The following is a 47695-nucleotide window of genomic DNA, read 5'->3' on the forward strand; positions in this document are numbered from 1 at the left end:
TGGAACTCAGGAGGGGCCTGGGGGTCCAGTAAGAGGGCCCTGCTGGGGTTTGTGAATGCGGCCAGCTCCACCAGTGCAGCGCGTACCGCGTCACTATCCCTTCCTGCCTCATCCTGCGCAAGGTCTGCGGCATAGACCCCCTGGGCGATTGCCTGGGCCAGTTCGGGAGTGACTGCGGATATGGGGGCTGCTGCTGCCTTGAGGTCCAGGCGCTTGGCCTCGAACTCCGCTTCTTTGTCAGCCCGCACGCGGTGCGCTGCACTCTTGGCCTGGGCGTAGCTCACGCGGCCTAGGCTGATACGGAAGTCAACCCGGCCACCGTAGGCGGCTAGGAGGTCATGGGGAACGTAGACGCGAAGCTGATAAACGCCGTTGCGCTCAGTCAGTCCAAGGAGCTTGGCCATCGGTGGTACAGGGTTAGGATTTAACACCATGCCACGCTTGCCAGTCACAGTTACAAGTCACAGAAACCGCTGTAAGCCCTTGATTTTGCTGATTATCTTTATAAATCAACAACTTAAATGGAGGAAGAGGTGGGATTCGAACCCACGGTACCTTACGGTACGCCTGATTTCGAGTCAGGTACATTCGGCCACTCTGCCACTCTTCCAATTGCTGGTTAGCAATGCCCCCTATTCTAACCCAGCTTCTCTAAGCCCTTCAAATAGGGGTGCAACACTTTCGGCACGGTGACCGAGCCGTCGGCGTTCTGGTAGTTCTCCAGCACCGCCACCAGCGCGCGGCCCACGGCTAGGCCGGAGCCGTTCAGGGTGTGCAGCCATTCGTTCTTGCCCTGGGCGTTCTTGAACCGGGCTTGCAGTCGGCGCGCCTGGAAGGCTTCGCAATTGGAGATGGAGCTGATTTCGCGGTAGGTGTTTTGACCGGGCAACCAAACCTCCAGGTCGTAGGTCTTGGCCGCGCCAAAGCCCATGTCGCCAGTGCACAGCGACACCACACGGTACGGCAGGCCCAGCTTTTGCAGCACGGCTTCGGCGTGGCCGGTCATTTGCTCCAGCGTGTCGTAGCTCTGGTCGGGATGGACGATTTGCACCATTTCGACCTTGTCAAACTGGTGCTGGCGGATCAGGCCTCGGGTGTCGCGCCCGGCGCTGCCCGCTTCGGAGCGGAAGCACGGGGTGTGGGCGGTGAGCTTGATGGGCAGGTCCGCCTCGGCCACGATGGTGTCGCGCACGAAGTTGGTCAGCGGCACTTCGCTGGTGGGAATGAGGTAGAGCGCGCTGTGGTCGGGTACGGCTTCGCCATCTTGTCCGCCCTTTTTGGCGGCGAACAGGTCGCCTTCAAACTTGGGCAGTTGGCCGGTGCCACGCATGGAGTCGGCGTTGACGATGTAGGGTACGTAGCATTCGGTGTAGCCGTGCTCTTCGGTTTGCACGTCCAGCATGAACTGGGCGAGCGCGCGGTGCAGCTTGGCGATGGGGCCTTGCATCACGGTGAAGCGCGAGCCGGTGAGCTTGACGCCCATTTCAAAGTCCAAACCGAGCGGAGCGCCCAGATCCACATGGTCTTTAGCTGCGAATTCCATAGTGCCCGGCGCACGCTCGCTGGGGTTCCAGGTGCGCACTACCACGTTGCCGGCCTCGTCTTCGCCCACGGGCACGCTGGCGTGCGGCAGGTTGGGCACGGCCAGCAACAGGGTTTGCAGCTCGGACTGGATCTGCTCCAGGCGCACGGCGGAGGCCTCCAGCACGTCTTTGATGGAGGCCACCTGGGCCATCAGGTCGTCTACGCCTTCGCCTTTAGATTTACGCTGGCCGATCTGCTTGCTGGCACTGTTGCGCTGGGCTTGCAGGTCTTCGGTACGGGTCTGGATGGTTTTGCGCTCAGCCTCCAGGGCTTTGAACGCGTCCACGTTCAGAAACAGCTGGGGGTTTTTGCGCGTTTGCAGGCGGGCGACCACGGCATCGGGGTCTTTGCGGAGGGTAAGGATGTCAAGCATGCGGGTATTTTAATTTCACGCCAAAGTGGCCGGATCGACGTTGCCGCCGCACACAATCAACGCGACTTTCTCGTCGGCACGGGGTCGATAAATGCCGGTTTGCAGGGCCGCCAGCCCCAGGGCCGCGCCGGGTTCTACCGCCAGCCGCAGTTCTTTCCACAGCCAGCGCTGGGCCGCCACGATGGCTTCGTCGCTGAGCAGCAGGGCATCTTGCACGTGGCGCTGGGTGACTTCCCAGCCGAGCTGGCCGATGCGTTTGGCTCCCAGTGAGTCAGCGGCGATACCGCCCACGGCCACATCGACCGGCTCCCCGGCCTGGCGGGCGCTGTGCAGGGTGGGCGCACGTTCGGGCTCCAGGGCGACCACGCGGCTGCGCTGCTCGAACCAAGCGGCGATGCCACCGATCAAACCACCACCGCCCACGCTGACCAGCACGCTATCGGGCATTCCGCCCTGGGCTTCGATCTCGGCGGCCAAAGTGCCCGCGCCGGCCAGCACTTCGGGCTGGTCGTAGGCGTGGGTCAGCAACGCACCGGTGGCCTGCTGGCGGGCCATACAGGCTTCAAAAGCTTGCGCGTAGGCCGCGCCGGTGACGATCACCTCGGCCCCCAGGTCGCGCAGGCGGGCGCGTTTGGCCTCCGTAGACACGGTGGGCACAAACACCTCGCAACGCACGCCCAGAGCCTGGGCCGCCGCAGCGGTGGCGATGCCCGCGTTGCCGCCCGAGGCGATCACCACGCCCGATGCGGGGATGGTGTTGGCAAGCAGCCGGTTCAGCATGCCGCGCGCCTTGAAGCTGCCACCAATCTGTAGATGCTCCAGCTTGAGCCAAACTTCAGCGCAGTCCACGCCTAGTGCAGTGCCGGGTAACTTCCACAGCGGCGTTTTACGTAAAAAGTGCTCCTGGCGCATATCCAACCTGCGCAAGGCGCTATCAATATCAGAGCGATCCATTTTCAATAATCCCCACCGCCGCCGTAGTTACTGGCCAGGCTTTCAAATTTGGTGATGTTGCGCAGGAAGGCCAGCTTGACCGTGCCGGTCGGGCCGTTTCGCTGCTTGGCAATGATGATCTCGGCCACGCCGGGTTCTTTGCACGCTTCCTTGGTGTAGTACTCGTCGCGGTAGATGAACATGATGATGTCGGCATCCTGCTCGATAGCGCCGGACTCGCGCAGATCGCTCATCATGGGGCGCTTGTCGGGGCGCTGCTCGACGCTGCGGTTGAGCTGCGACAAGGCAATCACCGGGCATTGCAGCTCACGAGCCAACATCTTTAAGCCCCGCGAGATTTCGCCCAGCTCGGTGGCGCGGTTGTCACCATTGCCGCCGCTGCCCGAGCCGCTCATCAGTTGCAGGTAATCGACCACGATCAGGCCCAGCTTGCCGCACTGGCGCGCCAGACGGCGGGCGTTGGCGCGCAGCTCGCTAGGGGTCAGGCCGGGGCTTTCGTCGATGTGCAGCGACACGGTGCGCAGCTTTTCCACCGCCTCGGCCAGGCGCGGCCATTCGTCATCGGTAAGGTTGCCGGTGCGCAGATGGCCCTGGTCGATACGGCCGATGGAGCCGACGATACGGATGGCCAACTGGGATGCACCCATTTCCATGGAGAACACGGCCACCGGCAGGCCTTCCTTCAACGCTACGTGCTCGGCAATGTTGATAGCGAAGGCGGTTTTGCCCATCGACGGGCGGGCTGCCAGCACGATCATGTCGCCCGCTTGCAAGCCGGAGGTCATGCGGTCCAGGTCGTAAAAGCCGGTGGGCACGCCGGTCACGTCGTTCTGGTTGTCGGCCATCTCCTGGACCCGGTCCAGCAGGTCCACCACCAGGGTTTCCATCGCCTGGAAGCCCTGCTTGTTGCGCGCACCCTCCTCGCCGATGTTGAAGATTTTTTGCTCGGCCTCGTCGAGGATCTTGTCTACCGGGCGGCCTTGGGTGTTGAAGGCGTTGGTGGCAATCTCATCGCTGGCGGTAACCAGTTTGCGCAGAATGCCGCGCTCGCGCACGATTTCGGCGTAGCGGCGGATGTTGCTGGCGCTGGGCACGTACTGCGCCAGCGAGTTCAGGTAGGCCAGGCCGCCGACTTCTTCGGACTTGCCAATGCTTTGCAGCCGCTCGAAGACGGTGATCACGTCGGCCGGTTTGCTGGCGTTGACCAACTCGCGCACGGCGGCAAAGATCAGCCGGTGCTCGTAACGGTAGAAATCATCGTCCTTGAGCAGGTCGCCGACGCGGTCCCAGGCGTTGTTGTCGAGCAGCAGGCCGCCCAGCACGCTGGATTCGGCCTCGATGGAGTGCGGCGGGATGCGCAGTTGCGCAATTTGGCGGTCCTGGCCATAGGAATCGTCCAGAGCGGGGAAAACGGCAGACATGGGGTGGGAGTTCCTAGGTAATACCGGATGCTAAGCGATGGCTCCAGCCGAGACATGGGGCGGGTTTTTAAAAAGCCGGCCCCGCAATGGAAAAAGGCCGCCAAGGTTTGCACCCTGGCGGCCCCTTACGTGAAAGCGCTAATTAAGCGGTTTCGCCGTAGACAGCAACGGTGATCTCAACAACCACGTCGGTGTGCAAAGCCACGGACACAGTGTTGTCGCCGGTGGTCTTGATCATGCCGTTAGGCAGACGGATCTGGGCTTTGGTGACTTTGTAGCCCAGCTTGCTCAGTTCTTCTGCGATGTCGGAGTTGGTCACGGAGCCAAACAGGCGACCGTCCACACCGGCTTTTTGCGTCAGCTTGACGGTCGAGCCAGCGAGCTTTTCGCCCATGACTTGCGACGCGCCCAGCTTGGCAGCAGCGGCTTTTTCGAGTTCTACGCGCTTGGCTTCGAATTCTTGCTTGGCCTTTTCAGTGGCGCGACGTGCACGACCAGTGGGGATCAAGAAGTTACGGGCATAGCCGTCTTTGACTTTGACGATGTCGCCGAGGTTGCCAAGGTTCAAAACCTTATCGAGCAGGATGATTTGCATGTTCGTACTTCCTTAGATGCGGTGCTGGTCGCTGTACGGCAGCATGGCGAGGAAACGCGCACGCTTGATAGCGGTGTTGAGCTGGCGCTGGAAAATCGCGCGCGTGCCGGTCAGGCGTGCGGGGATGATCTTGCCGTTTTCAGCGATGAAATCGCGCAGCGTGTCGATGTCTTTGTAGTCAATCTGTTCCACACCGGTCACGGTGAAGCGGCAAAAGCGCTTGCGCTTGAACAGCAGGGACTGGGTGTTGCGCTTGGGGCGCTTGTCTTTGTTATTGAAACGTTTTGGTCCGGCCATGATGGACTCCTGAAATAGTTTTGATCAACTTTGAGGGCTTGCCGTGCTGTGCACGCCAAAACTGCAAAAAGTCAGTCTGGTTGAAACTCTTGAATATGAAGCACGGGGTTCTTGCCCAGTCGGGGGGAGGCTAAAAAACCGGTGAATTGCCAGATGCTGCCCAAGGGCTGCTGCTGGATTCGCTCGGCGATTGCGCCAAAGGCTATTGCCTTTACGGCTGCTTTGATTTGCCGGGTTACACCTGCTTGTTCCAGACTGGACTCGTGTTCGAGCACCATATCCAGGGCGGGTAGTCCAGCGGGCGTGTAGCGCAGATTTTTAACTTCTGCAAGACAGGCCGTCAAAACAACGTGGTTCACTCCTTGTGGGAACTCCGTTCAGCAAGCCACCTTAGTGGGCTGCGTACTCAGCTTGCTGGGTCTTGCGCGCTTCTTCGCGTTCGACGGTCTTCATCATCGACGAAGGGCCGGTTTCAGCCTTCTTCATCACCACGGTCAGGTGGCGCAGCACGGCATCGTTGAACTTGAACGCGTGTTCCAGTTCAGCCATGATGGCTTGGTCGGCTTCGATGTTGACGCACAGGTAGTGGGCCTTGGCCAGCTTGTTGATCAGGTACACCAGTTGACGGCGGCCCCAGTCTTCCACGCGGTGGATCTTGCCGCCACCGGCGACGATCATGCCCTTGTAGCGCTCCAGCATGGCTGGAACCTGTTCGCTCTGATCCGGGTGGATCATCAAAATGATTTCGTAATGACGCATATTTCTCCTTAAGGATGTTAAGCCACCCACTGCGTCTGTAGTGGTGCGGCAAGGGCAAAGCCTGCGATTATAGCCCGGGTTTTGACTCTGATTCCAAGCAACTCACCAGCCAGACCACCAACGCCCCCGCTGGCAGGCCAAATACCCCCGCTGAAATCGGCTGGATACCCCACCACAGGCCCGAGCCGCCCCAGCCCAGCAGCCCGCGCACCATCGGCGCATTGGCAAGCATGTACCACAGCGTCACGCCGAGCCCGGTCAGCATGCCTGCCACGGCGGCCCGGCGGGTAGTGCGCTGCCAGAACAGGCCCGCCACCATCGCCGGAAAGAAAGCGGCGGCCGCCAACGAGAACGAGGCCGACACCAGCGCCAGAATGTCGGCCGGCTTTTGCGCCGCCACATAGGCCGCCGCCAAGGCCAGCAGTAGCAAAGCGAATTTGGACAGCAGCACCCGCACCATCGGATCGGATTTGTCTCGTACGCCGCGAAAATACAGGTCGTGCGCCAGCGCATTGCCCATAGTCAACAGCAATCCATCCGCCGTGGACAAGGCCGCCGCCAGCCCACCCGCCGCCACCAGCCCCGACACCACGTACGGCAAGCCCCCCAGCTCAGGCGTGGCCAGCATCACCAGATCAGCCCCCAGCCGCAGCTCGGCAAACTGCAAGATATGGTCGCCGTTCACATCGGTAACTTGCAGCAAAGACGGATCGACCTGCGCCCACTGCGCCATCCAGGTGGGCAAATTGTCAAAACTTTGACCCACCAACTGGCGCATCACTTCAAACTTGACCAGCACCGCCAGCGCGGGCGCAGCCAGATACAGCAGCGCGATAAAAAACAGCGACCAGGCCACTGAACTACGGGCCTCGGCCACCGAGGGCGTGGTGTAGTAGCGCGTCAGCAGGTGTGGCAGCGCGGCCGTGCCGGTCATCAGGCAAAAAATCAGGGCCAAAAAATTCAACCGCGACGTATCAAAACTCGCGCGCTCGGCGGGCGTGCCGTCTGGGTTGCCACTGAACACCTGGGCGTGCGGAGACATGCCCGCCAGCGGCTGGGCGCGCTCCAGGTTATCTTGCCGGGCGTGGCGCCAGAGTTCGCGTGCACTGTCCTCGTCTTTGGGCAAGGCGGCCAGATCGCGCCCGGCCTTGCGCACCAAGGACGGGTCGGCCCGCTCCGCTTTGAGCTGGCGCAGCCGGGACTGGGCGGCAGCGCGCTCCAGCACCAGGGTGGCGGGCACGTCTTTCAGCATCTCGCCGTAATGGGCGGCGCGCTGGGCGTAGATGGCCTGCACCTCGCGCTCGGTAGGCGATTCGCTGAGTTGCTTTTCCAGCGCGGCAATCTTGGGCAACTGCTGACCGTACACCAACGGGGCCAGCGGATTGCCCAACTGCTTGTACGCCAGCCACGACACCGGGATCAAAAACGCCAAAATCAAAATCACGTACTGCGCCACCTGGGTCCAGGTCACCGCGCGCATGCCACCCAGAAACGAGCACACCAGCACGCCGCCCAGCCCCAGCAGGATGCCGATTTCAAACTGCACCCCGGTCAGGCGCGAGGTAATCAGCCCCACCGCGTAAATCTGCGCCACCACATAGGTGAACGAGCACAGCACGGCCGCCCCGGCGGCAATCCAGCGCGGCCAGCGCCCGCCATAGCGCACGCCAAAAAAGTCCGGCACGGTATAGAGCTGCATGCGGCGCAGGCGCGGCGCAATCAGCAGCCCCACCAAACAAAAGCCACCGGTCCAACCCAGGATGTAAGCCAGCCCGCCCGGCTGGCCGTTGGAGCCGGAAAACCCGTTCAGGTACAAGCCCCCGGCCAGACTGACGAAAGAAGCAGCGCTCATCCAGTCGGCCGCTGTGGCCATACCGTTATAGATAGGCGGGATGCGCCGCCCGGCCACGTAGTATTCAGCGGGGTCGGAGGTTCGGCAGTAAATGCCGATGCTGGCATACAAGGCAAAAGTGGCAAACAAAAAGATGCCACCAATCCAATAGCGCGACAGCCCCCGGCTTTCGGCCCAGGCCATCAACCCCAAAAATGCCAGCAGGCAGGCCACGTACAGCCCGAAATTACGGTGCAGGCGACGGCGCGACGGCAGCACCTGGCCGGACTCGGCATCCGCACCATCATGGCGGCGCCGCCAGGCGTAGACCACCACAATCAGCAGGTAGCACAGCACCGCACCCTGGGCGCAAAACCAGTAATTCAACGGCCAGCCCGCCACCACCCAAGTCAGATCCCGCGCGAAAAACACCACCCCAAACGACAGCACTGCCCACAGCAGCAGCAACGTCATACGCAAGCGGGTAAAGGTGGGGGTGGTAACGGAGGGAGGGGCAAACACAGTCGGTCAGTCGTAAAGCAGAAAACCCCGGGGGCCGAAGCCCCCAGGGTTTTCTATCCTAGCCCAGTTGGGCCGAGGGGCGTATCCGCAACAGCCCTAGCCTGCCAGCTGCTTCCAGGTGGCCACCACGCTGTCGGGGTTCAGCGAAATCGACTCGATACCCTGGTCGGCCAGCCACTGGGCGAAGTCCGGGTGGTCGCTAGGACCTTGGCCGCAGATGCCTACGTACTTGCCTTGGGTTTTGCAGGCAGTAATGGCGCGGCTCAACAGGGCCTTGACGGCAGGGTCGCGCTCGTCGAAGTCGGCGGCCAGCAATTCCAGGCCGGAATCGCGGTCCAGGCCCAGGGTGAGCTGGGTCAGGTCGTTCGAGCCGATGGAGAAACCGTCGAAGTACTGCAAGAACTCGTCGGCCAGGATGGCGTTGCTCGGCACTTCGCACATCATGATGATCTTCAAGCCGTCCTGGCCGCGCTGTAGGCCGTGCTGGGCCAGCAACTGGGTGACCTTTTCGGCCTGGCCCAGGGTGCGCACAAACGGCACCATCACCTGCACATTGGTCAAGCCCATGTCCAGACGCACGCGGCGCAGGGCCGCGCATTCCATAGCAAAGGCTTCGCCAAAGTCGGCGCTGATGTAGCGCGCCGCACCCCGAAAACCCAGCATGGGGTTTTCTTCTTCGGGCTCGTAACGGCTGCCGCCGATCAGCTTGCGGTATTCGTTGGACTTGAAGTCCGACAGGCGCACGATGACCGGCTTGGGCCAGAACGCGGCGGCAATGGTGGCCACGCCTTCGGTGACCTTGTCCACGTAGAAAGCCCGTGGCGACGCATGGCCCCGCGCCACCGATTCAACGGCCTTTTTCAGGTCGCTGTCGATGTTCGGGTAGTCCAGGATGGCCTTGGGGTGCACGCCGATGTTGTTGTTGATGATGAACTCCAGACGGGCCAGGCCCACGCCCTGGTTGGGCAACTGGCAGAAGTCGAACGCCAGCTGGGGGTTGCCCACGTTCATCATGATTTTTGTCTTGATCTCGGGCATGGTGCCGCGCTCGACCTCGGTGACCTCGGTTTCCAGCAGGCCGTCGTAGATGAAGCCGGTGTCGCCCTCAGAGCAGCTTACGGTCACCAGGGTGCCGGTTTTCAAGACTTCGGTTGCGTTACCGCAGCCCACCACGGCGGGAATGCCGAGTTCGCGGGCAATGATGGCGGCATGGCAGGTGCGGCCACCACGGTTCGTCACGATGGCGCTGGCGCGCTTCATCACCGGCTCCCAGTTGGGGTCGGTCATGTCGGTAACCAGCACGTCGCCGGGCTGCACTTCGTCCATCTGGCTGATGTTGTGCACAAAGCGCACCGGGCCGGTGCCGATCTTCTGGCCAATCGCGCGGCCTTCGGCCAGCACATTGCTTTTGCCCTTGAGCTTGTAGCGCAGCTCGGCTTTGCCCTGCTGCTGGCTTTTCACCGTCTCGGGGCGGGCTTGCAGGATGTAGAGCAGGCCGTCGGTGCCGTCCTTGCCCCATTCGATATCCATCGGACGGCCGTAGTGGTCCTCGATCACCAGCGCGTAATGGGCCAGTAGCTCCACGTCGGCATCGGTCAGCGAATAGCGGTTGCGCTGCTCGGTGGGCACGTCAGTGGTTTTGACGAGTTGGCCGGTGGCGGCTTTCTCAGCCGGGGTGGTGAACTCCATCTGCACCATCTTGCTGCCGAGGTTGCGGCGGATGACGGCTTTTTTACCGGCTTTCAGCATCGGCTTGTGCACATAGAACTCGTCGGGGTTCACTGCGCCCTGCACCACGGTTTCGCCCAGGCCGTAGCTGGAGGTAATAAACACCACCTGGTCAAAGCCGGACTCGGTGTCGATGGTGAACATCACGCCCGCCGCGCCCAGGTCGGAGCGCACCATGCGCTGCACGCCCGCGCTCAGGGCGACGATGTCGTGGGCAAAGCCCTTGTGCACGCGGTAGCTGATGGCGCGGTCGTTGTACAGGCTGGCAAACACCTCTTTCATCTTGTGCAGCACGGCCTCGATGCCGACCACGTTCAAAAAGGTTTCTTGCTGGCCCGCGAAGGATGCGTCGGGCAAATCTTCGGCGGTGGCCGACGAGCGCACGGCAAAGGATGCCTCGGGGTTGCCTGCGCTCAACGCGGCGAAGGACTCGGTGATGGCGGCTTGCAGGTCGGCCGGGAAAGGCTGGGCTTCGACCATGCCGCGAATTTCGGCCCCGGCCACGGCCAGGGCGCGCACGTCTTCGGTGTCCAGCCGGGCTAGCCGGGCGCTGATCTTTTCGGCCAGGCCGTCGTGGGCCAGAAACTGGCGGAATGCGTGGGCCGTGGTGGCAAAGCCGGTGGGCACCCGCACCCCATTTGGTCCTTGGGTGGGCAGTTGCGAAATCATCTCGCCGAGGCTGGCGTTTTTGCCACCCACCGACTCGACGTCGTCCATTCTCAAGAGTTCAAAGGGTACGACCAGGGCGGTCGGACTGAAAAGTGCAGACATAGTAAAGCTCCGAAGGTTAAAACCGGGTCTGCGCGCCGTGGCCCTGGGCCGGGGGCGACGCTAAACATGCCTGCCGTGCGACGGTGTATTTGTTGTTGTGGGACGCAACGGGGCATGGTTTGAAAACGTAATGGGGGTCGAATGGTGATCCGAATGGCGCGATTGTAGAGAACTCAGCGTGCCAGCCACTGCGAGTTACCACCGCGTTACGGAAATGCAACGGGCCGGTTGCCAACAGCTCTGTCGGCACCGTAGAAAGAAAGACGTGGCATCGGCATGGATAGTACTTTTTTGATAGCACCTAGTGCACATAGAATAAGCGCCAACGGCCTATTTCTCGTATAAAAATATCCCGGCGTTTCCATGAAAATCACGTGCTACGATCCGCGCCTCGGGGACACAGCCACCCCATCCTGCTGAATAAACGGCACCCCTTCCAAGCGCAGGCCACCACTGGAAACCATGAACACTCCCGCCCCCGTCAGCTTCACCGAAGCCCTGAAATTCTGGTTCAAGCTGGGTTGCATCAGCTTTGGCGGCCCGGCCGGGCAGATTGCCATCATGCACCGCGAGCTGGTGGAGCAAAAGCGCTGGATCAGCGAGAAGCGCTTTCTGCACGCCCTGAACTTCTGCATGCTGCTGCCCGGCCCGGAAGCCCAGCAGCTGGCCACCTATATAGGCTGGCTGCTGCACCGCACCTGGGGTGGCATTGCGGCGGGGGCGCTGTTTGTGCTGCCTTCCCTGTTCATCTTGATTGGCCTGAGCTGGGTGTACGTGGCTTTTGGGGCCGTGCCGTGGGTGGCCGGGCTGCTGTATGGCATCAAGCCGGCCGTGGCGGCGCTGGTGGTGCAGGCGGTACACCGCATTGGCAGTAAAACATTGAAGAAACCGGCCACAGCGCCCGTTCTATGGGCGATAGCAGCTACTAGTTTTGTAGCAATTTATCTTTTCTCTGTGCCCTTTCCGGCTATTGTGTTGGGCGCGGCCCTGGTCGGCTGGCTGGGGGCGAAGTTCGCACCCGGGCAATTTACCGGTGGCGGCGGGCATGGTGCGGCCAAGGCCGACTACGGCCCGGCGTTGATCGACGACGACACGCCCACCCCGCCCCACGCACGCTTTCGCAAAACCCGCTTGTTCAAAGTGCTGGCTGTAGGCGCGGCGCTGTGGCTGCTGCCGATGTTCGCCTTGGTGGCCTGGAGCGGATGGGACTCGGCCTTGACGCAGATGGGCTGGTTCTTCACCAAGGCCGCGCTGCTGACCTTTGGCGGGGCCTACGCCGTGCTGCCCTATGTGTACCAGGGCGCCGTGGAGCAATTTGGCTGGCTGACAGGAACGCAGATGATCGACGGCTTGGCGCTGGGTGAAACCACGCCCGGCCCGCTGATCATGGTGGTGGCATTTGTGGGTTTTGTGGGCGGCTGGGGCCAGGCCGTGCTGGGGCCGGACGCACTGTTTCTGGGCGCAGCGCTGGCCGCCACAGTGGTGACATGGTTCACCTTTTTGCCGTCGTTCATCTTCATTTTGGCCGGTGGCCCGCTGGTGGAGAGCACCCACGGCAAGCTGCAATTCACCGCCCCGCTGACCGCCATCACCGCCGCTGTGGTGGGGGTAATTGCCAGTCTTGCTCTGTTTTTTATAGCTCATATTGCTTTTCCGACGGGCGCTAGCGGCACATTTCCCTCGAATATCGACTGGGCGGCGCTGTTGCTGGCGCTGGCGGCGGGCGTGGCCTTGATGCGCTTCAAGGTGGGTGTGATCCGGGTGATCGTGCTGTGCGCACTGGCCGGGTGGGCGCTGCGTAGCTTGGCCTGAAGCGGGCAAAAAAAATCCTTCTTGTCGGTGACAAGAAGGATTTTTTAGTTTGGTTGCGCGAGTAGGATTTGAACCTACGACCTTTGGGTTATGAGCCCAACGAGCTACCAGGCTGCTCCATCGCGCGGTATCTGGAGGGCTGACTATAGCACCCAAAGCGTGCATTTTTTGCAGTGCAGCAAAATTCAGCCCAACCACCGCCCCGACTCTGGGCACACACGGGCCGGTGCGCCGTTCACCCAGACCTGCTCGGTGTCTAGTTGCGACGCGCACGCGGGGTCGGTGTCGAAGGTAATCCCCAGTGCGCGCACCACACCCGCGTGCGCAATGGGCAACTCCCAGGTCAGAAACAGCTGGGTGCGGTCCCGCTCGGGCGGGAAGTCGGTTCCGTCGAATCCGGCGCGGCGGCGGTCGATCACGGCGTGGGGCTGCGCCGTATCGAAGACCAGCACCGTCCCCGGGGTCAGGGGAATGCGCTGGCCGGTGCCGGGGAAATGCACGTCCAGCCCCCGGTCTGGGCTCAGAAACAAATTGCAAAAAGCCGCCCCGCCATACTGCGCGCCGTCATGGTGGTAGTGCGCGCCCCGGCAGGCCATCAGGGCCACGTCGCTGGTCGCCAGCACATCCGGCAGACCGCACGCGCCCAGCCAATCGGCCACCGCCTGCACGCAGTGTTTGTAGTCTGGCCAACGCATTCGGGCCCGGGGCAAAGACAAAGCCTCGACATCGCCGGGCTCCAGGGCCATCTCCCGGGCGCAATCGGCCACCAGCCGGGCGGGCAGCGCGGGCACATCAACCCGGCCAGACAGCACCACGCCACCCACGCTGCGGCTGCGCAAATCGCCACCACACCAAAAATAGGATGTCAGGCGGTCTGGCGCAGGGGGCAGTGGCAGGAGGGGCATGGGCCGCAGTGTAGCCAGACGGGTGTGCACAAATATGATTTTGATAGCTACCAGTGCATATAGCACCTGCGCTACAAGCCTATTTGGCACCAAATTTCATGCACCGAAACAACCGCCAGTGTGGGCTGGCGCACAGACCTAGAACCTGGCATCTCTTAATATGGCTAGGGCAAAAACGCATTCCCTCCACAGGAGCCTTTGATGAAAACCACCGGTGGTCTGACGCCAGCCGAAGCCCGGCAGCGCCTGGCGCAAGACGGCCCCAACGCCCTCCCCGTGTCCCAGCCGCGCAGCGTGCTGCGGCTGGTGGGCGACGTGGTGGCCGAGCCCATGTTTTTGCTGCTGGTGGCCTGCGGCGCGCTGTACATGGTGCTGGGCAACCGGCAAGAGGCGCTGATGCTGCTGGGCTTTGTGTTTGTGGTGATGGGCATCACCTTTGTGCAGCAGCGCCGCACCGAGCGCTCGCTGGAGGCGCTGCGCGACCTGTCCAGCCCGCTGGCCCTGGTGCTGCGCGGCGGGCAGACCCAGAAAATCCCCGCCCGCGAACTGGTGTGTGGCGACACCGTGTTGCTGGCCGAGGGCGACCGCGTGCCCGCCGACCTGGAGCTCACCCACACCGCCAACCTGGCACTGGACGAATCCCTGCTCACCGGCGAATCCGTGCCGGTGCAAAAACAGGCCGGTGGTGCGGTGGCGGCGCTTGCCTTCTCCGGCACGCTGGTCACCCAGGGCAGCGGGCAGGGCCGCGTGGTGGCCACGGGCGAGCGCAGCGCGCTGGGCCGCATCGGCCAGTCGCTGCAAGGCATCGCCCTGGAGGCCACGCCGATCCAGCGCGAAACGAAACGGGTCGTCAAAACCGTTGCGCTGGTGGGGCTGGTGCTGGCCGCCGCGCTGACTGTGGCCTACGGGCTGCTGCGCGGTGACTGGCTGGCCGGGTTGCTGGCCGGGTTGACGCTGGCGATGGCCATCCTGCCGGAAGAGTTGCCCGTCATCCTGACGCTGTTTCTGGGCCTGGGGGCCTGGCGTTTGTCGCGCCAAAAGGTGCTGGCCCGCAGCATCCCCGCCGTGGAGTTGCTGGGGGCCACCACCGTGCTGTGCGTTGACAAAACCGGCACCTTGACGGCCAACCGCATGGCGGTGCGGCGGCTGTGGTCGGGCACGGCGACGTATGACAGCCTGCAAGCGGGCGCTGCCCCGCTGGCCGAGGCGCTGCACGGCGTGCTGGAATACGCCGTGCTGGCCAGCCACCGCCGCACCTTCGACCCGATGGAGACCGCCATCGTCGCGGCGGGCGCGCAACTGCTGGCCAATACCGAGCATCTGCACACCAACTGGGCGCTGATCGAAGACTACCCCCTGTCGCCCGCCATGCTGGCCATGTCGCGCGTCTGGCAGTCGCCCGACCAGCAGGCCTACCTGATTGCGGCCAAGGGCGCGCCCGAAGCCATCGTTGACCTGTGCCACCTGCCCAGCGACCAGCGCGAACACATCGCCAGCCAGGTGGCGGCTATGGCGGCCGACGGCCTGCGCGTGCTGGGCGTGGCCAGTGCCCGGTTTGCCGCCCCGCCGCTGCCGGGCAACCAGCACGATTTCGACTTCGTCTTTCTCGGTCTGGTGGGGCTGGAAGACCCGCTGCGCCCCGACGTGCCCGCCGCCATTGCCGCCTGCCAGGCCGCAGGCATCCGCGTGGTGATGATGACTGGCGACCACCCCGCCACCGCCCTGGCCATCGCCCGCCAGGCCGGGCTGGCCACCGATGCCCCGCCCATGCCCGGGCTGGAGCTGGCCGAACTCAGCGACACCGCTCTGCAAGAACGCCTGGCCACCACCCAGGTGTTTTGCCGCGTGCAGCCCGAGCACAAACTGCGCCTGGTGCAGGCCTTTCGCGCACGCGGCGACGTGGTGGCCATGACCGGCGACGGCGTGAACGACGCGCCCGCCCTCAAGGCCGCCCATATCGGCGTGGCGATGGGTGCGCACGGCACCGAAGTGGCCCGCCAGGCAGCCGACCTGGTGCTGCTGAACGACGACTTCGCCTCCATCGTCACCGCAGTGCGCTATGGCCGCCGCGTGTTTGCCAACCTGCGCAAGGCCATCGTATTTGTGGTGGGCGTACACGTGCCCATCGTCGGCCTGTCGCTGGTGCCGGTGCTGCTGGGCTGGCCACCGCTGCTGATGCCGGTGCACATCTTGTTTTTGCAGCTCATCATCGACCCGGCCTGCTCGGTGGTTTTCGAGGCCGAGCCGCTGGAGGCCGATGCCATGACCGTGCCGCCCCGCCCCGCCGATGCCCACCTGTTCGACCACAGCGTGCTGACGCGGGGACTATGGCAAGGCTGCGGCCTGCTGGCGCTGCTGCTGGGCGTATACGCCGGGGCGCGGGCCATCGCGAAATCTGACGACATGGCCCGCGCGATGGTGTTCACCGTGCTGGTGCTGGCCAACCTGGGCCTGATCTACGCCAACCGCAGCTGGACCCGCCCGTCCTGGCGCAAGGGTGCTGCCCGCAACCGCTACTTCGGCTGGATCACCGCCGCCACCGTGCTGCTGCTGGGGTGCGTGCTGGGCTTTGCGCCGGTGAGCCGCCTGTTTGCGTTTGAATTGCCTACGCCGGGGATGCTGCTGGCGGCGGTCGGGCTGGCCTTGGTGGGGCTGCTGTGGTTTGAGGGGGTGAAGTGGGCGCTGAGGTGCAAGGGGGAGTGAGTCTGCCTAAGGCAAAATTCTGCCCAAAAGGAATGGCACATGGACATCTGGCTCATCCACTGCGACGGCAGCGCCATTCCCAACCCGGGCCGCATGGGCCTGGGTGCCGTGTGGACCGCGCCCGACGGCAGGCACCACACGCTGTCGCAGGCAGCGCCAGGCACCGGCTGCAACAACGAGGCAGAAGTGCGGGCGCTGATTGCGGCTTTGCAGGCACTGCAAATGCAGGGGGCGGATGGTTTGCGGGTGCACTGCGACAACAGCGTGGTGGTGGAGCAAGTCAGCAGCAGTACCGCCAAACCCATTGCCCGATTAGCAGACTTGTTCGACGAGGCGCGGGCCTTGCTGGCATCGTTTGCCGATGCGCGACTGGTGTGGATACCGGGGCACCGTAACGGGGAGGCGGATGCGCTGGCGCGGGCGGCTTTGGGCGTTTTGGCGCCGCGCGTGGTCAAAGTCCACAAAAAACGGCGCTAAGGCTCAATGCCCCGCTGTTTTGGAGAACACGTTGACCACCACTACCCCGGCGATGATCAGCCCCATGCCGGCGATGGCGGGCAGGTCTAGGCTTTGGCCGAACCACCACCAGCCCACCAGAGAGATCAGCACCACGCCGGTACCCGCCCAGATGGCGTAGGCCACGCCGGTGGGGATGGTGCGCAGGGTCAGCGACAGGAAAAAAAACGCGGTGGCGTAGCCCAACACCGTCACCACACTGGGCCACAGGCGGGTGAAGCTGTCGGAGCTTTTGAGGAAGCTGGTGGCCACCACTTCGGCGACGATGGCAATGAAGAGGTAGAAGTAGGCGGTGGACATGGTGGGTGGTGTGCTTAATGCACCAGTCTGGCCCAGGTCAGCCGGGAGCACGCCCACAGGTGCGACGGCTTATGGCTGTGGCGCGACATGGGCCCAAGTGTTTACTATGCTTTTTATAGCTGCTTGCGCATATGGAATATGCGCTGATGGCTGTTTTTATATAAATCGAGGTTCGACCCCCACCCCAACCCTCCCCCGGGAGGGGAGGGAGTCAGTCAGTAGATGCGTGCGCCGGTCTTGCGGTCAAACAGCAGCGCCAGCCGGGTCTGGAACCGGGCATCGAAGGCCTGGCCCATGCGCAGGCCCCGGCCGTGCTCGGTTTTGATGACCAGCAGGCTGCCGGATGCCGCGCGGGCGTAGGCAAAGGTTTCGCCGCCCAGGTGCTCCAGCATGTCGATAGTGAGCTGTAGGTGGCCATCGCCGTCCTCGCGGAAATGCTCGGGGCGTACGCCTACCGTGACCTCGGCACCAGTGGCGGGCACCGCACCGGTGAACGGGATGGACACCACCATGCCACCGAAGCCTGGCAACTCAATGTGGCAGAGCGCGCCATCGGCACCGCGCACCACACCGTCCAGAAAGTTCATCTTCGGCGAGCCGATAAAGCCCGCCACGAAGGTGTTGGCCGGGTTGTCGTACACCTCTAGCGGCGCGCCCACCTGCTCGACCTGGCCTGCGCGCAGCACCACGATTTTGTCGGCCAGGGTCATGGCTTCGACCTGGTCGTGGGTGACGTAGATGATGGTGGAGCCCAGTTCGCGGTGCAGCCGGGCGATTTCGATGCGCATGTGCACGCGCAGCTCGGCATCCAGGTTGGACAGGGGCTCGTCGAACAAAAACACCTGGGGGTCGCGCACGATGGCGCGGCCAATCGCCACCCGCTGGCGCTGGCCGCCGGACAAGGCTTTGGGCTTGCGGTCCATCAACGGCTCCAGGCCCAGAATCTTGGCGGCCGCATCCACCTTGGCGGCAACCTCGTTTTTAGAGGCTCCGGCAAAGCGCAGGGCAAAGCCCATGTTGTCGCGCACCGTCATGTGCGGGTACAGCGCATACGACTGGAACACCATGGCGATGCCGCGCTTGGACGGGTCTACGTCGTTGACGCGCAGGCCGCCAATCTCCAGGTCGCCACTGGTGATGTCTTCCAGGCCCGCCACCATGCGCAGCAGGGTGGATTTGCCGCAGCCGGACGGGCCGACGAAGACGACGAATTCGCCCTTGTTGATCTCCAGGTCCACGCCCCGGATCACGTCGGTGTTGCCGAAGGATTTGGTGATTTGGGTGAGTTTGACGTCGGCCATTTCTCGCTCCTTACGCCGCTGTGAGCATCAAAACCTGGCGGCCCAACCGCCGGGTGGACACCACCACCTGGGTATCGGCGTGCGCCCCGGTGCTCTCCACCCAGAAGCCCGCCACACCGCCTTTGAACAGGATGAGTTCCGGCCCTAGCAGCTTGGCACCACCGGTCACTTCCACCGCCACCACGTCGTCTAAAAAGGGCAGCACGCGGCCACACTGGTCGAGGGCGCGCACGATAAAGCGCACCGCATCTTTTTCGCCCGCCAGCAACGTGGTGCTGTCGGCCACCACTTCCAGCGTGGTGGGCAAGGGGTTGCCACTGAGCGTGACACTGGCCACGGCCTGGCCATCCACAAAGCCGGTGAGGGTGCAGTCCAGCCACTGCATGCCCCAGGCCCCCACCTCGGCCATGTCCACCTGGCGGCTGTCGATGGTGACGGGGGCATACGGCAGGTGCGGGTACTTGGCGCGGTCGGGCTCGGCGCGCTTCACGGGGAAGTTGCCGAATTGAAATTCGAGGTAGTCGCAGTTGGTCAGCACCAGCAGGGGCAGCACCTCGCAGCGGTCTTTTTCGCCACGCGCCCAGTAGGTTACGGGCTCCAGCACCACCTGCTGTTGCGGCGGGCACTGGCTGGCGTAGACGGCGGCGGCAAACTTGGGCGCACGAAAGATGTCCATCACGCCGTGGTGGCAGATGCGGTCGCCCGCGCCGAAGTCTTTGTGGGTGTTGTAGTCGAACATGCACCAGCCGATGGCCCCGGCAATCTGCGGGTTGGCGTAGGCGGCGTTTAGCACCTCCAGGTGGCGGGTGGCGTGCTCGGCCTGGCGGTCTTCGGGGTCGATGCGCTTGGTGGGGTACATGTGGCCGTTGAACTCGGTCACCAGATACGGCACGTCATGGGCCAGGCCGGTCACGTCGCGGGTCTGGCGCAGCGGCGCGGGCGTGCGGCCGGGCAGCCAGTCGTCTGGGGCAATGTGGAAGAAGTCGTTCATGGTGTACACGTCTTCCAGCAGCTCGCTGTCTTCAATACAGCGCACGCCGCCGGTTTGGCGGGTGGTGTCCAGGGCGCGGGCCATGGCGTTGGTGCGGGCAAAAAAGTCGTGGTCGTCGCGGGATTCGTTGATGCGCACGCCCCACAGGATGATGCTGGGGTGGTTCCAGTCGCGCTGCACCATGCGGCGCACGTTCTCGACCGACTCGTCTTGCCAGACCGCACCGCCAATGTGCTGCCAGCCGGGAATCTCTTCAAACACCAGCAGTCCGATTTCGTCGCAGCGGTCCAGAAAATACGGCGACTGCGGGTAGTGCGAGGTGCGCGCCAAGTTGCAGTGCAGCTCGTTTTTGAGGATGTCGGCATCCAGCGCTTGCGCCCGGCGGCCCATCGCGTAGCCCACGTAAGGGTAGGACTGGTGGCGGTTCAGGCCGCAAATTTTCAGCAGCTGGCCGTTCAGGCGGAAACCGTCTGTCGCAAAACGCGCGGTACGAAAGCCGAAGCGGGCCTCCAGCGTGTCTTGGCCGTCTTGGGTGTCAATGTGCAGGGCCACGCGGTAGAGCTGGGGCGAGTCGAGTTCCCACAGCGCCAGACCGGCCAGACCACTGAACGCCACGCGCAGCGTGTCGCCCGCAAAGTCCACCGTCTGCTGGTGCAGAACCGTGCCGTCCAGCGCGCACAGTTCGGCCCGCGCCGTGCCGACCAGCGCCACGCCGCGTGGGTTGGCCAGGGTGGCTATTACCGTGACCGATTTGGCATCACTGAGCTCCAAGGCGGTCTCAATCTTGATGCGGGCAATCGACACCGCGTCGGTCACCTTGAGCCACACGTCGCGGTAGATGCCGGCGTAGGTCAGGTAGTCGATCTGGCCGCCGAAGGGCGGGATGTCGGGGTTTTCGCTGCCGTCGATCTTGACGGTGACGAGGTTCTCGCCCTCTTGCAGCAGCCCGGTCAGCCGCGCCTCAAAAGGCGTGTAGCCGTCGGCATGCTGCGCGACCTGCTGGCCGTTGACCCAGACCACCGTGTTGGCCATAGCGCCGTCGAACACCAAGGCCACTTCCTGGCCCTGGAAGGCGGGCTGCCAAGGCAGATTGAGCTGGTAGGCAAACTCTTTCTGAAAGCTTTTTTCGTCAAAATAATTCATCTCCAGATCGACCGCGTTGTGCGGCAGGCGCACGGTTTCGCCGGCCGTGGCATTCGCGATCAAATCCTGCGAAAAATCTACATGGAAAATCCAACCGTCATTTATTTTTTGAACCGAACGCATTTTTAAACCTTATTTAACTGAACCCAGCATGCCTTCAACAAACTGGCGTTGCATGGCAAAGAAAACCGCCAGTGTGGGCAAGGTCGCCATAATCGTGGCAACCATGATCACACCAAAATCGGGCGTATACGAAGAACCTAATGAAGACAAAACCAGGGTAATAGTTTTCAGCTCGCTCGACTGCAACACAATCAGCGGCCACAAGAAACTATTCCAGGTGGCCATAAACACAATAATAAAAGCGGCGGCATAGGTGGAGCGCATCACTGGTACATACACAAACAAGAATATCTGCCACTCCTTCAGGCCATCGACCCGCGCCGCATCGCGCAGCTCTGGGGGAAACGCCTTGGTGTTTTGCCGAAAGTAAAACACCATGTAGGCCGAGGCGATGGTGGGCAGAATCACCGCCATGTGGGTGTCCAGCAGGTCGAACGAGGCCAGCAAAATGAACAGCGGAATCATCAGCGTGGCAAAGGGCACCATCATCGACACCAAAATGCCCTGGTAAAACCGCTCGCGGGTGGGTGATTTAAAAACCTCGAACCCATAACCGGCCAGGGACGATACCAATAACGTCAACACCGAACCCAGCACGGCGATTTTGGCGGAATTCCAGAATATCTGCCCTACATCGAACAGCGCGGCGAATTTTTGGTAATTTTCAAATATAGCTGTACCAAAAGTTAATTTACCCTTGGTAATGTCATTACTCTCGTTGGTGGCGCTAATCAGCATCCACACAAATGGAAATATCGACAAAAATGCCATCGACCATAAAAACAGGTAAATGCAGGCCATGCGGATTTTTTCAAAGGACATATGCATGACTCCTGTTACTCTTTTTCCCGCGCCACATAAAACTGGAAGAACGCCAATATCGCCACCAGCACCACAATCACATACGACACCGTGGCCGCGTAGCCAAAGTTGGGAACAAATTTGAACGACAGGTTGTAGATGTAGAGCGACAGGGTGAGCGTGCTGTCGGCCGGGCCGCCGTTGGTGATGTTCATGGCCTCGTCAAACATTTGCAGCGTGCCAATGGTGGAGGTGACGGTGGTGAACAAGATCACCGGTTTCAGCACCGGAATGGTGATGGACAAAAACCGCCGCGTGGCCGATATGCCGTCGATGCGGGCGGCCTCGTAGATGGACTTGTCTACGTTTTGCATGGCCGCTAGGTAGAAGATCATGTTGTAGCCGGTCCAGCGCCAGGTGATGGCGGCAATCACCACCACCCGGGCCCAGAACGGGTCGGTCAACCAGGGCACGGGCTGGTCGATGATGCCCACCTGCAACAGCGTGGCGTTGACCAGACCGTCGTAAGAAAACATGCTCTTGAACAGCACCGAGTACGCCACCAGCGAGGTCACGCAGGGCAAGAACACAGCGGTGCGCAGCAGCCCCCGAAAGCGCAGATTCGGCATGTTCAGGCATGAGGCCATCACCAGCGCCAGCACGATCATGATGGGCACCTGCACGATGAGAAAAATGAAGGTATTGGTCAGCGCCCGCAGAAACATCGGGTCGCCCAGCAGCCGCTCCACATTGCCCAGCCCGATAAACCGCACCATGCTGCCCTGCCCCGCGTGCAGCGACATCCACAGCGATTTGCCAATCGGGTAGACCATGAAGGTGGCGATCAGCAGCAGCGCCGCCGACACAAACGCCCACCCATTGATATCAAAGAAGCGGTGCCTGTTTGCTTGCCGCATAAAAACTCCTGTAGACAAAAGCGACGAGGGCGACCCGATGGCCGCCCCCTATGCACCTCGCCGGGTTACTTCACTTGCGCGGCGAGTTGCTGCTGGATCTTGTCCAAGAGCTGGTCTACCGGCACGCCATTGGCCAGGGCGGGCAGTTGGGCCGACACAGCGGCATCGCCTTCGTAGGTGAACATGCCGTAGTTAACGCTGGGCACTTTTTCCAGCCAGTCGCTAAAGCGCAGCCACACCTGGGCACCGCCGAAGAACGGGTCGGCCTCGCTATAGGCCTTGCCCGCGCGGGAGGCCATCAGCGTGCCCACCGCGCCGCGCGAGGTCAGGATGCTTTGGTAGAAGTCCACGTCTTTGGCAAACACTTCATTCAAGAATTCGGCCGCCATGGCCTTTTCTTTGCCGCCCGCCAACACGTACCAGCTGGAGCCGCCCAGATTGGACGCATGGGTGGCACCCGCCACGTTCAGCTTGGGCGTGGGGGCCACGGCCCACAGGCCGGACTGGCTCTTTTCGGACTTGACCGCGCCGGTGATCCACACGCCGGTGGTGATGCTGGCCACGTCGCCCTTGTTCACCGCACCCACGTACTCGGCCCAGTTGGATACCGGCTTGACGATGCCGGACTTGAACAGCTTGGCCTGCACTTCCATAGCGGCCTTGAGGGCGGGGTTGCCCTTGATGTCAAGCTTGCCGTCTTTGTCGAAGTACCAGCGCCCGGCGGACTGCATCATTACGCGGATCAGGCCGTTGTCATTGGGGTCGATGCCCAGCATCTTTTTGCCGGTAACGGCCATCACCTTGCTACCGATCTCGATGTAGCGGTCCCAGGTGATGTTCTCCATGTCTTTCTCGGTAAAGCCAGCCTTGGCCAGCAAGTCCTTGCGGTAGTACATGCCGGTGACGCCCGAGTCAAAGGGCAGGCCGTAGGTTTTGCCGTCCACCGTCATCAGGTCCACCTTGTACTTGGCAAACCCGGCGTAGTTGACCTTGCCCGACAGGGGCTCGAACGAGCCGGGGAACGAGCGCAGGTATTTTTGTGCGTTGTAGTCTTCTACCAGCACGATGTCGGGCAGCGACTTGGTGACCCCCGAGGCCAGCGTGGTTTGCAGCTTTTGCTCCAGGTCGGCCTTGCTCATATCGACGATTTTGAAGGTGGCGTCGGGGTGCTTGGCGGTGTAGCGGGCGGCGGCATCTTTCATGATGGCGATGTTGAAGTTGGGGTCCCAGGCCCAGATGGTCACTTCCTTGGCCGATACCGTGGCGGCGGTCATCAGACCCATTGAGGCCAAAGCCAAAGCGGCCGCAGCCGAGGTGGTTTTACGTTGCGCAAAATGCATGGTGTTCTTTCGTCTCTTTGGAATAGTGCCTATGCCGCCACACCCCTTGGAGGGGGTTGTGGGTGGATGGCAAGGTGCAGATCACCGGGTCTAAGCCGCTGACCTTCATTAATATTACAAATAAACGCAGAGAAGTAGACCGGGGAATACCCTGTACCGCGAATTCTTCTCCTAAAGAAGGATGAAGCGCGCGCCCTTCATGCGCATTAGCCCCGCTACCGCCGCCCCAATCATCGTATTTTTTAAACAGTCGACGAAAAAATGCACGCCCAAACGAACCAGTCTGGGCGTGCATTAGGCGCACTAACGCAGCGAAGCTATCGTCTAAGCGAAGTCACCAGCCTCTTCAGGACCGGTCCACTCGATAGGGTTTTGCGTGCACAGACGCTCTGCGCCCTCGCTGCAGCCAATCGCATCGGCCACCCGGTGCGGGTATTCCGCCACCATGCTGGGGACATCCAGGTCCAGCTCGTGCGCGCGCCCGCCCCAGGATGCCAGGTACAAAATACCGGCGAGGGTATCGGCCTCGACATCCTCCTCCGGGTTTGAATGGTGCTGTATGGCATCCACAATTTCCTGTGGAAAGCGCCATTTAGCAGCAAACGCAGCCCCCACATCGGCATACGAATAACCCAAGTCCGCCACCTGGTTGGCATGGCGATTGCTGTCCGATGAGAAGTTAGCCTGCATGCAGGGCTGGTCGGGCATGGCCATCTTCATCACCAAATCGCCCACTCCGTGCAGCAACCCGGCAGTAAACGCCAGGCCTTTGTCTTGCCGCATCGAATCCGCCAGCGACTGGGCAATTTTGGCCACGTCCAGGCTGTGTCGCCAAAACTCGGGCATATCGACACCGGGCACCACCCGAAACGCCCCGCCCACCGCCGCCGCGCTGACCAACTGCTTGGTGGCCTTCAGGCCCAGCAGCGGAATGGCCGCCTCCATCGTGCCGATGCGGCCACCACTGCCGAAGCGGGCCGAGTTGAGCAGCCGCAGCACGCGCACCGTGAGCCCCATTTCGCCCGACACCAGCGCGGTGATCTCGCGGATATTTGGTTCGGGCTTTTGGAACTCGCCAAAGATGAGCGCCACCGTCACCGGCAGGGACGGAATCAAGGTATCGGATGCAACCAGTTGTTCAAATTTCATGGGAGTCTTCTCGGTTAATTCTTCGTTAATGGCCTGCTGGCGGGGCTTGCGATTCAGCGTACTAAAGGTATCTCAATATAGTCTCTTTCGCGTTCCGCGAACGCCCCTGCAAGCCCCAAGTACGCCACTGGGCGATACCGGGGGAATGCCGCAAACTGAAACTTATTTGATAGCAGCCACCGCAGGTAGACCCTGCACTAAAGGCCGATTTAACCCCAAGCATTGGCGGATTGTGGACACGTGCAGTACATTGGCAACCATGCCCACCTTCCCGCCCTCGCCCCTCACCCTGCCGCTCGCCGACCTGCCCGCCTGGACGCGTTACTGCGTGGCGACTGAGATTCCCGTGCTGGCACAAACCGCCCGGGCCCTGGAAACCTTGCGCGGCATCGAAGACGACGTGGATGCCGCCATGCTGGCCAAAATTATCCAAAACGACCCCCTGATGTCCATCAAGGTCATGGCCCTGGTGGCCAGCAAACGCCGCCCCACCGACTCCAGCAAAACCGAAACCATCACCGGTGCACTGGTGATGCTGGGGATTGCCCCGTTCTTTCGCCACTTTGGCCCGCAGCCCACGCTGGAGGACCACCTGGCCAGCCAACCACTGGCCTTGGAAGCTCTGCGCGAACTGTTCCTGCGGGCCGAACGCGCCCGGCTGTTTGCGCTGGGCTTTGCCGTACACCGCGCCGATATGGATGTAGACGTGATCCTGCACGCCGCTTTTCTGCATGATTTTGCCGAGATGCTGCTGTGGTGCCATGCCCCGGAGCTGGCACTGTCGATCCAGGCGGCACAGCGCGCCGACCCCACGCTGCGCAGCGCAGCGGTCCAGCAAACAGTGCTGAACATCGAGCTGGACGACCTGGCCCAAGAGCTCATGCGGCACTGGCACCTGCCCGCCTTGCTGGTCCGCATCAGCGATACCCGCAATGCCGACCAGGCCAATGTGCTCAATGTGGTGCTGGCCGTGCGCGTGGCCCGCCACACCATGCACGGCTGGGACAACCCCGCGCTGCCCGACGATGTAGACGCCATCGCCGAATTACTGAACGCCACACCCCGGATTGCGCTGGCCTATCTGCACAAGATCGTTGCCGATTTGTAATTGACGGCAGGATTTAAAGCTATTAAATTAATAGCTACTAGCGCATATGCAATATGCGCCAGAGCCCTTTTTTTTATAAATACCAGCTACGCCACCGTGCTGTTTGGCGTGGTCGTCTGGTACGGCAGCTCCAGCATGTAGGCCAGCGCAATGAACAAACTTTGCGCCAGCCCCATCGTGCTGTTCAGCGATCTAAAGCCGAAGGTCGAGTTGTCTTGCACCACCAGCGCCACCTGGGCCAGCTTGGCCAGCGGACTCATGCGACTGTCGGTAATGGCGATCAGGCGGGCACCGCGCTCTACCGCCATTTTGGCCACGGCAATCGTCTCGTCGGCGTAGGGGGCGAACGAGATCACCAGCATCACGTCGTCTTTGCGCACCGAGCGCATTTGGCCCAGGTGCATGCTGCCCAGCGCCGACACCAGGCCGATGCGTTTGTCGGTGTGCTGCAAGGCGTAATCCAGGTACACCGCTACCGGAAACGAGCGGCGGGACGCGGCAATCCAGATGCTGTCGGCAGCGGCCAGAAGGTCTACGGCTTTCTTGAAGGTGGGGCCGTGCAGGCTGCTTTGCAGCTCTTGCATACCGGCAATGCTGCCGGCCATAAATTCGTGGGCGATCTCCACACTAGACAGGCTGCCCGCGCCGGACTCGATCACATCGCGGATGCGGGTTTTGTAGTTGCGTGCCGGGGCCAGCTGGCGCGACAGGCCCTCGCGGAAGATGGCCTGCATTTCCGAAAAACCCGTAAACCCGAAGTGCTTGGCAAACCGCACCACCGCCGAGGGCTGCACCCCGCACTGCGAGGCCACCTGCTGGATGCCGTCCAGCCCGATGTGGTGACGGTTGAGCTCCACGTGGCGGGCGATTACCTTGAGCTGCTTGCTCAGGGCCTCGTATTCGCCGGTGATGCGCTTGATCAGCTGGTCAACGCTGAGCTGCTGGACCTTGTCAACGGCCATAAACGCCTTCGTGTAAAAATATTTTCATTATTAATTTTAAATAGAAATTTTCTGTTATTTTTGGGCGTGCGTTCGTATAATTATTTTCTATTTTCACGCGGTAACCCCCCATGCAAACCCCCGATAGTACGTCCCACGCCCCTATGGTTATCGTCGGCGCAGGCCATTGCGGTGGCCGTGCTGCCATGGCGCTGCGCAGCGCGGGCTGGCAAGGCGGCATCCACCTGGTGGGCGACGAGCCGCACCCCCCGTACGAGCGCCCGCCCCTGTCCAAAGGCCTGCTCACCGGCGACACCAGCGCCGCCGCCTGCACCCTGCTCGCCGATGCCGACCTGCTGAATGCACGCATTACCCGCCATGTCACGCGGGTGACAGCCATCGACGCAACGGCCCGCCGCATCACCCTGTCCAACGGCCAGACCCTGGCCTACCAGTCGCTGCTGCTGGCCACCGGCGGCCAGGTGCGCACGCTGACCATACCCGGCGGTGACCTGCCCGAAGTGTTTACCCTGCGCAACCTGGGCGATGCAGCCGCGCTGGCCCCGCGCCTGACCCCGGGCCAACGCCTGCTGGTGGTGGGCGGCGGCTTCATCGGGCTGGAGGTGGCCGCGTCCGCCCGCACGCTGGGCTGCGAGGTCACGGTGGTCGAGGGCGCACCGCGCCTGATGGGCCGCGCCGTGCCCGAGCCAGTGGCCGAGCGCGCGCTGGCCCTGCACCGCGCCCAAGGCGTGCGCGTGCTGCTGGGGGCCAGCCCGCAGAGCATTAACCGCACCGCCACCGGGCTGCGCATGGACCTGGCCGACGGCAGCAGTGTGGAGGCCGACACCGTGCTGGCCGGTATTGGCATCGTGCCCGACCTGGCCCTGCCCCAGGCCGCCGGGCTGGCCGTGGGGCGCGGCGTGCAGGTCAACGCGCAACTGCAAACCAGCGCAGCGGGCATTTTTTCGGCGGGAGATGTGGCCGAATTTCCCAGCGTGCTGTCGGGCCAGCTGGTGCGGCAAGAAACCTGGCACAACGCCGAAACCCAGGCCGCCATTGCCGCGCAGAACATGCTGGGCGGCATTAACGGTGCGTTGGCCGCGTACACCACCCTGCCCTGGTTCTGGTCCGACCAGTACGACCACCAGTTGCAGGTGATGGGCGAGCCCGCCCTGGCCGCCAGCTGCGCCACCCGCACGCTAGACGAGGATGGTGGCATGGTCATCTTCTACCTGGACGCAGCCAACCGCCTGGTCGGCGCCTGTGGCTGGGGCCAAACCAGCCGCGTCGCCAAAGAACTGAAACTGGCCCGCACCCTGGTGGAAAGACGCACCACCGCCAGCGCCGACGTTCTCAGCGATCCCGCCACCAAACTCAAGAGCCTGCTCAAGCCATGACCGCTAATTTGCCCATCGGCATCAACATGGACGGTGTGCTGCACCACGACGGCCTGCCCACACCCGATGCTGCAACCCGCTTTGCCTGGATACGTGACAGCGGTGCGTTTGACTACATCGAAAAAAACCACAACCCCGCCGAAGACTTTGCGCCCTACTTCGATCTGGTGCAGGAATACGGCGTGCCGATTGGCGTGTTCGGCGGCATCTTCTGCGCCGGGCGGGATGAGGCACGCATGCGCTGGTGCGTGGCCACAGGCGGCCAACTGGGGGCCAAGGTATTCAACATGCAACTGTTCGCCCGGCGGGCCAATGGCGCGGCCATCACCGACCAGCAGGTGGCCGACTTCTTTCTGGATGCCATGGACCACGGCGCACCGGTCGGCTGCCTGCCCAGCCTGGAAGTGCACGTGGACATGTGGAGCGAAGAGTTTGCCCGTGTGGAGCGCGTGGCCGAGCTGCTGGCGCGCCGCCACGCCCCGCTGCGCATCACGCTGGACCATTCGCACCTGGTCTTCAAGATGGACCACCCTCACGAGCTGGCTCTGAGCGGCCTGACCGATGCGGACAGCCGGAACATCCTGCCCGCCTTCTACCGCCAATGGCTGGCCGAGGGCTGGGTGGCCCACGCCCACACCCGCAGCGTGGCGCCCGGCGTGCCGCACAACAAAGCCATGGAGCGCCAACCCGGCCAGCCCGGCCGCGCCATCCAGTACCCGTTCATCCAGCCCCCGGCGGGCACGTTCCACAGCGACTGGGATGCGCACAAGCTGGAGCCCTGGAAGCAGGCCGTGCGCGAGCTGCTGGCGGCCATGCACGCCCAACCGGCCAGCACGCCGCAGCGCATCAGCTGCGAATTCATCCCGTTTGCAGACTATGGCGGCGGCGGGCGCTATTCGATCTGGGACAACAACATCGCCTGCGCCCACTGGCTGCGGGAAGAGTGGCAAAAAATTTAAATCTGCGAATAAAAAGAGCTGCTAGTGCAGGTACCACCTGCGCTAGCAGCTCTTTATTTAATAGCACTTAGCCTAGCTGCACCAGTACCTGCCCGCATTCGATCTTGGCCGGATACGTCTTCAAATTCACGCACACCGGGGCCCCCAGCGCCCGCCCGTCGCGGATGTCGAAGCGGCCGTTGTGCTTGGGGCACTCCACCACGTGCTCCATCACCAGGCCGTCGGCCAAGTGCACTTTTTCGTGGGTGCACAGGCCGTCGGTGGCGTAGACCTTGTCGTTGTAGCGGTACACGGCGTAGGTGTGGTGGTTGTGGTCAAAACGCATCACGTCTTCGTCGTCGATGTCGTCCAAAGCGCAAACGGTGGTCCAGTGGGTCATGGGTGTTTCCTGGGGTGATCAAGCAGATGCCACGGCCACAGCAGCCCGGCGCTGGCGCAGCAGGGCGGGCAGGATCTCGCGCCAGGCCGACCACAGGCTGGTGTGGGGTGCGGGGCATTGGCTGCGGATGGCGGCGTGCAACTGGGGCAGTGCGTGGTAGGGCACCATGGGGAAGGTGTGGTGCTCCAGGTGGTAGTTCATGTTGGCGTACAGAAAGCGAAACACCGGGTTGGTGTGGAAGCTGCGGGTGCTTTCGCGGTGGTCGTGCACGTTCTCCTCCAGCCCGGTGTGCTGGGTCAGGTTGAATATCTGCGCCAGCGCGCCGCCATAAAAGCGCGGGGCCACCACCAGTACCAGGGGCAACACGCTATGCATCAGCACGCAGGCGGCCAGCAGCGCCAGGAAGATGGCGACATACACGCGGGATGCACGGATCACCTTGGGCCGCTCGGCCTCGGGGATGAAATGCAGGCCATCCGGCGTGATCTGGCCGCAGGCATGGCGCACGATGTTGGCGATCTGCATCGCGCCAGACTTGAGGAAGAACAGGTCCAGCAGCAGGCCGCCCAGGCGCACCGGCTGGTGCACGGTGATTTCGGCATCGCGCCCCACCATCAGGGTGTGGGTGTGGTGGCGGGTGTGGCTCCAGCGCCAGTAGTGCCCCTCGTGCAGCGTCATGAAGCCTGCGAGTTGGTAGAACGCCTCGTTGAGCCAGCGCGTCTTGAAAGGCGTGCCGTGCGACAGCTCGTGCGCCCGGTGGTCGGCAGACGCGTACAAGATGCCGTACACCGCAAACGCAGACAGGCACCACCACGTGCCCCAGGTCAGCACCCCTGCCGTGCCGCTGGCCAGCAGCAGCGCCAGCCACAGACCGTAGTTCCATAGGCTGTGGCGGTCGTTGCGCTGCATCAGTTGCTTGAGCAGCTTGCGGTCGATGCTGGGGCTGAACCAGGGTGTGGTGTCTGCCGCATCGGCATCACCGCGCAAGGCGTAGGGGTTGGTCATGCAAGGTCTCCGGGTGGTTGTGGTGTGCATGCATGGTAGGTGCGCCATCCCCAAATTTGACGGCCATTCGGCATTTCATGGCATAAACTGGCATACCCAATGACAGATATGTCAAACATACCCGCATCCACCCAATCGACACCTTCCTCCCGCGCCACCATGGCCGATGTGGCCCGCGCCGCCGGGGTCAGCCCGTCCACCGTAGACCGGGTGCTGAACGCCCGCGTGCCGGTGCGCAGCGACACCGCCGACCGCATCCACGCAGCGGCCCAAGCGCTGGGCTACCACCCGGTGGGCATCATCCGCGCCCGCCTGCAAGAGGTGCGGCCCAAGCGCACGCTGGGCTTTTTGCTGCAGCAGCGCAGCTCGGCCTTCTACAGCGGCCTGGCCGATGCACTGGCCACCGCCACGCAGGCCAGCGCGCAGATGCAGGGCCGGGCCGTGGTGCGGTTTCTGGACGACCTGGCCCCCCAGGCGGTATGTGCGCAACTGGCGCAATTGGCCCAGTCCTGCGACGCGTTGGCGCTGGTGGCCGCCGACCACCCCCACATCCACGCCGCCATTGCTCAGCTGCGGGCGCAGGGCAAGCCGGTGTTTGCCCTGGTGTCCGACCTGGACGCACCCGAGCGCGCAGGCTACGCCGGGCTGGACAACCGGCGCGTGGGCCGCACCGCAGCGGGATTCATCACCCGGCAGGCCGCGCAGCCGGGGCAGATCGGCATCTTTGTGGGCAGCCACCGCTACCAGTGCCAGGAGCTGTGCGAGATGAGTTTTCGCTCGTATGTGCGCGAGCACGCCCCCGGCTTTGAAGTGCTGGAGCCGGTGGTGACGCTGGAGAGCGACCACTACGCCCAGGAAGCCACGCGCGACCTGCTGCAGCGCTACCCCGACCTGGTGGGCGTATACGTGGGCGGCGGCGGCATTGACGGCGTGCTGCAGGCCCTGCGCGACCATGTGGATCGCCAGCCGGGCATGCCCCTGGTGGCGGTGGCGCACGACCTCACGCCCACCACCCGCGAGGCCCTGGTGGGTGGCTACTTGCAGGCGGTGCTGTCACATCCCCTGCCGCTGCTGGCCGAGCGCCTAGTCCGGGCGATGGCCGAGCCGGTGTCAGCCACCCAGCAGATTGTGGTGCCGCTGGACATCCATACTCCGGAGAGTGTATGAAATCGGCTGCTCGTGCTTATTCCATAAGCACGAGCAGCTACTTATTCAATAGCATCTGGTTTTGGGGCTTTGTGGGCAGAGTACAGCCCTTACCGAGTTTTTCCATGGAGGAAGACACCCGTAACGACAAGCCTTCATGCAGTCGTGCGCAAGCTGATCGAGTGATGATCCGGGAGGCAGACAACGACTGGAAAGTCGGTTCATACAAGTCGGCCTCGGGTCCGAAGTTCATCTCCCTTCGAATCCACGCAAAAAACTGTTCCGTCTCGTTATGGGGTGAAAGTCTTGTTAGGTCCAGAGCTTCCACCAAGGCTTCTTCGGCCGCAGGTCGATCAGTAGCTGAAACGGCGTAGCGTCGAAGTCAGGGTCATCTTCGTCGTGTCGATAGCCGGCAACATCCTTGGCCATCATGAGCGGAATGTCCATGAGGAAAATGCCTTCAAGCTTGTCGCTATCGTCTGGTACTGCCGCAGCATGCAGGGTATGAAACAGGTCAGGCAGCGTGCCGGACCCATGCAGCGAATCCGGCGTGCGATCGGCCGAATACTCTACCTGCCAAACCCGCACGCCGTCGTGCCAGAGTTCAGCCAATGAAAAACCAACATGCTCTTCTATGGAGCAGGCGATGGCGTGGCACCCCTTGGACACGGCACGCATACTCTCCGGCTCGATGATTCGGTGATTGCACTGTCCGGCCGCGACTAGGAACCATTGCTTGGGCAAGACATGGCTGGCCACGGCATCGAACGGAAAACCGCATGTCTTCTCGGTGACGCCTAGTGAAAGTCGCGAAAGAACTTCCGCAGGTGGCAAGGCTTCAATGGCAGTCCAGGCAAAAGAAATTCCCATAATGAGGCATTCCGCAGGGGAAGTTATACCCGCAAGTGCCAGTGCATTTTTCCACAGCCTGAACCCCGAAATGGGTGTTTCATTTCCCACAGAAAGAAACCCGCATGTCGATCTACCTTGCGATGGGGCTACGGCCGCTGATGGCCGAAAGCGGCCTCTGTATATCTCAACGCCCCATGCTGAAGCCGGGCGGATTGACGCTATAGCGCAGCGGGCTGCCGCCGTCACGTACCCAGCTGCACCAGCACCTGCCCGCCTTCGATCTTGGCCGGATAGGTCTTCAAATTCACGCACACCGGTACGCCCAAGGCGCGGCCATCGCGGATGTCGAAGCGGCCGTTGTGCTTGGGGCACTCCACCACGTGCTCCATCACCAGGCCATCTGCCAAATGTACTTTTTCGTGGGTACACAGGCCGTCGGTGGCGTAGACCTTGTTCTGGTAGCGGTACACGGCGTAGGTGTGCTGCTGGTGGTCAAAGCGCATCACGTCTTCGTCGTCGATATCGTCCAAAGCGCAAACTTCGGTCCAAGCGGTCATGGGGGTGTCTCCTAATCGTTATGTAATTTATTGAATTCAAGGGGCGGTTACAGGCATTTGGCGCACCACGTAATAGTGCGGGTCTTTGGCTTGTTTGAGCAGCGCGGGAATGATCTCGCGGTAGGCGGCTACGGTGCCGCTGTAGGCAGGTGGGCAGTCGTCTTTGATGGCCTCGTGCAACTGGGGTAGCGCGTGGAACGGCACCATGGGGAACATGTGGTGTTCGACGTGGTAGTTCATGTTCCAGTACAGAAAGCGGAACACCGGGTTCATGGTGACGGTGCGGCAGTTCTTGCGGTGGTCGAGCACGTTTTCGGGTAGCCCGGCATGCTGGGTCAGGCCGAAGAAGGTGTACAGCCAGGTGCCGCCCATCACGGGCAGTAGGCCAAACAAGACCAAGGGCAACCAGCTTTCAAAATAGATAGCGCTGCCGATCAGTGCTGCGTACAGCACCACCCAGACGCGGGCATCCATGACCATCTTTGGCCACTCCATTTCAGGCACAAACGTCTTCTCTTCTTCGCCCAGCAGGCCGCACGCATTGCGCAGCACGCGCCACAGTTCACGCGGGCCGGATTTGAGGGAGAACAGGTTGAGAAAGGTGCCGAACAGATCGGTGGGCAGCGGCACGGCGACTTCGGGGTCGCGGCCTGTGACCAGGGTGTCGGTGTGGTGGCGGGCATGGCTCCACTTCCACACGCTGGGGCGGCGCAGCACCTGGAAGCAGGCCATCTGGTAGAGCACATCGTTCATCCAGCGGGTTTTGAAGGCGGTGCCGTGGCCGGACTCGTGCCAGCGCGAATCGGCCGGGCCGGTGTACAGCGTGGCGTAGACAAAGAAGGCCAACCAGGCCCAGGCCGTGCCCCAGGTAGCGACCAGCACGGCACCGGCGGCAATGATCAGCGCGTACCAAAGAATAGTGTCGCGGATGCCTTGCGCGTCTTCGCGCTGCATCAGCTGCTTCATGCGGGCGCGGGGCACGGCGCATTTGTACCAGCTGGCGTTGACCAGCCCGGCAGCTTTGGCACGTTCGCCAGCACCGGAGATCAGGTGGTAGTCGTCCTGGGTGCGGGTCCAATTGGGACCCGCAAAGGCGGTCGATTCGGTGGTGGGCATGGGGCGTGTCTCTCGTTTTGTGCTGCGGATGGCGGATGCTAAAACCAATGCCCCTCGCCGTGTGATGCAAAACATCAAAAACCATCAATTCGTATCAAAAACTATCATTTCCACTGGGATGAAACTTGCATTTATGGCAGCAGATGCGATGATGCGGCCCATGAAACCCAAAGTCACCCTGCATGACGTAGCCGAGGCCGCAGGCGTCAGCACCGCCACCGTAGACCGCGTGCTCAACAGCCGCCTGCCGGTGCGCGAAGGCACTACGCTGCGTGTCATCGCCGCCGCCGAAAAGCTGGGCTACCACGCCGTGGGCCTGATGCGGGCCCGGCTGAAAGAACGCGTGCCGGTGCGGCATCTGGGCTTTTGCCTGCAAAAGCGCAACGACCATTTCTACCAAACCCTGGCCGCCGCGCTGCAACAGGCTAGCGCGCAGAACCAGCCCGAAACCTGCATCGCCCACATCACGTTCATGGACGCGCTGGAACCGGCGGCGATTGCCGCGCAGTTGCTGGAGCTGGGCGCACAAGTAGACGCGCTGGCCGTAGTGGCGGTGGACCACCCGCACGTCACCGCTGCGGTGGAGGCGCTGTATGCACAAGGCAAGCCCTGCTTTGCGCTGCTGAGCGACATTAGCGCGCCGCACCGGGCGGGCTACATCGGGCTGGACAACCGCCAGCGCGGCCGCACCGCCGCCTGGGCCATCAGCCGCCTGAACCGGCAAACCACGGGCGAAGTGGCGGTGTTTGTGGGCAGCCACCGCTACCTGGGGCATGAGCTGGCCGAGATCAGCTTTCGCTCTTACCTGCGCGAGAACGCGCCCGGCTTCAAGGTGCTGGACACGTTGGTGAACCTGGAAGACCCGCAGCTGGCCTACGAGGCCACGCTGGAGCTATTGGCCCGCCACCCCGCGCTGGTGGGCCTGCACCTGACCGGCGGCGGCGGCGCGGGCGTGGTCCGGGCATTGCGCGAAGATGCTGCGGACCGCCAACTGGTGGTGGTGTGCAACGAGCTGAACGCCACCACCCGCGCCGCGCTGATCGACGGCGTGGTGGACCTGGTGATCCACACCCCGCAAGAGCGTCTGGCCCAGACGGCAGTGGCCCAGATGCTGGCCGCCACCCTGCCCGGTGCGGTGGTCGCCGGGCCGCAACAAAAGCTGCTGGCAATGGACCTGTTCACACCGGAGAACATGGACTAAATGTAGGCATACCCCCAGGCTGCGCTGCGCTACGCCCACCCCCTTGCAGGGGGCGATACCAGTGGCCTGGCAAAGCCAGTTCCACGGTATCTCTGGAAGGGGTGTCTCCACGCTGCATGTCGGCGTTGGAGGCTGCAAACACTCAAACCAAAGTTTGCAGGACCGCCACCGCCAAGGCGTGGTCCTCGGCCTGCGGCAGGCCTGACACCGTGACCGTACCCACGACCTGGCCCACGCCCCGGATACGCAACGGGAACGCGCCGCCGTGGGCCGCGTACTCGCGCGGGTCCAGGCCGGTGGCGGCATCAAAATCGCTGCCCTGGCTGCGGTACAGCGTGCCCATGTAGAACGAGCTGCGGGCAAAGCGGCGCACCACATTGTTTTTACGGCGCACCCAGTCCACGTTATCAGGGTTGCAGCCCTCCATGGCGTGCTGGAACAGCTGCAGGTCGCCCATGCGGATGTCCACCATTACCGACTGGCCGGCTTGCCGCGCCGCGTTCACGATGCCCAGGCCCAGGTGCAGGGCGGTCTCGCTGGTAAAGCGGCAAAATTGCAGAGCTTCTTCTTGCTGCAGCAGTTCTTGCAGCAGGGTTTTTTCGTCGTCCATCGTCCATCTCTCCAGGTTTAAAAAGTCGCCAAATGCTTGCGCACGTATTTTCCTACCCGCAGACCCTGGGCCGCCACGGTCAGCGCCGGATTCAGCGCCGCCGACGACGGGAAGAAGCTGGCATCGACCACAAACAGGTTCGGATGGTCGTAGGCGCGGCACCAGGGGTCCAGCGCGGCCTGCGCCGGGTCACTGCCCATGCGCACCGTGCCGCACTGGTGCGAAGGGGTGTCGATGCCAAACGGGCGACTTAGCACCACCGGGAAGCCCAGGCTGCGCAGCAACGCCTTGGTGCGCGCCACCAGCGCGGCGTGGCTGGCCATGTTGGTGCGCTGCCAGTGCAGTTGCGCGCTGCCGTCGGCCAGCGGGCGGATGGTGCTGTCACGGTGCGGCAGGTCTTCGGACATGGCCAGCCAGTCCACGCTATGGCGGGTTAGCAGGCGGCCGGCCCAGCGCGGCAGCAGCGGCATGGCCGAGCGCACCATCGGTTCCTGGATGTTGCCCAGCATCTGGATGTGGCCCAGCGGCGTGGGGTGTTCGGGAATGCCATCGTAAAAGTCGTTCAGCGCCAGGGTTTTGGTGAAGCGCGTGGTGTTTTCAGTCCACGGCAGCATGCCCATCAGGCAGCTGGTGTTGTGGTTCATGTAATAGCGGCCCACGCTGTCCGAGCGGTTGGCCAGGCCGCGCGGGTGCTGGCTATTGGCCGAGCGCTGCAACAGCAAGGCCGAGTTGATGGCCCCGGCGCTCAGGATGAACAGCGGCGCGCGGATGGTTTGCACCTGGCCCTGGTGCAGTAGTTCGGCGGCCACGATGCGCCGGCCCTGGGCATCGGTGATCAGGCGCAGCACCTGGCTGCCGGTTTGCAGGGTGACGTTGGGGTGTTGCAAGGCCGGGTCGATGAGCCGAGTTTCGGCATCGCCCTTGGCCCCTACGGCACAGGGAAAGGCATCGCAGGTGCCACAGCGCACGCAGCTGCCACCCGGGTGCAGGTCTACCGCCGACGGCATGTGGAACGGGTGCAGGCCCTGACCTGCCAGCTTGTCGGCCAGCGCGCCAATCAGCGGCTCGTGCGGGATGGCGGCGTGCGGGTAGGCACTGGTGCGCGGCGGCTCGGTAGGATCCTGCCCGGCCTGGCCGTGCACGCCAAACACACGCTCGGCCTCGGCGTAGTACGGCTCCAGGTCGGCGTAGGTGATGGGCCAGGCGGGCGAGGTGCCGTCGGCATGTTCGGTGGCCTCGAAGTCGCGTTCGCGCAGGCGGAACATCGCCGTGCCGTAGAACTTGGTGTGCCCGCCCACAAAGTAGTACTGGCCGGGCTGGAAGGGTTGGCCCGCGCCGTCCAGCCAGCGCTCGGGGGCACGGTAGCGGCGCTGGGCAAAAACAGCTTCGGCATCGGTGTTCTGCGGCTCACGCGGCAGGCGTTCGCCGCGCTCCAGCATCAGGATGCGGGCCCCGGTGCTGGCCAGGCTGCGCGCCATGGCCCCGCCGCCCACGCCGGAGCCGATGATGACGATGTCTGCATCCATCGCGTTTAAATTTTCGGTACCGGGGTGCTGTGCCCAGTGCGCGCCGCCTCCAGCACCGCCAGCGCGGCGGCCAGCGAGCGCAGGCCATCTTCGCCGGTAGCCGCAGGTGCGCCCTGCCCAAGCACTGCGCGGTTAAAGGCGGCCAGCGAATGCGCGTACAGGTTGTGCGGCTCCACCGCCACCACGCGCTCGCCGTCCGCCGTGCGCAGCCGCACCTCGCCCACAGGCCGCTGCGTCATCACGTCGCGCCCCACCAGGGAGCCCAGGCTGCCGTGGATCTCGATGCCGGTGCCCGCATGTGGCACGTTGAAGGCATCGTGTAACTGCGCCAGCACGCCGTTGTCAAAGCGCAGCACGGCCATCACGCCATCGGCCAGCGGGCCTGCAGTAGGGGTCATGGCGATGGCTTCCACCGGTTCGGCATCCAGCAAAAAGCGCAGGGTATCGGCATCGTGCACAGTGATGTCCAGCACCACGCCGCCGCCCGCGTCGGCATTGTTGACCCGCCAGCCTTGCAGGTGCGCGGGCAGTTGCACGGCATGGAACACGCGGGCAAACAGCGGCGTGCCGATGGCCCCGCTGCGGATGAGGTCGCGCATGGCCTGGTGCGTGGCCGCGTTGCGCAGGTGGTGGTTGGTGCCCAGCGCTACCCCAGCGTTTTTGCAGGCCGCCACGATGGCCTGTCCGTCCGCAAGGTTCATGGCCAGCGGTTTTTCGCACAGCACATGCTTGCCCGCAGCGGCGGCGGCAATGGCCTGCGCAGCGTGCAACTCGTTGGTGGTGCTGATGTAGACCGCCCCCACCGCCGGGTCGGCCAGCAGCGCGTCGAGTGCGGTGTACGACTGTGCAATGCCGTGGGCCGCCGCGTAGTCTGTGCCGCGCTGGGCGTCACTGCTCAGCACGGCGGCCACCGTGTTGCCCGGCTGGGCGCGGATCGCGTCGATCATCCATTCGTGTGCAATAGTGCTTGCGCCGATCAATCCCCAACCCAATGTGTGTGCCATCGTGTATTCCTTATGTTGTGGGCCAAAGTTTAGGAAAACGCCGCGTCTGGGCTGGCAGAAAAATCGCAGGTTTTTGTACTATTACCGCATCTCTATCCGTAGCACTGCGCCAATTGCATAATTCGGCCATGCAAGCCTGGTTTGAACAAGTCACCCTCAGCAGCGGCCAGTCGTGGACGCTGTTTGACCGGCAGTTGCCTGCATTTCCGTTCAATTGGCACTACCACCCCGAGTTCGAGCTGACCCTGACGCTCAACAGCAGCGGCCAGCGCTTCGTGGGCGACCACGTGGGCCAGTACGGCGATGCGGACCTGGTGCTGGTAGGCCCGAACCTGCCCCACGCTTGGCAGTCGCGCGCCGCGCTAGACCCCTTGCTGCCGCACCGCGCCCTGGTGCTGTGGTTCCAGCCGCAATGGGCTTACGGCCTGACCCAGCCCTACCCGGAGCTGGACAGCATCGTGCCGCTGCTTACCGATGCACGCCGGGGCGTGGCCTTCAGCGCGGACACGGTCGCAACGGTGCTGCCCCGGTTGCTGGCGCTGGTGGACATGGCTCCGGCGCAGCGCTGGCTGGGCCTGGTCGAGGTGCTGTTGCTACTGGCCGCCGACCGCCAACGCCAACTGCTGGCCCTGCAAGGCTTTGCCAGCGACAAGCTGCCGCGCGACCGGGCACGGCTGGACCGGGTGCTGGCACATCTGCATGCTCACTATGCAGAACCTATCCGATTAGAAATGCTGGCTGGGCTGGCGGCCATGAGCCCAAGCCAGTTGCAGCGGGCCTTCAAGCGCAGCACCCGCAGCACCGTCAGCGGCTACCTGGCGCAACTGCGCATTGGCCACGCCTGCGCCCTGCTGCTGGACGGGGAGCGCCCGATTGCCCAGATCGCCGAGGCCACCGGCTACAGCCAAGCAAGCTTCTTTACCAGGCAGTTCCGGGCACTCAAGGGCATGACCCCTCTAGGGTTTCGGCGCAAATTTCGGGCTACCGCAAGCAACGGCTGACCCCACAGCAAAACGCCGCAGCTGTGGTGCAGACGCGGCGGCAAGTTGGTGTATATTTTGCTATTTTTAATATAGCAACGAGCGTAGGCAATACTTACGCCAGAGGCCTCTTTCATCCAAAATCAATCCTACTGCCCCACGCAACATCCGGGTTGATACCCTGGCTCCAAGCCAGCTTGTGCAGGCTTGGATAGGTTGAGTCGGTTTGAGTGTGGGGCGGGGTATCAGGTCCGGCGCTTTTTATTGCGGTACTGGTCGGCCACCACGGCGGCGATGATGATGCCGCCTTTGACCATTTCCTGGTAGTACGCGTCGATGCGGATGAAGGTAAAGCCCGACATCATTACGCCCAGAATCAAGATGCCGATCACCGTGCCCGTGACCCGGCCCAGGCCACCCACCAGCGAGGTTCCGCCGATCACCACGGCCGCAATTGCGTCCAGCTCGTAGCTCACGCCCATGCCAGACTGGCCAGAAATAGCGCGGGCGGCGGTAACGGTGCCCGCGATGCCGCTGAGCAAACCGGCGATGCTGTAGATCCAGATCAGGTGCCGGTTCACGTTGATGCCCGACACGCGGGCGGCCTGGCGATTCGCACCGATGGCGTAGGTGAACTTGCCGAAGCGGGTGTAGCGCAACATGATGTGGGCCAGCACCGTAATGACCAGGAAGATGATCACCGGGTTACTACCCTCCCCGATCCAGGCGAACTCTGGTGTCAGCATGCTGACCGGCATGCCACCAGTAAACCATTTGGCAAAGCCGCGTGCCGCCACCATCATGCCCAGCGTGGCAATGAACGGAGGGATGCCGGTGTAGGCGATCAGCGCGCCATTTACCCAGCCCACCACCACGCCCACCAGCACCCCGGCCAGAATGGGGAAGAACGGGTGCAGATCGGTCAGCTGCGGAAACACGGCGCGGGGAAAGTCCGACACCTGGGCCAGGCTGGCCGCCACCACGGCCGACGCCGCCACCACCGAGCCCGACGACAAATCAATGCCGCTGGTGATGATGACGATGTTGACCCCAATGGCGATGATGCCGATCACCGCCATCTGCAAGATGATGACCTTCAGCCGCTCGGCATTGAAGATGAAGCTCTGGTCGTTCATGTACCAGCCGATGGCTTCAAAAAACACACTGATGCCGACCAGCACCAGAAAGATGCTGAATTCCGGCGGGAACTTGTAGGCGGCCTTGGTGCCCGGTTGGGCGGGGGCGGAGATGGTGGGGGAGCTCATACACTTTTCCTTTTAAATTACTTTGCTGCCAGGTCCATGACGGAGACCTGGTTGGCATCCTTGCGGTCCAAGATGCCGGTGACCTGCCCGCCGTGCATCACGACCACGCGGTCGCTCATGCCCAGCACTTCGGGCATCTCCGACGAGATCATCAAAATCGCCACGCCGGTCCCGGCCAGCTCGGACACCAGTCGGTGGATTTCGGCCTTGGCGCCCACGTCGATACCCCGGGTGGGTTCGTCCAAAATCAAAATGCGCGGGTTGGTCAGCAGCCAGCGGCCCACCAGCACCTTTTGCTGGTTGCCACCCGACAGGTTCTGGATGATTTCACCCATGCCCGGGGTTTTGACGCGCAGGCGCTTGGCCATCTCCAGGCAGTCAATGGCCAGCTGCTCGCCCTGCACAAAACCCTTAGACACGTAGCGCTGGTTCAGCACCGCCGTGTCCATGTTGTCCTGGATGTTCAGGCTCAGGAAGCAACCGGTTTCCTTGCGGTCTTCGGTCAAAAAGGCCATGCCCGCCGCCAGTGCCTGGGTGGGTGTGCGGATGCTGATCGGCACACCCTTGATGGCAATCGTGCCCGACGTGGCAGGCACCACGCCAAACAACGCCTCGGCCACGTTGGAGCGGCCCGAGCCCACCAGCCCAGCCATGCCGACGATCTCCCCGGCGCGGATGTCGAAGCTCACGTTTTTGAAAACACCCTCCACGCACAGGTCTTTCACCGACAGCATCACTTCGCCAATCGGCACTTCCATCTTGGGGAACATCTGGGTGATTTCGCGGCCCACCATCATGCGGATGATGTCGTCGCGGGTCACCTCGGTGGAGGCGTGGGTGGCGATGTACTGGCCGTCGCGGAACACCGAAAACTCGTCGGCGATCTCGAACAGCTCGTTCATCTTGTGGGTGATGTAGATGATGCCCTTGCCCTTGGCGCGCAGGTTGCGGATGATGGCGAACAGATGCGCCACCTCCGTCTCGGTGAGCGCCGAGGTGGGCTCGTCCATGATCAGCACGTCGGAGTTCCAGGACACGGCCTTGGCGATTTCCACCATCTGGCGGCTGGCGACGGACAGGTTCTGGATCTCTTCTTTAGGGTCAATCTTGATATTCAACTCTTGGAACAGCTCGGCAGTTTTACGGTACAGCGCGGCATGGTCTACAAAGCCGAATGCGTTCTTCGGTTCGCGGGTAATCCACACGTTTTCGGCCACCGTCATGGTGGGCATGAGGTTCAGCTCTTGGTGGATCATGGCGATGCCCAGGTTCAGGGCATCCAGCGGCGACTTCATGTGGATGGGCTGGCCGCGCAGGCGGATGTCGCCCTTGTCGGGGATGTAGATGCCCGCAATGATCTTCATCAGCGTGGACTTGCCCGCGCCGTTCTCGCCCATCAGCGCATGCACCGTGCCCGCGCGCAGCTTGAAGCCCACGTTGTTGAGCGCAACCACGCCGGGGAATATTTTGAGAATGCCGTTGATCTCCAACAGCGGAGCATCGGTGGTCAGCGGGCGATCTAGGGTGGCGGTATCGGGCATACGGTGAGGTTTTGTGAAAAGGTGGGGAATAAATACCCCCTCACCCCAACCCTCTCCCGTCAACGGGAGAGGGGGCAATACCGGCATTGCTCCCTCTCCCCAGCAGGGGAGAAAGACAGGGCCGGTGTGGGGGTTGGATGCCCCAACGGAGCATCTTCAAAATCAGTTCTTGCCGAGGTACTTGGCCAGGTTGGCAGGAGTGACCAGCTCAAACGGCACATTCACAAAGCGCTCGACCGGCTGCTTTTTAGCCAGCTTCAAAGCCGCTTCCATCGCGCCACTGCCTTGGCCTGCGGCGTTCTGGAACACGGTGACTTTCAGGTCGCCCGCCTTCATGGAGGCCAGCGCATCTGGCGTGGCGTCGATACCGGCCACGATGGACGCGGGGGTCCACTTCTTGGAGGCTTTGAGCGCGTTGATGGCACCGATGGCCATTTCGTCGTTGTTGGCGATGATGGCGTCAAACTTCATGCCGGTGGAGAGCCAGTTGGTGGTGATGTCCTGGCCCTGGGTGCGGTCCCACTTGCCTTCACGCTTGTCCAGAATCTTGATGCCGCTGCAATCCTTGGTGGCCAGCACGTCTTCGATGTCCTTGGTGCGGGTACGGGCGGCTTCATTGGAGAGTTCGCCCATCAGCACCACGATGCTGCCCTTGCCCTTCAGAATGCGGCACACCTCTTGGGTTTGCACCGTGCCCGAGACCACTTCGTCGGACGCAACAAACGCCACGCCTGCGGGCAGCTTGGCAAAGTCCACCGGCTTGCGGTTCACATAGACCAGCGGAATCTTGGCATCGGTCACCATCTTGGTGATCTTCGGCGTCACATCGGTGTCCACCGGGTTGACGATGATCGCGTCCACCTTTTGGGCAATCAGATTCTGGATCTGGCTGAGCTGTTTGCCCACGTCGTTTTGCGCATCTTCTACCTGCACCGTGGTGCCCGACTTTTTACCGGCATCGACCACGCCGTCTTTCAGAATCGTCAGGAAGGTATCCAACTGGGCCATCGCCAGACCGACCTTTTCCGCGTGGGCCGCCAGGGGGGCCAGCAGGGTGGTTGATACGGCTGCGGCAATGAGTAGTTTTTTCATGTTGATGCGTCTCCGAAGTTGTTGTAGGGGTGCGGCCAAGCGGGTTAAAAAAGTGCCTTGTCCACGGTCTGTACTGTAATCAAAAACGGTAAAAATAGAAAATAAATTTCTAAGTGATTACACTTAGAGAAAAATATTTCTCTACAATTTATAGTCAATGCACCTGCCACAGCGCCGTGCTGTACACACCGTCTTCCCGTGCCCACGGGAACCCTTTTTTCGCACAACACCGTACCTAGATGAGCCAACTGAACTTCCCCTCTGGTCGCCGTATCGACCTCGCCTGCCTGGGTCGCCTGGCGGTGGATCTGTACGCCCAACAATTCGGCAGTCGGCTCGAAGACGCCCGCAGCATGGCCATGTACCTGGGTGGCAGCTCGGCCAACCTGGCGTTTGGCGTGGCCCGCCTGGGTTTAAAAAGCGCCATGCTGTCCCGCGTGGGCAACGAGCACATGGGCCGCTTCCTCACCGAAACCCTGGCCGCCGAGGGCTGCGACACCAGCCAGGTGCAGATTGACCCCGAGCGCCTGACCGGCATGGTGCTGCTGGGCCTGAAAGACCGCGACACCTTCCCGCTGCTGTTCATGCGTGAAAACTGCGCCGACATGGCGGTGCAGGCCGATGAGATCAGCGAAGACTTCATCGCCCAGTGCCGCGCCCTGGCCATCACCGGCACCCACCTCAGCACGCCCGGCACCCGCAGCGCGTCGCTGGCCGCCCTGGCCTACGCCAGAAAGCACGGCGTAACCCGCGTGCTTGACATCGACTACCGCCCCGTGCTCTGGGGCCTGACCAGCCGGGGCGCAGGTGAAAACCGCTACGTGGCCGATGCCCACGTGACCCAGCAATTGCAAGAGGTGCTGCCCGCATTCGAACTGCTGGTGGGCACCGAAGAAGAATTCTTCATCGCCGGGGGCGTGGCAGGCGACCTGATGGCCTGTCTGCGGGTAGTACGCCAGCTCAGCGCTGCCACCCTGGTGGTGAAACGCGGGGCCGACGGCTGCACCGTGATCGAAGGCGATATTCCGGCCCATATTGACGACTCACCCACGTTCAAGGGCGAGCGGGTCGAGGTGCTCAACGTGCTGGGCGCGGGCGACTCGTTCCTGTCTGGCCTGATGGCCAGCCTGCTGCAAGGCAAAGACTGGGCCGCATCCACCCGGGTGGCCAATGCCTGCGGGGCCATCGTGGTGTCGCGCCACGCCTGCTCCGCCGCCATGCCCACACCGGCTGAATTGGCCCACTGGTTTGGCGGCAGCCGCAACCCCCAGGTAGATGCCGACCAGCAACTGGCCCACCTGCACCGCGTGACTGCGGCCCGGCCTGTTTGGGATGAAATGTGCGTGCTGGCCTTTGACCACCGCAGCCAGTTTTTCGACATGGTGCGCGAGGCTGGAGCCGATGAATCGCGCATTTCCGCACTCAAGAAGCTATTGGTCGAAACGGCAGAGCAGGTCGAGCGCAGCCACAGCCTGCAAGGCCATATAGGCGTGCTGATCGACGGCGGCGACTATGGCCGCGATGCCCTGGCCAGCGCCACCGGGCGCGGCTGGTGGGTCGGTAGGCCGATCGAGTTGCCCAGCTCGCGCCCGCTGCGCTTTGACGGCACCCGCTCGGTCGGCAGCGCCCTCATCCACTGGCCGACCGAACAAGTGGTGAAGTGCCTGGTGCACTACCACCCTGACGACCACTACACGCTGCGCCTGGAGCAAGAGCAAAAAGTGCTGGAACTCTGGGAGGCCACCCGCGCCAGTGGCAACGAGCTGCTGCTGGAAATCATCTGCCCCCGCGCCATGACCCCCACAGGCACGGAAGATGCCGCCGTGCTGCGGGCGGTCAAACGCTTCTACAACCTAGGCGTGCAGCCCGAGTGGTGGAAGCTGGCCCCCATGCAGCCCCAGGGTTGGACTGACCTGGCGGCCCTGGTGGCAGAGCGCGACCCGCACTGCCGGGGCGCGGTCATTCTGGGCCTGAACCAGCCGCTGCAACTGCTGGCCGACAGCTTTGCGCAGGCCACCAACCCCATCGTCAAGGGCTTTATGGTCGGGCGCACACTGTGGGCCACGCCATCGCTGCAATGGCTTAAAAATGAAATCGACGACGCGGCGTTTAAAAATGCCGTGGCACACAACTTTGCCATCCTCGTAGAGGCTTGGCGCAACCGTAAACCAGCCTAATCCATCCGCCGTATGAAAACCCACACACTCACTATGGCCCAGGCGCTGGTCAAGCACCTGGCAGCATTGCAAGTCGAAATGGCCGACGGCAGCACCCAGCCCTACTGCGCAGGCGTGTTCACCATCTTCGGCCACGGCAATGTGGCGGGTTTGGGCGAGGCCCTGTACGCCGAGCGCGCCACGCTGCCCACCTACCGCGCCCACAACGAGCAGGGCATGGCCCACGCGGCCATCGCCTACGCCAAGGCAAATTTTCGGCAAAAAATCATGGCCGTGAGCACCAGCATTGGACCGGGCGCTACCAATTTAATCACCGCCGCCGCCGTGGCCCATGTGAACCGCCTGCCGGTGCTGCTGCTGCCCGGCGACACCTTTGCCAGCCGCGCGCCCGACCCGGTGCTGCAACAGATTGAAAACTTCCAACACGGCGACATGAACGCCAACGACAGCTTTCGCCCGGTCACCCGCTTCTTTGACCGCATCACCCGGCCCGAGCAAATCCTGACCGCCCTGCCCCGCGCCATCCAGGTGATGACCGACCCCGCCAGCTGCGGCCCGGTCTGCCTGGCCTTGCCGCAAGACGTGCAGGCGATGGCTTTTGACTGCCCCGACAGCTTCTTGCAGCCTGGCACCATCTACTTCCGCCGCCCGCCCGCCGACACCCGCGAGCTGGCTGCGGCGGCCGCCCTGCTGAAAACCGCCCAACAGCCGCTCATCGTGGCCGGGGGCGGTGTGCTCTACAGCCAGGCCTGGGAGGCGCTGCGGGCCTTTGCTGAAAAACACGGCATCCCGGTGGTCGAATCGCACGGCGGCAAAAGCAGCCTGCCCTGGGAGCACCCGCTGAACCTGGGCGGCATAGGCGTAGACGGCGGCCCCGCCGCCAACGAAATGGCCCGCGAGGCCGACCTGGTGATCGCCGTAGGCACACGCCTGCAAGACTTCACCACCGGTTCGCACGCCCTGTTTGCCAAGGCAAAACTGCTGTGCCTGAACGTGCAAAGCTTTGATGCCACCAAATGGGCCGGTGCCGCCCTGGTGGCCGATGCCCGCGTGGGCCTGGGCCAGTTGGATGCCGCCGTGGGCGACTGGCAGGCGGCCTCCGCCTGGACCGCCCGCGCCCACCGACTGGCCGCAGGCTGGGTAGTCCGTGTCACTGAACTCACCACGGCCGTCCCCAAAGACGTGCTGCCCTACGATGCCGAAGTCATCGGCACGGTGCGCGATTCGGTGGCGAATAGCGATGTGCGCGATGTGGTGGTCTGCGCCGCAGGCACCCTACCCGCCGAGCTGCACAAGCTCTGGCGCGCCACCCGTCCCGGCAACTACCACGTGGAATACGGCTACTCGTGCATGGGCTACGAGATTGCCGGAGCGCTGGGTGCCAAGATGGCCCGGCCAGACCAGGAAGTCATCGTCATGGTGGGCGACGGCTCCTACATGATGATGAATTCCGAGATCGCCACCTCGGTGCTGCTGGGCAAAAAGCTCATCGTGGTGGTGCTGGACAACCGGGGTTACGGCTGCATCGACCGCCTGCAACGCGCCAGCGGCACGCCCAGCTTCAACAACATGCTGGATGACTGCATCCCCGAGGGCGGCAGCAGCAGCCAGATCGACTTTGCCATGCACGGCCGCAGCATGGGCGCGGATGCCGTGCACGTGAAAGACCTGGCCGAGCTAAAGACCGCCATGGTCGCCGCACGCGCCGCCCGCAAAACCCAGGTGGTCGTGATCGACACCACCCACCACCGCACCACCGCCGAGGGCGGCTGCTGGTGGGAAGTGGCGATTCCCGCCGTTTCCGAGCGCACCGAAGTGAACGCGGCCTTCGAGCGCTACACCGCCGCCAAGCAAAGCCAACGGATTTAACTGCCTTACCCCTTCCCCCTCCGGGGGAAGGTTGGGATGGGGGCACGGCCCAACCGCCAGGGCCCCCCCCCACCCCCCCCCCCCCGGGGGGGGGGCCGCACACCACCCACCCCCCCCAAAAAAAAAAGACCCCC

Annotated in this window: 40 protein-coding genes, 2 tRNA genes and 1 pseudogene; 11 read left to right on the top strand and 32 right to left on the bottom strand. The window is 63.0% G+C overall.

Going from position 1 to position 47695, the window contains the following annotated elements; genetic code table 11:
• The 11 genes from AC0969_RS17870 to ppsA all read right to left on the bottom strand — a co-directional run.
• A partial coding sequence (locus AC0969_RS17870) for a DUF6538 domain-containing protein (protein ID WP_479625512.1) occupies window positions 1–434 on the bottom strand: 434 nt, incomplete at its 3' end.
• Window positions 435–522: 88 nt separating this feature from the next.
• Window positions 523–610: transfer RNA gene (locus AC0969_RS17875), tRNA-Ser, on the bottom strand.
• A 27-nt stretch (window positions 611–637) separates the two neighbouring features.
• Window positions 638–1957 carry a serine--tRNA ligase gene (gene serS, locus AC0969_RS17880; protein WP_479625513.1) on the bottom strand — a complete coding sequence of 440 codons (1320 nt, stop codon included), beginning with the start codon at window positions 1955–1957 and terminating at the stop codon, window positions 638–640.
• A 15-nt stretch (window positions 1958–1972) separates the two neighbouring features.
• Window positions 1973–2911: a threonine/serine dehydratase gene (locus tag AC0969_RS17885; RefSeq protein ID WP_479625514.1), complete on the bottom strand. Its 939-nt coding sequence runs from the start codon at window positions 2909–2911 to the stop codon at window positions 1973–1975.
• A gap of 2 nt (window positions 2912–2913) precedes the next feature.
• Entirely contained in the window at window positions 2914–4332 is a 1419-nt protein-coding gene (dnaB, locus tag AC0969_RS17890) for a replicative DNA helicase (RefSeq protein WP_479625515.1), read from the bottom strand.
• Between the two features lie 142 nt (window positions 4333–4474).
• Window positions 4475–4927: a 50S ribosomal protein L9 gene (rplI, locus tag AC0969_RS17895; RefSeq protein ID WP_479625516.1), complete on the bottom strand. Its 453-nt coding sequence runs from the start codon at window positions 4925–4927 to the stop codon at window positions 4475–4477.
• Window positions 4928–4939: 12 nt separating this feature from the next.
• On the bottom strand, window positions 4940–5224 hold the full coding sequence (gene rpsR / locus AC0969_RS17900) for a 30S ribosomal protein S18 (protein ID WP_092761761.1): 285 nt from the start codon (window positions 5222–5224) through the stop codon (window positions 4940–4942).
• 71 nt (window positions 5225–5295) lie between these two features.
• Entirely contained in the window at window positions 5296–5583 is a 288-nt protein-coding gene (priB, locus tag AC0969_RS17905) for a primosomal replication protein N (RefSeq protein ID WP_479625517.1), read from the bottom strand.
• A 31-nt stretch (window positions 5584–5614) separates the two neighbouring features.
• Entirely contained in the window at window positions 5615–5983 is a 369-nt protein-coding gene (gene rpsF, locus AC0969_RS17910) for a 30S ribosomal protein S6 (protein WP_295953935.1), read from the bottom strand.
• A gap of 67 nt (window positions 5984–6050) precedes the next feature.
• The gene (locus AC0969_RS17915; protein ID WP_479625551.1) at window positions 6051–8288 is read right to left on the bottom strand and encodes a VC_2705 family sodium/solute symporter; all 2238 of its coding nucleotides are present in this window, start codon (window positions 8286–8288) and stop codon (window positions 6051–6053) included.
• 144 nt (window positions 8289–8432) lie between these two features.
• Window positions 8433–10835, bottom strand: a complete 2403-nt coding sequence (ppsA, locus tag AC0969_RS17920; protein ID WP_479625518.1) for a phosphoenolpyruvate synthase — start codon at window positions 10833–10835, stop codon at window positions 8433–8435.
• Between the two features lie 462 nt (window positions 10836–11297).
• Here ppsA and chrA point away from each other — a divergent pair, with 462 nt between their 5' ends.
• On the top strand, window positions 11298–12647 hold the full coding sequence (gene chrA / locus AC0969_RS17925) for a chromate efflux transporter (RefSeq protein WP_479625519.1): 1350 nt from the start codon (window positions 11298–11300) through the stop codon (window positions 12645–12647).
• 50 nt (window positions 12648–12697) lie between these two features.
• On the opposite strand, the gene AC0969_RS17930 is transcribed toward chrA, so the two are convergent.
• Both AC0969_RS17930 and AC0969_RS17935 read right to left on the bottom strand, forming a co-directional pair.
• Window positions 12698–12774 (bottom strand) — tRNA-Met (locus AC0969_RS17930).
• Window positions 12775–12832: 58 nt separating this feature from the next.
• Window positions 12833–13552, bottom strand: coding sequence for a hypothetical protein (locus tag AC0969_RS17935; protein ID WP_479625520.1), 720 nt, complete (start codon window positions 13550–13552; stop codon window positions 12833–12835).
• A 201-nt stretch (window positions 13553–13753) separates the two neighbouring features.
• Here AC0969_RS17935 and AC0969_RS17940 point away from each other — a divergent pair, with 201 nt between their 5' ends.
• Together AC0969_RS17940 and AC0969_RS17945 are read left to right on the top strand one after the other, a co-directional pair.
• Complete coding sequence (locus tag AC0969_RS17940; protein ID WP_479625521.1) at window positions 13754–16255, top strand: cation-translocating P-type ATPase; 2502 nt, start codon at window positions 13754–13756, stop codon at window positions 16253–16255.
• A gap of 39 nt (window positions 16256–16294) precedes the next feature.
• Window positions 16295–16732, top strand: coding sequence for a ribonuclease HI family protein (locus AC0969_RS17945; protein WP_479625522.1), 438 nt, complete (start codon window positions 16295–16297; stop codon window positions 16730–16732).
• Window positions 16733–16735: 3 nt separating this feature from the next.
• Here the strand turns inward: AC0969_RS17945 and AC0969_RS17950 are convergent, their stop codons facing one another.
• From AC0969_RS17950 to AC0969_RS17980, 7 genes are all read right to left on the bottom strand, one after another.
• Entirely contained in the window at window positions 16736–17071 is a 336-nt protein-coding gene (locus AC0969_RS17950; RefSeq protein ID WP_479625523.1) for an SMR family transporter, read from the bottom strand.
• 215 nt (window positions 17072–17286) lie between these two features.
• Window positions 17287–18372, bottom strand: coding sequence for an ABC transporter ATP-binding protein (locus AC0969_RS17955; protein ID WP_479625524.1), 1086 nt, complete (start codon window positions 18370–18372; stop codon window positions 17287–17289).
• Between the two features lie 10 nt (window positions 18373–18382).
• Window positions 18383–20629 carry a glycoside hydrolase family 2 protein gene (locus AC0969_RS17960; RefSeq protein WP_479625525.1) on the bottom strand — a complete coding sequence of 749 codons (2247 nt, stop codon included), beginning with the start codon at window positions 20627–20629 and terminating at the stop codon, window positions 18383–18385.
• A 9-nt stretch (window positions 20630–20638) separates the two neighbouring features.
• The gene (locus AC0969_RS17965; protein ID WP_479625526.1) at window positions 20639–21451 is read right to left on the bottom strand and encodes a carbohydrate ABC transporter permease; all 813 of its coding nucleotides are present in this window, start codon (window positions 21449–21451) and stop codon (window positions 20639–20641) included.
• A 14-nt stretch (window positions 21452–21465) separates the two neighbouring features.
• Window positions 21466–22347 carry a carbohydrate ABC transporter permease gene (locus tag AC0969_RS17970; protein WP_479625527.1) on the bottom strand — a complete coding sequence of 294 codons (882 nt, stop codon included), beginning with the start codon at window positions 22345–22347 and terminating at the stop codon, window positions 21466–21468.
• 65 nt (window positions 22348–22412) lie between these two features.
• The gene (locus tag AC0969_RS17975; RefSeq protein WP_479625528.1) at window positions 22413–23687 is read right to left on the bottom strand and encodes an ABC transporter substrate-binding protein; all 1275 of its coding nucleotides are present in this window, start codon (window positions 23685–23687) and stop codon (window positions 22413–22415) included.
• 324 nt (window positions 23688–24011) lie between these two features.
• Window positions 24012–24836 (bottom strand): HDOD domain-containing protein, encoded by an 825-nt coding sequence (locus tag AC0969_RS17980; RefSeq protein WP_479625529.1) that lies wholly within the window; start codon window positions 24834–24836, stop codon window positions 24012–24014.
• Window positions 24837–25095: 259 nt separating this feature from the next.
• Here AC0969_RS17980 and AC0969_RS17985 point away from each other — a divergent pair, with 259 nt between their 5' ends.
• Complete coding sequence (locus AC0969_RS17985) at window positions 25096–25944, top strand: HDOD domain-containing protein (protein WP_479625530.1); 849 nt, start codon at window positions 25096–25098, stop codon at window positions 25942–25944.
• Window positions 25945–25971: 27 nt separating this feature from the next.
• On the opposite strand, the pseudogene AC0969_RS17990 reads toward AC0969_RS17985, so the two are convergent.
• Window positions 25972–26906 (bottom strand): annotated as a pseudogene (locus AC0969_RS17990) (MurR/RpiR family transcriptional regulator).
• A gap of 110 nt (window positions 26907–27016) precedes the next feature.
• Here AC0969_RS17990 and AC0969_RS17995 point away from each other — a divergent pair.
• Window positions 27017–28282 (top strand): NAD(P)/FAD-dependent oxidoreductase, encoded by a 1266-nt coding sequence (locus AC0969_RS17995; protein ID WP_479625531.1) that lies wholly within the window; start codon window positions 27017–27019, stop codon window positions 28280–28282.
• Window positions 28279–29241: a xylose isomerase gene (locus tag AC0969_RS18000; protein WP_479625532.1), complete on the top strand. Its 963-nt coding sequence runs from the start codon at window positions 28279–28281 to the stop codon at window positions 29239–29241. The genes AC0969_RS17995 and AC0969_RS18000 overlap by 4 nt, the downstream gene beginning before the upstream one ends.
• Before the next feature lie 67 nt (window positions 29242–29308).
• Here AC0969_RS18000 and AC0969_RS18005 read toward each other — a convergent pair whose 3' ends face one another.
• A complete protein-coding gene (locus AC0969_RS18005; RefSeq protein ID WP_479625533.1) occupies window positions 29309–29620 on the bottom strand; it encodes a MocE family 2Fe-2S type ferredoxin in 312 nt (103 codons plus the stop codon).
• 18 nt (window positions 29621–29638) lie between these two features.
• Window positions 29639–30625, bottom strand: coding sequence for a fatty acid desaturase (locus tag AC0969_RS18010; RefSeq protein WP_479625534.1), 987 nt, complete (start codon window positions 30623–30625; stop codon window positions 29639–29641).
• 108 nt (window positions 30626–30733) lie between these two features.
• On the opposite strand from AC0969_RS18010, the gene AC0969_RS18015 reads away from it, so the two are divergent.
• A complete protein-coding gene (locus AC0969_RS18015; RefSeq protein ID WP_479625535.1) occupies window positions 30734–31792 on the top strand; it encodes a LacI family DNA-binding transcriptional regulator in 1059 nt (352 codons plus the stop codon).
• 288 nt (window positions 31793–32080) lie between these two features.
• Here the strand turns inward: AC0969_RS18015 and AC0969_RS18020 are convergent, their stop codons facing one another.
• From AC0969_RS18020 to AC0969_RS18030, 3 genes are all read right to left on the bottom strand, one after another.
• Window positions 32081–32641 carry a hypothetical protein gene (locus tag AC0969_RS18020; protein WP_479625536.1) on the bottom strand — a complete coding sequence of 187 codons (561 nt, stop codon included), beginning with the start codon at window positions 32639–32641 and terminating at the stop codon, window positions 32081–32083.
• Window positions 32642–32865: 224 nt separating this feature from the next.
• The gene (locus tag AC0969_RS18025; RefSeq protein ID WP_479625537.1) at window positions 32866–33180 is read right to left on the bottom strand and encodes a MocE family 2Fe-2S type ferredoxin; all 315 of its coding nucleotides are present in this window, start codon (window positions 33178–33180) and stop codon (window positions 32866–32868) included.
• 36 nt (window positions 33181–33216) lie between these two features.
• Complete coding sequence (locus AC0969_RS18030; protein ID WP_479625538.1) at window positions 33217–34296, bottom strand: fatty acid desaturase family protein; 1080 nt, start codon at window positions 34294–34296, stop codon at window positions 33217–33219.
• Window positions 34297–34414: 118 nt separating this feature from the next.
• Here AC0969_RS18030 and AC0969_RS18035 point away from each other — a divergent pair, with 118 nt between their 5' ends.
• Entirely contained in the window at window positions 34415–35497 is a 1083-nt protein-coding gene (locus tag AC0969_RS18035; protein WP_479625539.1) for a LacI family DNA-binding transcriptional regulator, read from the top strand.
• Between the two features lie 142 nt (window positions 35498–35639).
• On the opposite strand, the gene AC0969_RS18040 is transcribed toward AC0969_RS18035, so the two are convergent.
• Genes AC0969_RS18040 through AC0969_RS18050 form a run of 3 tightly spaced genes read right to left on the bottom strand, consistent with a single transcriptional unit; the run spans window position 35640 to window position 38637 of the window.
• A complete protein-coding gene (locus AC0969_RS18040; protein WP_479625540.1) occupies window positions 35640–36107 on the bottom strand; it encodes a heme-degrading domain-containing protein in 468 nt (155 codons plus the stop codon).
• A 17-nt stretch (window positions 36108–36124) separates the two neighbouring features.
• Complete coding sequence (locus AC0969_RS18045) at window positions 36125–37633, bottom strand: GMC oxidoreductase (protein WP_479625541.1); 1509 nt, start codon at window positions 37631–37633, stop codon at window positions 36125–36127.
• A 5-nt stretch (window positions 37634–37638) separates the two neighbouring features.
• Complete coding sequence (locus AC0969_RS18050) at window positions 37639–38637, bottom strand: Gfo/Idh/MocA family protein (protein WP_479625542.1); 999 nt, start codon at window positions 38635–38637, stop codon at window positions 37639–37641.
• A 128-nt stretch (window positions 38638–38765) separates the two neighbouring features.
• On the opposite strand from AC0969_RS18050, the gene AC0969_RS18055 reads away from it, so the two are divergent.
• Window positions 38766–39638, top strand: a complete 873-nt coding sequence (locus tag AC0969_RS18055) for a helix-turn-helix domain-containing protein (protein WP_479625543.1) — start codon at window positions 38766–38768, stop codon at window positions 39636–39638.
• A 224-nt stretch (window positions 39639–39862) separates the two neighbouring features.
• On the opposite strand, the gene AC0969_RS18060 is transcribed toward AC0969_RS18055, so the two are convergent.
• From AC0969_RS18060 to AC0969_RS18070, 3 genes are all read right to left on the bottom strand, one after another.
• The gene (locus AC0969_RS18060) at window positions 39863–40882 is read right to left on the bottom strand and encodes an ABC transporter permease (protein ID WP_479625544.1); all 1020 of its coding nucleotides are present in this window, start codon (window positions 40880–40882) and stop codon (window positions 39863–39865) included.
• 17 nt (window positions 40883–40899) lie between these two features.
• Complete coding sequence (locus AC0969_RS18065; RefSeq protein WP_479625545.1) at window positions 40900–42423, bottom strand: sugar ABC transporter ATP-binding protein; 1524 nt, start codon at window positions 42421–42423, stop codon at window positions 40900–40902.
• Between the two features lie 162 nt (window positions 42424–42585).
• Window positions 42586–43515, bottom strand: coding sequence for a sugar ABC transporter substrate-binding protein (locus AC0969_RS18070; protein ID WP_479625546.1), 930 nt, complete (start codon window positions 43513–43515; stop codon window positions 42586–42588).
• Window positions 43516–43754: 239 nt separating this feature from the next.
• Here AC0969_RS18070 and AC0969_RS18075 point away from each other — a divergent pair, with 239 nt between their 5' ends.
• Window positions 43755–45692 (top strand): bifunctional 5-dehydro-2-deoxygluconokinase/5-dehydro-2-deoxyphosphogluconate aldolase, encoded by a 1938-nt coding sequence (locus AC0969_RS18075; protein WP_479625547.1) that lies wholly within the window; start codon window positions 43755–43757, stop codon window positions 45690–45692.
• A gap of 12 nt (window positions 45693–45704) precedes the next feature.
• On the top strand, window positions 45705–47561 hold the full coding sequence (gene iolD / locus AC0969_RS18080) for a 3D-(3,5/4)-trihydroxycyclohexane-1,2-dione acylhydrolase (decyclizing) (protein WP_479625548.1): 1857 nt from the start codon (window positions 45705–45707) through the stop codon (window positions 47559–47561).
• Window positions 47562–47695: the final 134 nt, after the last annotated feature.

The organism is Rhodoferax sp. LB1P47 (genome assembly GCF_056521445.1).

Bases quoted from the DNA above. Each gene is read 5' to 3' on its own strand.
- dnaB (WP_479625515.1), bottom strand. From the start codon at position 4,332: ATGTCTGCCGTTTTCCCCGCTCTGGACGATTCCTATGGCCAGGACCGC.
- AC0969_RS18055 (WP_479625543.1), top strand. From the start codon at position 38,766: ATGCAAGCCTGGTTTGAACAAGTCACCCTCAGCAGCGGCCAGTCGTGG.
- AC0969_RS17935 (WP_479625520.1), bottom strand. From the start codon at position 13,552: ATGCCCCTCCTGCCACTGCCCCCTGCGCCAGACCGCCTGACATCCTAT.
- AC0969_RS17985 (WP_479625530.1), top strand. From the start codon at position 25,096: ATGCCCACCTTCCCGCCCTCGCCCCTCACCCTGCCGCTCGCCGACCTG.
- ppsA (WP_479625518.1), bottom strand. From the start codon at position 10,835: ATGTCTGCACTTTTCAGTCCGACCGCCCTGGTCGTACCCTTTGAACTC.
- AC0969_RS18000 (WP_479625532.1), top strand. From the start codon at position 28,279: ATGACCGCTAATTTGCCCATCGGCATCAACATGGACGGTGTGCTGCAC.
- AC0969_RS17970 (WP_479625527.1), bottom strand. From the start codon at position 22,347: ATGCGGCAAGCAAACAGGCACCGCTTCTTTGATATCAATGGGTGGGCG.
- rpsR (WP_092761761.1), bottom strand. From the start codon at position 5,224: ATGGCCGGACCAAAACGTTTCAATAACAAAGACAAGCGCCCCAAGCGC.
- AC0969_RS17940 (WP_479625521.1), top strand. From the start codon at position 13,754: ATGAAAACCACCGGTGGTCTGACGCCAGCCGAAGCCCGGCAGCGCCTG.
- rplI (WP_479625516.1), bottom strand. From the start codon at position 4,927: ATGCAAATCATCCTGCTCGATAAGGTTTTGAACCTTGGCAACCTCGGC.
- rpsF (WP_295953935.1), bottom strand. From the start codon at position 5,983: ATGCGTCATTACGAAATCATTTTGATGATCCACCCGGATCAGAGCGAA.
- AC0969_RS18045 (WP_479625541.1), bottom strand. From the start codon at position 37,633: ATGGATGCAGACATCGTCATCATCGGCTCCGGCGTGGGCGGCGGGGCC.
- AC0969_RS18010 (WP_479625534.1), bottom strand. From the start codon at position 30,625: ATGACCAACCCCTACGCCTTGCGCGGTGATGCCGATGCGGCAGACACC.
- AC0969_RS17915 (WP_479625551.1), bottom strand. From the start codon at position 8,288: ATGACGTTGCTGCTGCTGTGGGCAGTGCTGTCGTTTGGGGTGGTGTTT.
- AC0969_RS17960 (WP_479625525.1), bottom strand. From the start codon at position 20,629: ATGCGTTCGGTTCAAAAAATAAATGACGGTTGGATTTTCCATGTAGAT.
- AC0969_RS17965 (WP_479625526.1), bottom strand. From the start codon at position 21,451: ATGTCCTTTGAAAAAATCCGCATGGCCTGCATTTACCTGTTTTTATGG.
- AC0969_RS17975 (WP_479625528.1), bottom strand. From the start codon at position 23,687: ATGCATTTTGCGCAACGTAAAACCACCTCGGCTGCGGCCGCTTTGGCT.
- AC0969_RS18075 (WP_479625547.1), top strand. From the start codon at position 43,755: ATGAGCCAACTGAACTTCCCCTCTGGTCGCCGTATCGACCTCGCCTGC.
- AC0969_RS18065 (WP_479625545.1), bottom strand. From the start codon at position 42,423: ATGCCCGATACCGCCACCCTAGATCGCCCGCTGACCACCGATGCTCCG.
- AC0969_RS18015 (WP_479625535.1), top strand. From the start codon at position 30,734: ATGTCAAACATACCCGCATCCACCCAATCGACACCTTCCTCCCGCGCC.
- chrA (WP_479625519.1), top strand. From the start codon at position 11,298: ATGAACACTCCCGCCCCCGTCAGCTTCACCGAAGCCCTGAAATTCTGG.
- AC0969_RS17955 (WP_479625524.1), bottom strand. From the start codon at position 18,372: ATGGCCGACGTCAAACTCACCCAAATCACCAAATCCTTCGGCAACACC.
- AC0969_RS18005 (WP_479625533.1), bottom strand. From the start codon at position 29,620: ATGACCCACTGGACCACCGTTTGCGCTTTGGACGACATCGACGACGAA.
- AC0969_RS18030 (WP_479625538.1), bottom strand. From the start codon at position 34,296: ATGCCCACCACCGAATCGACCGCCTTTGCGGGTCCCAATTGGACCCGC.
- AC0969_RS18060 (WP_479625544.1), bottom strand. From the start codon at position 40,882: ATGAGCTCCCCCACCATCTCCGCCCCCGCCCAACCGGGCACCAAGGCC.
- AC0969_RS17950 (WP_479625523.1), bottom strand. From the start codon at position 17,071: ATGTCCACCGCCTACTTCTACCTCTTCATTGCCATCGTCGCCGAAGTG.
- AC0969_RS18025 (WP_479625537.1), bottom strand. From the start codon at position 33,180: ATGACCGCTTGGACCGAAGTTTGCGCTTTGGACGATATCGACGACGAA.
- AC0969_RS17885 (WP_479625514.1), bottom strand. From the start codon at position 2,911: ATGGATCGCTCTGATATTGATAGCGCCTTGCGCAGGTTGGATATGCGC.
- AC0969_RS17995 (WP_479625531.1), top strand. From the start codon at position 27,017: ATGCAAACCCCCGATAGTACGTCCCACGCCCCTATGGTTATCGTCGGC.
- AC0969_RS18070 (WP_479625546.1), bottom strand. From the start codon at position 43,515: ATGAAAAAACTACTCATTGCCGCAGCCGTATCAACCACCCTGCTGGCC.
- serS (WP_479625513.1), bottom strand. From the start codon at position 1,957: ATGCTTGACATCCTTACCCTCCGCAAAGACCCCGATGCCGTGGTCGCC.
- iolD (WP_479625548.1), top strand. From the start codon at position 45,705: ATGAAAACCCACACACTCACTATGGCCCAGGCGCTGGTCAAGCACCTG.
- AC0969_RS18035 (WP_479625539.1), top strand. From the start codon at position 34,415: ATGAAACTTGCATTTATGGCAGCAGATGCGATGATGCGGCCCATGAAA.
- AC0969_RS18050 (WP_479625542.1), bottom strand. From the start codon at position 38,637: ATGGCACACACATTGGGTTGGGGATTGATCGGCGCAAGCACTATTGCA.
- AC0969_RS17945 (WP_479625522.1), top strand. From the start codon at position 16,295: ATGGACATCTGGCTCATCCACTGCGACGGCAGCGCCATTCCCAACCCG.
- AC0969_RS17980 (WP_479625529.1), bottom strand. From the start codon at position 24,836: ATGAAATTTGAACAACTGGTTGCATCCGATACCTTGATTCCGTCCCTG.
- AC0969_RS18040 (WP_479625540.1), bottom strand. From the start codon at position 36,107: ATGGACGACGAAAAAACCCTGCTGCAAGAACTGCTGCAGCAAGAAGAA.
- AC0969_RS18020 (WP_479625536.1), bottom strand. From the start codon at position 32,641: ATGGGAATTTCTTTTGCCTGGACTGCCATTGAAGCCTTGCCACCTGCG.